The organism is Streptomyces sp. NPDC001796 (genome assembly GCF_042892355.1).
In the GTDB taxonomy this organism is placed as follows: domain Bacteria; phylum Actinomycetota; class Actinomycetes; order Streptomycetales; family Streptomycetaceae; genus Streptomyces.
The window spans coordinates 1-56,832 of record NZ_JBIAUC010000002.1; the positions used below are offsets into that span (position 1 = coordinate 1).

Annotated in this window: 50 protein-coding genes; 21 read left to right on the plus strand and 29 right to left on the minus strand. The window is 71.6% G+C overall.

Annotated features, from left to right (window positions below):
* Positions 1 to 599: 599 nt before the first annotated feature.
* Positions 600 to 1,634, plus strand: a complete 1,035-nt coding sequence (gene trpS / locus ACFYZE_RS03520; RefSeq protein WP_388987958.1) for a tryptophan--tRNA ligase — start codon at positions 600 to 602, stop codon at positions 1,632 to 1,634.
* Positions 1,635 to 1,645: 11 nt separating this feature from the next.
* On the opposite strand, the gene proC is transcribed toward trpS, so the two are convergent.
* From proC to ACFYZE_RS03540, 4 genes are all read right to left on the minus strand, one after another.
* Complete coding sequence (gene proC / locus ACFYZE_RS03525; RefSeq protein WP_388989501.1) at positions 1,646 to 2,455, minus strand: pyrroline-5-carboxylate reductase; 810 nt, start codon at positions 2,453 to 2,455, stop codon at positions 1,646 to 1,648.
* Between the two features lie 102 nt (positions 2,456 to 2,557).
* Positions 2,558 to 3,337, minus strand: a complete 780-nt coding sequence (locus tag ACFYZE_RS03530) for a class I SAM-dependent methyltransferase (protein WP_388987960.1) — start codon at positions 3,335 to 3,337, stop codon at positions 2,558 to 2,560.
* Between the two features lie 67 nt (positions 3,338 to 3,404).
* Entirely contained in the window at positions 3,405 to 3,899 is a 495-nt protein-coding gene (locus ACFYZE_RS03535; RefSeq protein WP_388987963.1) for an EamA/RhaT family transporter, read from the minus strand.
* Between the two features lie 46 nt (positions 3,900 to 3,945).
* Positions 3,946 to 4,257, minus strand: coding sequence for an SH3 domain-containing protein (locus tag ACFYZE_RS03540; protein ID WP_388987965.1), 312 nt, complete (start codon positions 4,255 to 4,257; stop codon positions 3,946 to 3,948).
* A gap of 181 nt (positions 4,258 to 4,438) precedes the next feature.
* Between ACFYZE_RS03540 and ACFYZE_RS03545 the strand changes: the two genes are divergently transcribed.
* Positions 4,439 to 6,526, plus strand: a complete 2,088-nt coding sequence (locus ACFYZE_RS03545) for a serine/threonine-protein kinase (RefSeq protein WP_388987968.1) — start codon at positions 4,439 to 4,441, stop codon at positions 6,524 to 6,526.
* Positions 6,527 to 6,584: 58 nt separating this feature from the next.
* On the opposite strand, the gene ilvD is transcribed toward ACFYZE_RS03545, so the two are convergent.
* The 3 genes from ilvD to ACFYZE_RS03560 form a co-directional block, all read right to left on the minus strand.
* Positions 6,585 to 8,438 (minus strand): dihydroxy-acid dehydratase, encoded by a 1,854-nt coding sequence (gene ilvD / locus ACFYZE_RS03550; RefSeq protein ID WP_388987971.1) that lies wholly within the window; start codon positions 8,436 to 8,438, stop codon positions 6,585 to 6,587.
* Between the two features lie 155 nt (positions 8,439 to 8,593).
* A complete protein-coding gene (locus tag ACFYZE_RS03555; protein ID WP_388987974.1) occupies positions 8,594 to 9,418 on the minus strand; it encodes a sugar phosphate isomerase/epimerase family protein in 825 nt (274 codons plus the stop codon).
* Between the two features lie 188 nt (positions 9,419 to 9,606).
* The gene (locus tag ACFYZE_RS03560; RefSeq protein ID WP_388987977.1) at positions 9,607 to 10,539 is read right to left on the minus strand and encodes a Ppx/GppA family phosphatase; all 933 of its coding nucleotides are present in this window, start codon (positions 10,537 to 10,539) and stop codon (positions 9,607 to 9,609) included.
* A 71-nt stretch (positions 10,540 to 10,610) separates the two neighbouring features.
* Here ACFYZE_RS03560 and ACFYZE_RS03565 point away from each other — a divergent pair, with 71 nt between their 5' ends.
* Positions 10,611 to 11,480, plus strand: a complete 870-nt coding sequence (locus ACFYZE_RS03565) for a hypothetical protein (protein WP_388987980.1) — start codon at positions 10,611 to 10,613, stop codon at positions 11,478 to 11,480.
* A 15-nt stretch (positions 11,481 to 11,495) separates the two neighbouring features.
* Here the strand turns inward: ACFYZE_RS03565 and ACFYZE_RS03570 are convergent, their stop codons facing one another.
* On the minus strand, positions 11,496 to 13,211 hold the full coding sequence (locus ACFYZE_RS03570; protein ID WP_388987983.1) for a hypothetical protein: 1,716 nt from the start codon (positions 13,209 to 13,211) through the stop codon (positions 11,496 to 11,498).
* Between the two features lie 219 nt (positions 13,212 to 13,430).
* On the opposite strand from ACFYZE_RS03570, the gene radA reads away from it, so the two are divergent.
* Together radA and disA are read left to right on the plus strand one after the other, a co-directional pair.
* A complete protein-coding gene (radA, locus tag ACFYZE_RS03575; protein ID WP_388987986.1) occupies positions 13,431 to 14,840 on the plus strand; it encodes a DNA repair protein RadA in 1,410 nt (469 codons plus the stop codon).
* An 81-nt stretch (positions 14,841 to 14,921) separates the two neighbouring features.
* Entirely contained in the window at positions 14,922 to 16,046 is a 1,125-nt protein-coding gene (gene disA / locus ACFYZE_RS03580; protein WP_103842159.1) for a DNA integrity scanning diadenylate cyclase DisA, read from the plus strand.
* Between the two features lie 200 nt (positions 16,047 to 16,246).
* Here the strand turns inward: disA and ACFYZE_RS03585 are convergent, their stop codons facing one another.
* Positions 16,247 to 17,059: a hypothetical protein gene (locus ACFYZE_RS03585; protein ID WP_388987990.1), complete on the minus strand. Its 813-nt coding sequence runs from the start codon at positions 17,057 to 17,059 to the stop codon at positions 16,247 to 16,249.
* A gap of 240 nt (positions 17,060 to 17,299) precedes the next feature.
* Between ACFYZE_RS03585 and ACFYZE_RS03590 the strand changes: the two genes are divergently transcribed.
* The 5 genes from ACFYZE_RS03590 to cseC all read left to right on the plus strand — a co-directional run bounded on the left by ACFYZE_RS03590 (position 17,300) and on the right by cseC (position 21,907).
* A complete protein-coding gene (locus ACFYZE_RS03590; RefSeq protein WP_388987993.1) occupies positions 17,300 to 18,259 on the plus strand; it encodes an A/G-specific adenine glycosylase in 960 nt (319 codons plus the stop codon).
* A 373-nt stretch (positions 18,260 to 18,632) separates the two neighbouring features.
* Positions 18,633 to 19,172 (plus strand): SigE family RNA polymerase sigma factor, encoded by a 540-nt coding sequence (locus ACFYZE_RS03595; protein WP_200422421.1) that lies wholly within the window; start codon positions 18,633 to 18,635, stop codon positions 19,170 to 19,172.
* Positions 19,160 to 19,822: a hypothetical protein gene (locus tag ACFYZE_RS03600; RefSeq protein WP_388987996.1), complete on the plus strand. Its 663-nt coding sequence runs from the start codon at positions 19,160 to 19,162 to the stop codon at positions 19,820 to 19,822. The genes ACFYZE_RS03595 and ACFYZE_RS03600 overlap by 13 nt, the downstream gene beginning before the upstream one ends.
* A gap of 25 nt (positions 19,823 to 19,847) precedes the next feature.
* Positions 19,848 to 20,552, plus strand: coding sequence for a two-component system response regulator CseB (cseB, locus tag ACFYZE_RS03605; protein WP_388988000.1), 705 nt, complete (start codon positions 19,848 to 19,850; stop codon positions 20,550 to 20,552).
* Between the two features lie 14 nt (positions 20,553 to 20,566).
* Entirely contained in the window at positions 20,567 to 21,907 is a 1,341-nt protein-coding gene (gene cseC / locus ACFYZE_RS03610) for a two-component system sensor histidine kinase CseC (RefSeq protein ID WP_388988003.1), read from the plus strand.
* A 43-nt stretch (positions 21,908 to 21,950) separates the two neighbouring features.
* On the opposite strand, the gene ACFYZE_RS03615 is transcribed toward cseC, so the two are convergent.
* The 3 genes from ACFYZE_RS03615 to ACFYZE_RS03625 form a co-directional block, all read right to left on the minus strand.
* Positions 21,951 to 22,394: a VOC family protein gene (locus ACFYZE_RS03615; RefSeq protein WP_388988006.1), complete on the minus strand. Its 444-nt coding sequence runs from the start codon at positions 22,392 to 22,394 to the stop codon at positions 21,951 to 21,953.
* A gap of 58 nt (positions 22,395 to 22,452) precedes the next feature.
* Positions 22,453 to 22,866 carry a helix-turn-helix transcriptional regulator gene (locus ACFYZE_RS03620; protein WP_388989504.1) on the minus strand — a complete coding sequence of 138 codons (414 nt, stop codon included), beginning with the start codon at positions 22,864 to 22,866 and terminating at the stop codon, positions 22,453 to 22,455.
* A 256-nt stretch (positions 22,867 to 23,122) separates the two neighbouring features.
* Complete coding sequence (locus ACFYZE_RS03625) at positions 23,123 to 24,718, minus strand: MDR family MFS transporter (RefSeq protein ID WP_388988009.1); 1,596 nt, start codon at positions 24,716 to 24,718, stop codon at positions 23,123 to 23,125.
* Between the two features lie 170 nt (positions 24,719 to 24,888).
* Here ACFYZE_RS03625 and ACFYZE_RS03630 point away from each other — a divergent pair, with 170 nt between their 5' ends.
* A complete protein-coding gene (locus tag ACFYZE_RS03630) occupies positions 24,889 to 25,488 on the plus strand; it encodes a TetR/AcrR family transcriptional regulator (RefSeq protein WP_388988011.1) in 600 nt (199 codons plus the stop codon).
* Positions 25,489 to 25,506: 18 nt separating this feature from the next.
* Here ACFYZE_RS03630 and ACFYZE_RS03635 read toward each other — a convergent pair whose 3' ends face one another.
* Entirely contained in the window at positions 25,507 to 26,064 is a 558-nt protein-coding gene (locus ACFYZE_RS03635; RefSeq protein ID WP_388988014.1) for a M23 family metallopeptidase, read from the minus strand.
* 242 nt (positions 26,065 to 26,306) lie between these two features.
* On the opposite strand from ACFYZE_RS03635, the gene ACFYZE_RS03640 reads away from it, so the two are divergent.
* Entirely contained in the window at positions 26,307 to 29,414 is a 3,108-nt protein-coding gene (locus ACFYZE_RS03640; protein ID WP_388988017.1) for an NACHT domain-containing protein, read from the plus strand.
* 74 nt (positions 29,415 to 29,488) lie between these two features.
* Here ACFYZE_RS03640 and ACFYZE_RS03645 read toward each other — a convergent pair whose 3' ends face one another.
* Complete coding sequence (locus tag ACFYZE_RS03645) at positions 29,489 to 32,008, minus strand: ATP-dependent Clp protease ATP-binding subunit (RefSeq protein WP_388988020.1); 2,520 nt, start codon at positions 32,006 to 32,008, stop codon at positions 29,489 to 29,491.
* Positions 32,009 to 32,438: 430 nt separating this feature from the next.
* On the opposite strand from ACFYZE_RS03645, the gene ACFYZE_RS03650 reads away from it, so the two are divergent.
* The gene (locus ACFYZE_RS03650; protein ID WP_388988023.1) at positions 32,439 to 33,071 is read left to right on the plus strand and encodes an SCO3374 family protein; all 633 of its coding nucleotides are present in this window, start codon (positions 32,439 to 32,441) and stop codon (positions 33,069 to 33,071) included.
* On the opposite strand, the gene ACFYZE_RS03655 is transcribed toward ACFYZE_RS03650, so the two are convergent.
* The 10 genes from ACFYZE_RS03655 to ACFYZE_RS03700 all read right to left on the minus strand — a co-directional run bounded on the left by ACFYZE_RS03655 (position 33,050) and on the right by ACFYZE_RS03700 (position 41,534).
* On the minus strand, positions 33,050 to 33,388 hold the full coding sequence (locus ACFYZE_RS03655; protein WP_388988026.1) for an Lsr2 family protein: 339 nt from the start codon (positions 33,386 to 33,388) through the stop codon (positions 33,050 to 33,052). The genes ACFYZE_RS03650 and ACFYZE_RS03655 overlap by 22 nt on opposite strands.
* Positions 33,389 to 33,640: 252 nt before the next feature.
* Positions 33,641 to 34,174: an amino-acid N-acetyltransferase gene (locus tag ACFYZE_RS03660; RefSeq protein ID WP_103842139.1), complete on the minus strand. Its 534-nt coding sequence runs from the start codon at positions 34,172 to 34,174 to the stop codon at positions 33,641 to 33,643.
* Between the two features lie 9 nt (positions 34,175 to 34,183).
* The gene (locus ACFYZE_RS03665) at positions 34,184 to 34,612 is read right to left on the minus strand and encodes a BlaI/MecI/CopY family transcriptional regulator (RefSeq protein WP_388989507.1); all 429 of its coding nucleotides are present in this window, start codon (positions 34,610 to 34,612) and stop codon (positions 34,184 to 34,186) included.
* 199 nt (positions 34,613 to 34,811) lie between these two features.
* Complete coding sequence (locus ACFYZE_RS03670) at positions 34,812 to 34,991, minus strand: hypothetical protein (protein ID WP_388988030.1); 180 nt, start codon at positions 34,989 to 34,991, stop codon at positions 34,812 to 34,814.
* 91 nt (positions 34,992 to 35,082) lie between these two features.
* Positions 35,083 to 35,805 carry a hypothetical protein gene (locus tag ACFYZE_RS03675; RefSeq protein ID WP_388988033.1) on the minus strand — a complete coding sequence of 241 codons (723 nt, stop codon included), beginning with the start codon at positions 35,803 to 35,805 and terminating at the stop codon, positions 35,083 to 35,085.
* A 196-nt stretch (positions 35,806 to 36,001) separates the two neighbouring features.
* Positions 36,002 to 36,805, minus strand: coding sequence for a type III pantothenate kinase (locus tag ACFYZE_RS03680; protein ID WP_388988036.1), 804 nt, complete (start codon positions 36,803 to 36,805; stop codon positions 36,002 to 36,004).
* A gap of 10 nt (positions 36,806 to 36,815) precedes the next feature.
* Positions 36,816 to 37,793, minus strand: a complete 978-nt coding sequence (gene nadC / locus ACFYZE_RS03685; RefSeq protein WP_388988039.1) for a carboxylating nicotinate-nucleotide diphosphorylase — start codon at positions 37,791 to 37,793, stop codon at positions 36,816 to 36,818.
* 5 nt (positions 37,794 to 37,798) lie between these two features.
* On the minus strand, positions 37,799 to 39,568 hold the full coding sequence (locus ACFYZE_RS03690) for an L-aspartate oxidase (RefSeq protein WP_388988042.1): 1,770 nt from the start codon (positions 39,566 to 39,568) through the stop codon (positions 37,799 to 37,801).
* Entirely contained in the window at positions 39,565 to 40,605 is a 1,041-nt protein-coding gene (gene panC, locus ACFYZE_RS03695) for a pantoate--beta-alanine ligase (protein WP_388988045.1), read from the minus strand. Before panC ends, ACFYZE_RS03690 begins: the two co-directional genes overlap by 4 nt.
* The gene (locus ACFYZE_RS03700) at positions 40,602 to 41,534 is read right to left on the minus strand and encodes a Rossmann-like and DUF2520 domain-containing protein (protein ID WP_388988048.1); all 933 of its coding nucleotides are present in this window, start codon (positions 41,532 to 41,534) and stop codon (positions 40,602 to 40,604) included. Before ACFYZE_RS03700 ends, panC begins: the two co-directional genes overlap by 4 nt.
* Before the next feature lie 196 nt (positions 41,535 to 41,730).
* Between ACFYZE_RS03700 and ACFYZE_RS03705 the strand changes: the two genes are divergently transcribed.
* Entirely contained in the window at positions 41,731 to 42,951 is a 1,221-nt protein-coding gene (locus ACFYZE_RS03705) for a threonine aldolase family protein (RefSeq protein WP_388988050.1), read from the plus strand.
* Positions 42,952 to 43,005: 54 nt separating this feature from the next.
* Positions 43,006 to 44,112: a DUF5937 family protein gene (locus tag ACFYZE_RS03710; protein ID WP_388988053.1), complete on the plus strand. Its 1,107-nt coding sequence runs from the start codon at positions 43,006 to 43,008 to the stop codon at positions 44,110 to 44,112.
* Between the two features lie 37 nt (positions 44,113 to 44,149).
* On the opposite strand, the gene ACFYZE_RS03715 is transcribed toward ACFYZE_RS03710, so the two are convergent.
* A complete protein-coding gene (locus tag ACFYZE_RS03715) occupies positions 44,150 to 44,821 on the minus strand; it encodes a response regulator (protein WP_388988056.1) in 672 nt (223 codons plus the stop codon).
* 51 nt (positions 44,822 to 44,872) lie between these two features.
* Positions 44,873 to 46,078 (minus strand): sensor histidine kinase, encoded by a 1,206-nt coding sequence (locus ACFYZE_RS03720; protein WP_388988059.1) that lies wholly within the window; start codon positions 46,076 to 46,078, stop codon positions 44,873 to 44,875.
* A 143-nt stretch (positions 46,079 to 46,221) separates the two neighbouring features.
* Here ACFYZE_RS03720 and ACFYZE_RS03725 point away from each other — a divergent pair, with 143 nt between their 5' ends.
* On the plus strand, positions 46,222 to 47,226 hold the full coding sequence (locus ACFYZE_RS03725) for an SAM-dependent methyltransferase (RefSeq protein WP_388988062.1): 1,005 nt from the start codon (positions 46,222 to 46,224) through the stop codon (positions 47,224 to 47,226).
* A gap of 118 nt (positions 47,227 to 47,344) precedes the next feature.
* Here the strand turns inward: ACFYZE_RS03725 and ACFYZE_RS03730 are convergent, their stop codons facing one another.
* Positions 47,345 to 48,496 carry an NADH-quinone oxidoreductase subunit D gene (locus tag ACFYZE_RS03730; RefSeq protein WP_388574990.1) on the minus strand — a complete coding sequence of 384 codons (1,152 nt, stop codon included), beginning with the start codon at positions 48,494 to 48,496 and terminating at the stop codon, positions 47,345 to 47,347.
* A 31-nt stretch (positions 48,497 to 48,527) separates the two neighbouring features.
* On the opposite strand from ACFYZE_RS03730, the gene ACFYZE_RS03735 reads away from it, so the two are divergent.
* Both ACFYZE_RS03735 and ACFYZE_RS03740 read left to right on the plus strand, forming a co-directional pair.
* Positions 48,528 to 49,019: a PH domain-containing protein gene (locus ACFYZE_RS03735; protein WP_388988065.1), complete on the plus strand. Its 492-nt coding sequence runs from the start codon at positions 48,528 to 48,530 to the stop codon at positions 49,017 to 49,019.
* Between the two features lie 14 nt (positions 49,020 to 49,033).
* On the plus strand, positions 49,034 to 50,365 hold the full coding sequence (locus ACFYZE_RS03740) for a PH domain-containing protein (protein WP_388988069.1): 1,332 nt from the start codon (positions 49,034 to 49,036) through the stop codon (positions 50,363 to 50,365).
* A gap of 78 nt (positions 50,366 to 50,443) precedes the next feature.
* On the opposite strand, the gene ACFYZE_RS03745 is transcribed toward ACFYZE_RS03740, so the two are convergent.
* Complete coding sequence (locus ACFYZE_RS03745; RefSeq protein ID WP_388988072.1) at positions 50,444 to 51,619, minus strand: hypothetical protein; 1,176 nt, start codon at positions 51,617 to 51,619, stop codon at positions 50,444 to 50,446.
* A gap of 381 nt (positions 51,620 to 52,000) precedes the next feature.
* Positions 52,001 to 53,128, minus strand: coding sequence for an alpha/beta hydrolase-fold protein (locus ACFYZE_RS03750; RefSeq protein WP_388988074.1), 1,128 nt, complete (start codon positions 53,126 to 53,128; stop codon positions 52,001 to 52,003).
* Between the two features lie 210 nt (positions 53,129 to 53,338).
* Here ACFYZE_RS03750 and ACFYZE_RS03755 point away from each other — a divergent pair, with 210 nt between their 5' ends.
* The 3 genes from ACFYZE_RS03755 to ACFYZE_RS03765 all read left to right on the plus strand — a co-directional run bounded on the left by ACFYZE_RS03755 (position 53,339) and on the right by ACFYZE_RS03765 (position 56,755).
* Complete coding sequence (locus ACFYZE_RS03755) at positions 53,339 to 55,177, plus strand: phosphatidylglycerol lysyltransferase domain-containing protein (RefSeq protein WP_388988077.1); 1,839 nt, start codon at positions 53,339 to 53,341, stop codon at positions 55,175 to 55,177.
* Positions 55,178 to 55,370: 193 nt separating this feature from the next.
* A complete protein-coding gene (folP, locus tag ACFYZE_RS03760) occupies positions 55,371 to 56,258 on the plus strand; it encodes a dihydropteroate synthase (protein WP_388988080.1) in 888 nt (295 codons plus the stop codon).
* Positions 56,255 to 56,755, plus strand: coding sequence for a nuclear transport factor 2 family protein (locus tag ACFYZE_RS03765; RefSeq protein ID WP_366028031.1), 501 nt, complete (start codon positions 56,255 to 56,257; stop codon positions 56,753 to 56,755). The genes folP and ACFYZE_RS03765 overlap by 4 nt, the downstream gene beginning before the upstream one ends.
* Positions 56,756 to 56,832 lie beyond the last annotated feature (77 nt).

The following is a 56,832-nucleotide window of genomic DNA, read 5'->3' on the forward strand; positions in this document are numbered from 1 at the left end:
CGGGCGCTTCCCTTCGGTGTTTCCGACTCTATCAGATCTTTCCGATCCGATTTCCTCGGTGCTTTCCGGCCTTTCGGCCTTCCGGCTTTGTCGACTCTATCAGATTCCCTCAGTTCCCTTCGGGGCCTGATTCCCAGTCAACCGGGCTTGTCATCGCGACCCTTGGGCCGTTCCGACGAGTGAGACTTTAGCGGATTCTCGGCTCCCGAGCTAATCGAGGGCTTCGTTCCTACATTCCGAAAATACGCACACCAATACACACGACGACGTAGCGCCGATTGTCGGTTGGTACCTGCGGAGTGGCTGCCCGGGGACCGACCGAAGTCGGCGCTCACGTCGGGCAACCCGGAGAACACTACGGATCGGTCCGGTACGTGTCAACTCGCACCCGTACCCCCTTGCGTCAGGTCCCGGTGGGCGTACCCTCGGTGCCATGACTTCGCGTACGTGCAACCAGCTGTGGTGGGCCGCCTGACGGCGGCCGGACTCACGTATGCGTTCAACGGCCGCCGCCTCGGCGGCCGTTCTCGTATCTCCCTCCGGATCCGACGAGGGGCGGCCAGCCGAAGGCGGCGGCCCCGACCAGAAGGTGGAGTGAGATGACACGGGTCTTCAGCGGGGTCAAGCCCACCGGGCACCTGACGCTGGGAAACTACCTGGGCGCCATCCAGCGGTGGGTGGACGTCGACCAGCACCAGGCGGACGCGCTCTTCTGCGTCGTCGACCTGCATGCCCTGACCGTGCACCACGATCCGGCGCGGGTGCGCAGGCTCAGTCGGCAGGCGGCGACGCTGTTGCTGGCGGCCGGGCTCGATCCGGAGCGGTGCACCCTGTTCGTGCAGAGCCACGTCGACGAGCACGCGCGGCTGTCGTACGTGCTGGAGTGCGTGGCCACCGACGGCGAGATGCGGCGCATGATCCAGTACAAGGAGAAGGCCGCGCGCGAGCGGGAGCGGGGTGGAAGCGTACGGCTGTCCCTGTTGACGTATCCCGTGCTGATGGCCGCGGACATCCTGGCGTACGGGACTGACGAGGTGCCGGTCGGGGACGATCAGACACAGCACGTGGAGCTGGCGCGGGATCTGGCCGTGCGGTTCAACCAGCGCTACGGGCACACGTTCGTGGTGCCCCGGGCGACGCCCCCCAAGATCGCGACCCGCGTCATGAACCTTCAGGACCCCGCGTCGAAGATGGGCAAGTCCGACGACTCCGGCCCTGGGATCGTCTATCTGCTCGACGAGCCGGACGTCGTACGGAGGAAGGTCATGCGTGCGGTGACCGACAGTGGGGCGGAGGTCGTGTACGACCGGGAGGCGCGGCCCGGCGTGGCCAATCTCCTGGAGATCCTCGCCGCCTGCTCCGGGGCTGATCCCGAGGAGCTGAGCGGCGCGTACACGTCGTACGGCGCCCTGAAGAAGGACACCGCGGAGGCCGTGGTCGAGCTGCTTCGGCCGGTGCAGGAGCGGCATCGGGAGTTGTGTGCCGATCCCGCGTATGTCGACGACGTGCTGCGCGATGGTGCCGAGCGGGCACGGGCAGCGGCCCGGCCGACCGTGGATGCCGCCTATCGCGCGATCGGCCTGCTGCCGCCGGCTTCCCAGGTGCGGGAACCCGTGTCGAACGCGGCCCGGTAGGCCCGCGACCGTCAGTTGTTGCCGGAGGCCAGCTCGCGGCTGCGGTCGCGGGCGGCTTCCAGGGCGGCGATGAGGGCGGCCCGTACGCCGTGGTTCTCGAGTTCGCGGATGGCGTTGATGGTGGTGCCGGCCGGGGACGTGACGTTCTCGCGGAGCTTGACCGGATGCTCGCCGCTGTCGCGCAGCATCACGGCGGCGCCGATCGCGGACTGGACGATGAGGTCGTGGGCCTTGTCGCGGGGCAGGCCGAGCAGGATGCCGGCGTCGGTCATGGCCTCGACCAGGTAGAAGAAGTACGCCGGGCCCGAGCCGGACAGTGCCGTGCAGGCGTCCTGCTGGGACTCGGGGACACGGAGGGTCTTGCCGACGGCGCCGAAGATCTCCTCGGTGTGGGCCAGGTGGTCGGCGGTGGCGTGGGTGCCGGCGGAGATGACGGACATGGCCTCGTCGACGAGGGCGGGGGTGTTCGTCATGACGCGGACGACCGGGGTGCCGGCGGCGAGGCGGGCCTCGAAGAAGGAGGTGGGGATGCCGGCGGCGCCGCTGATGACCAGGCGGTCGGCGGGGACGTGGGGGGCGAGTTCGTCGAGGAGCGTGCCCATGTCCTGGGGCTTGACCGTGAGGATGAGCGTGTCGGCGCTCTTCGCGGCCTCGGGGTTGGTGACCGGGGTGATGCCGTAGCGGGTGCGGAGCTCTTCGGCCCGCTCCGGGCGGCGGGCGGTCACCAGGAGGTCGGCGGGGGCCCAGCCGGCTCGGATCATTCCGCTGAGCAGGGCTTCGCCGATCTTGCCGGTACCGAGGACTGCGACTTTCTGGGTCATGGTGGTGGGGCCCTCCGGGGTGCGTCGTCCTTCGGTCATCCTCGCACCGGAGAGGGTGCGCTCGGCGGGGTGTCCGGTGGGCGGGACGGTGGCCGCCCGCGGCTAGTGCCGCCGGGCCACGATCAGTAGCACGTCGTAGACCTCCTCGACACGGCCGTCCGGGAAGGTCTTGAGGAGGTGGTCCCGCTCCTCGGCGAGGAAGGCCCTGGCGCGTTCCTCGCCGCCGACCAGGAAGATCGAGTGGCTGCCGATGTTGGCGAGGTGGGTGTCGACGGGGACCGTACGGCTCCAGCGGACGACGCGGCGGGCGTGGGCGGGGATCTCGGGGGCGCCTTCGAAGGCGAGTTCGGTACGGGCGGTGCCGCCGGCGCCGTTCTTGGTCGCCTTCTCGGTGCCGAAGAAGCGCTTGATGCGGTCCGCCTGCTCGGTGATCCAGGGGACGTCCTGGGCGTCCATGTTCCACCACAGTGCGAGCGCCCCGTCCGGACGCAGGACGCGCAGGGCCTCGGGGACCGAGCGGGCCGGGTCGGTCCAGTGCCAGGACTGGGCGTAGGTGAGGACGTCGGTGGAGGCGGTGGCCAGGGGAAGGGCGTTGCCGTCGCCGCGCAGGAGGGGGACGTCGGGGAGGGTGCGGCGGAACTGGTCGGCCATGCCGGCGCCGGGCTCCACGGCGAGTACGTGCGCGCCGCGGGCCTTGAGCAGGACGGTGGCGATACCGGTGCCGGCGCCGATGTCGGCCACCCGGGCGCCGGCGAGGGGGCGGTCGGCGAGGTCTTCGAGAGCGTCGAAGAGGGCGGGCGGGTAGGAGGGGCGGTTCGCGGCGTACTGGGCGGCGGCTGTGTTGAAGGAGCGGGCGCGGACGGCTCGGGAGGGCACGGTCATACGCCCATGGTGGCGGGGCGGCGGGGGCCGGGGCAGCTGGTTTACGCGGCGTTGGGCGGGGCCCGGGTCAGGAACGGCGACGGCGGGAGGGGTTGCCGGTGCGGCGCGTGGTGCGCTTCTCGTGGGCGGCCCGGGCCTGGTCGTACTCCTCGCGGTGGAGCTTCTCGCCGGGGGCCTCGCTCAGGGAGCGGAAGAAATAGGCGAGGAGGGAGCCGACGAAGCCGATGGTGAGGAGGCCGCGGAGGGAGGACTGGCGCTCGGGGTCGGGGCGCTTGGTGAAGCCTCCCCAGGTGTGGCCGAACGCGAGTGCGCTGCACACGGCGAACATGACCACGACCAGGAACGTCACCGGTGCGCCGACGTCGGCGATGCTCAGGCCCTGGTAGGCGAAGCGCAGGACGAGGCAGGAGATCGCGGCGGCGGCGAGGGAGCCGGCGGACACGGCGATACGGCGGGCCGTGTAGCCGCCGTCGTGGTCCACCCAGGTGGTGCCGAAGAAGCGGATCGGTTCGGGGCGGGGGCCGCCCTTGGGGGTGTCCGGAGTGCCGTTGTCGTCGCTCACGGGTCGATTATCACTCCGGTGGCGGGCGGGCCCCCGCGGCGGGACGTCAGCAGCGCGAGGCGACGTAGCCGTCGCTGCCCGTGTTCACGTACGCGTCGGAGACGTACTCGCCGCTGTCGATGTTGTCCCATATGTTGCTCGTGCCGTACGGACCGGTCACCGTCGTGCCCGGCGTCTGGCAGTAGATCGGCACCTTGGCGCCCTCGGGCAGGACCCGGACGATGGTGTATCCGGTGCCGGGGCCGCTGCGGACGTTGAGCCGGACGCCCGGGGCGACCGAGTAGTAGCGCAGGACCGTCGTCGTGACGGCCTGCTGCTCGGTGTCGCGCTCGGCGTCTTCCACACGGTCGACAGACATGGACATCCTCCCCCGTTGAGCCCCATGACTGTCATGGGGTCCCGTTGATTCCCTCGTGTCACACCTTCAAACACACATGTATGACGCGCACCGGGAGGCTGGCAAGCCGCCTCGGTCTCGCACGGGTCATCGACTAGGCTCCGTGCGTCGCGCGCGCGGACGAACAGCACGGGGGTGGTCCATGACGCCACAGCGCAACACCGGAGCGGGCGCGGAAGCGGAACTTCCCGAGTACGCCGGTCACTACCGCCTGGAGTCCTGCCTGGGCTCCGGCGGCATGGGCGTGGTGCACCTGGCCCGCAGCGCCTCCGGGATGAAGCTGGCGGTGAAGGTCGTCCACGCCGAGTACGCCAGGGACCCCGAGTTCAGGGGACGTTTCCGGCAGGAGGTGGCCGCGGCCCGGAGGGTGAGCGGTGCCTTCACGGCCCCCGTCGTCGACGCCGACCCGGAGGCCGAACGGCCCTGGATGGCCACGCTGTTCATCCCCGGACCGACCCTGTCCGACCATGTGAAGCGGAACGGTCCCATGGTCCCGGCCCAGTTGCGCCGGCTGATGGCCGGGCTCGCGGAGGCACTGCGCGACATCCATCGGGCCGGAGTCGTGCACCGGGACCTCAAGCCGAGCAACGTGCTGCTCGCCGAGGACGGCCCGAAGGTCATCGACTTCGGCATCTCCCGGCCCAAGGACAGCGAACTGCACACCGAGACCGGCAAGTTGATCGGCACGCCGCCCTTCATGGCCCCCGAGCAGTTCCGGCGGCCGAGGGAGGTCGGACCGGCCGCCGACGTCTTCGCGCTCGGGTCCGTGATGGTGCACGCGGCCACCGGACGGGGACCGTTCGATTCGGACAGTCCGTACATCGTGGCCTACCAGGTGGTGCACGACGAACCGGAACTGGCCGGCGTACCGGAGGATCTGGCGCCGCTGGTGCTGCGGTGCCTCGCCAAGGAGCCCGAGGACCGGCCCACGCCGGACGAACTGATGCGGGAACTGCGCTCGGTGGCGGCCTCGTACGACACCCAGCCGTTCATACCATCGCAGCGGACGGGCGACAGCGGCGTACCGAAGTCCGCGGCCGGCCCCGAGAAGCCGCAGCTGAGGGGGCGGCTGCGCAAGCGGGTGGCCCTGGCCGCCGGGGCGCTCGGTCTGGTGGCGGTCGGCGTGTTCGCCTCGATTCCCCTGCTCGCAGACGGCGGGTCACCGCTGGCCACCACCCGGTCGGCCGCGGCGGACCGATTCCGTCAGTGGCAGACGCCTCCGGTTTCCGGGGGCACCAGTACGCCCCACTGTTCTTTCGGGGCGGGAAAGCTGCTGTGCGCACGGTCGGGACTCGTCTACGCCCTCGATCCGGCCGACGGCAGGCTGCTGTGGCGGCACGGCGTCGCCACGGCGCTCAGGAGCGGGCCGCCGGTCCTGTCGGGCGGCCTGGTGCAGCCGCTGCTGGGCGAGGGGCGGCGCATGGAGGCGTTGGACCCCGCTTCGGGCAGGACGCGCTGGCAGCGCGGAGTCCCGTCGTACAACGGACTGCGGTCCGTCGGAGGCATGCTGCTGATCACCGGCAAGGACGGCACCGTCACCGGCGTCGACAGCGCATCGGGCGACACGAAATGGCACCGTCGGATCCCCGGTCAGGGCACACCCCTGTTCACGTCGTTCCCCGGCGACCCGACGGCGTACGCGGCGAGCGTCTCGGACGACGGGAGCAGCACGCGGGTCACCGCGGTGGATCCGGTGACCGGCGACGTGCGGTGGGACGCCCGGCTCAGCGGGCAGCTCGAACCCTTCGCATCCAGGGACGGCTCCCTCTTCTTCCTCTCCCTGGGCGCCTACGGGGAGACGAGAGCGGTCGTCCGCTACGTCCCCGGTTCAGGGGCGGCGCGCCGCGTACCGCTGACCATCGCGCTGGAGAGCGCGCACGCGACCGTGCACGGAACCGTCGTCTACCTGCTGGCGGCGGGCGGTGCGCTGAAGGCCGTGGACCTGGACACGCGGAAGGAACTGTGGCATCTGGAAACGTCCGTGAGCCGCGGCTCGGCGCCGGTCGTGGCCGATGGGCAGGTGTACTTCACGGCGGCCGACGGGCGGCTCATCGCCGTCGACGCCCGTACCGGGGAGCTCACCGGTCAGACCCGGCCACGGCTGGACCCGAGCTCGGACCGGGTGATGGCCGCGCTGCCCGAACCCCTGGTCGTCGACCACCACGTCTACGCCACCGCCCCCGACGGCACCGTCTTCGCCGTCGACGGACGCGACCCGGGCCGCTGGTAGGACGCGAAAGGGCCGCCCGGCGACGGGCGGCCCTTTCCGGAGCTCCTGGAGCGAGGCCTCAGCCCAGCTTCGTCACATCGCGCACCGCGCCCTTGTCCGCGCTCGTCGCCATCGCGGCGTACGCGCGCAGTGCCGCGGAGACCTTGCGGTCGCGGTTCACGGGGGCGTAGACGCCGTTCAGCGCGGCACGGCGGGCATCGAGCTCCTCGTCGGACACCAGGAGCTCGATCGTGCGGTTCGGGATGTCGATGCGGATGCGGTCGCCGTCCCGCACCAGGGCGATCGTGCCGCCCGAGGCCGCCTCGGGGGACGCGTGGCCGATCGACAGGCCCGACGTGCCGCCGGAGAAGCGGCCGTCCGTGATCAGCGCGCAGGCCTTCCCCAGGCCGCGGCCCTTCAGGTACGAGGTCGGGTACAGCATCTCCTGCATGCCCGGGCCGCCCTTGGGGCCCTCGTAGCGGATGACGACGACGTCGCCCTCCTTGACCTGCTGGGTGAGGATCTTCTCGACGGCCTCTTCCTGCGACTCGCAGACGACCGCCGGGCCCTCGAAGGTCCAGATCGACTCGTCGACGCCCGCGGTCTTCACCACGCAGCCGTCCTCGGCCAGGTTGCCCTTGAGGACCGCCAGGCCGCCGTCCTTGGAGTACGCGTGCTCCGCGGAGCGGATGCAGCCGTTCTCCGCGTCCTCGTCGAGGGCCTCCCAGCGTTCCGACTGGGAGAAGGCCTCGGCCGAGCGGACGCAGCCGGGGGCCGCGTGCCACAGTTCCACGGCCTCGGGGGACGGGGAGCCGCCGCGGACGTCCCACGTCTTCAGCCAGTCCGCGAGGGACGGGCTGTGGACGGCGTGCACGTCCTCGTTCAGCAGGCCCGCGCGGTGCAGCTCGCCGAGGAGGGCGGGGATGCCCCCGGCGCGGTGCACGTCCTCCATGTAGTACGTGCGGTTCTTGGCGACGTTCGGGGCGACCTTCGCCAGGCACGGCACCCGGCGCGAGACGGCGTCGATCTCCTCCAGGCCGAAGGGGACGCCCGCCTCCTGGGCCGCCGCCAGCAGGTGCAGGATCGTGTTGGTGGAGCCGCCCATCGCGATGTCGAGGGCCATCGCGTTCTCGAAGGCGGCGAAGGTGGCGATGTTGCGCGGCAGGACCGTGTCGTCGTCCTGCTCGTAGTAGCGGCGGGTGAGGTCCATGACCGTGCGGGCCGCGTCCACGTACAGCTGCCTGCGGGTCGTGTGGGTGGCGAGGACCGAGCCGTTGCCGGGCAGGGAGAGGCCGATCGCCTCGGTCAGGCAGTTCATCGAGTTGGCGGTGAACATGCCGGAGCACGAGCCGCAGGTCGGACAGGCGTTCTCCTCGATACGGAGGATGTCCTCGTCGGAGACCTTGTCGTTCACGGCGTCGGAGATCGCGTCGACCAGGTCCAGGGTGCGGACGGTGCCGTCGACCAGGGTGGCGCGGCCGGACTCCATCGGGCCGCCGGAGACGAAGACCGTCGGGATGTTCAGGCGCAGGGCCGCCATCAGCATGCCCGGGGTGATCTTGTCGCAGTTGGAGATGCAGACCAGGGCGTCGGCGCAGTGGGCCTCCACCATGTACTCCACGCTGTCCGCGATCAGGTCACGGGAGGGCAGGCTGTAGAGCATGCCGCCGTGGCCCATCGCGATGCCGTCGTCCACCGCGATGGTGTTGAACTCGCGCGGGATGCCGCCGGCCTCGCTGATCGCCTCGCTGACGATCCGGCCGACCGGCTGGAGGTGGGTGTGGCCCGGGACGAACTCGGTGAAGGAGTTGGCGACGGCGATGATCGGCTTCCGTCCGATGTCCGCACCGGGTACACCGGAGGCGCGCATCAGGGCGCGTGCGCCCGCCATGTTGCGGCCGTGGGTGACTGTGCGGGACCTCAGCTCGGGCATCGTCGCTCGCTCCTTCGGAGAGTTCCACCAGGGAGCCTGGCGGAGTTCTGGCTCACGTCGAGCGTACGCCGGTGCTCCAAGGGACGGACACGATGTCCGGAATGCGGGACGTGTGTCTCAGAGCTTTCTTTGATCCTCGGCCGGGCGGCGCCCGCTCACCGGCGGGGCACCCGCACCGCCGACGCCAGGTGCAGCCGGGTGAAGGCGAGGGCCTCCGCGAGGTCCGCCTCGCGCTCGGCGCCGGACATGGCGCGGCGGGTGTTGACCTCGATGACGACGTGGCCGTCGAAGCCGCCACGAGCCAGCCGCTCCAGGACCTCGGCGCAGGGCTGTATGCCACGGCCGGGGACGAGGTGCTCGTCCTTGTTGGAGCCGTTGCCGTCGGCGAGGTGGACGTGGCCGAGGCGGTCGCCCATGCGGTCGAGCATCTGCAGGGCGTCCGTGCGGGCCGTCGCGGCGTGGCTGAGGTCGATCGTGAAGTGCCGGTAGTCGTCCCTCGTTACGTCCCAGTCGGGGGCGTACGCGAGCATCTCGCGGTCCCGGTAGCGCCACGGGTACATGTTCTCGACGGCGAACCGCACATCCGTCTCGTTCGCCATGCGCCAGATGCCGTCGACGAAGTCACGCGCGTACTGGCGCTGCCAGCGGAAGGGCGGGTGGACCACGACGGTCCCGGCGCCGAGCTTCTCGGCGGCCGCGCGGGCCCGCTGGAGTTTGACCCAGGGGTCGGTGGACCACACCCGCTGTGTGATCAGCAGACAGGGGGCGTGGACGGCCAGAATGGGGATCTGATGGTAGTCGCTGAGCCGGCGCAGCGCCTCGATGTCCTGGCTGACCGGGTCGGTCCACACCATGACCTCGACCCCGTCGTACCCGAGGCGCGCGGCGATCTCGAAGGCCGTCGCCGTCGACTCCGGGTAGACGGAGGCCGTCGACAGCGCGACCTTCGCATCCGGGATGCGCACCGCTGGTTCTGCCACGAGGGACAGGGTACGGGGTGCCTCCGGCGGTTGGGCCGGGAGTGGGGGGTGGGGGTGGCCGAGGTCACTAGGGGGTGCCCTGTCGATCAGTCCGGCGTCCAGTCCGGCGTCGCGGGCCGTGGTGGTTCGCGACCGCGCGGCGGGGCCGCACCTGTCACAGCCCCGTGCCCCTGCGGCGGGACCCCCTCTCACACCGAGCCCATGTGGTCCAGCCGCCGCAGGATCACGCCCTCCCTCAGTGCCCAGGGGCATATCTCCAGCGTCTCCACTCCGAACAGGTCCATCGCCGCCTCCGCGACCAGCGCCCCGGCGACGAGCTGGGCCGCCCGGCCGTCGGAGACGCCGGGGAGTTCCATGCGCTGTGCGACCGTCATCCCGGCGAGCTGGGGCACCCAGCCCTCCAGGGACTCCCGCTTCAGCTCACGCTGGACGTACAGGCCCTCGGCGGAGCGGGCCGCCCCGGCGAGGCGGGCGAGCTGTTTGAACGTCTTGGAGGTGGCGACGACGTGGTCCGGCGCCCCGAAGCGGCTGAACTCGCCGACCGTGCGGGCGATCTCGGTCCGCACGTGGCGGCGCAGCGCCCTGACGTCCTCGGGGTCGGGCGGGTCGCCGGGCAGCCAGGCGGCGGTCAGCCGGCCCGCGCCCAGCGGCAGGGACACCGCGGCGTCGGGTTCCTCGTCGATGCCGTAGGCGATCTCCAGGGAGCCGCCGCCGATGTCGAGGACGAGGAGCTTGCCCGCGGACCAGCCGAACCAGCGGCGGGCGGCGAGGAAGGTCAGCCGGGCCTCCTCCTCGCCGGTCAGCACCTGCAGCTGGACGCCCGTGGCGTCCTCGACCCGGGCGAGGACGTCGTCGCTGTTGCCGGCCTCGCGCACCGCGGAGGTGGCGAACGGCAGCAGGTCCTCGACGCCCTTGTCCTCGGCGGCCTGCAGGGCGTCCCGTACGACGGCGATCAGCCTGTCCACGCCCTCCTGGCCGATGGCCCCGCCGCCGTCCAGGAGTTCCGCCAGCCGCAGCTCCGCCTTGTGCGAGTGCGCGGGCAGGGGGCGCGCGCCGGGGTGGGCGTCCACCACCAGCAGATGCACCGTGTTCGAACCCACGTCGAGGACACCGAGTCTCATGTACGGAACGCTACTGCCAGTGCGGGGATCTGCCGTCCCCTGAGCGGTCCGGGGCCACTTACTCTGGAGGCGTGCCAAAGACGAAAAAGGCGAAGACCGACAAATCCTCCAAGGGATCGAAGGATTCTTCGCAGGCCAAGGCGTCCCCGTCAGAGAAGGCCCTGAAGATGGCGAAGAAAGCCCTGAAGGCGAGCGACGAGAAGGGGCTCGACTTCGCGCGCGCGTGGGTGGAGTTTCCGGATCCGGCCGACGACGAGCAGGTCTTCCGGTGCGATCTGACATGGCTGACCTCGCGCTGGAACTGCATCTTCGGGAGCGGCTGCCAGGGCATCCAGGCGGGCCGCGCGGACGACGGGTGCTGCACGCTGGGAGCGCACTTCTCGGACGAGGACGACGAGAAGCGGGTGGCCGAGCACGTGGCACGGCTCACCCCGGAGATCTGGCAGCACCATGACGTGGGCACGGAGACGGGCTGGGTCGCGGAGGACGACGAGGGATCCCGGCAGACCCGCCCGTACCAGGGCTCGTGCATCTTCCAGAACCGGCCCGGGTTCCCGGGCGGCGCGGGCTGCTCGCTGCACATCCTGGCCCTGAGGGAGGGCCGCGAGCCGCTGGAGACCAAGCCGGACGTGTGCTGGCAGCTGCCGATCCGGCGCACGTACGAGTGGATCGACCGGCCCGACGACACCCGGGTGCTTCAGGTGTCGATCGGTGAGTACGACCGCCGGGGCTGGGGTCCGGGCGGCCACGACCTGCACTGGTGGTGCACGTCGGCGACGTCGGCGCACGGCGCGGGCGAACCGGTGTACGTCTCCTACCGGGCGGAGCTGACCGAGCTGATGGGCAAGGCGGGGTACGACCGCCTGGCCGAGCTGTGCGAGCAGCGCCTGGCGTCGCAGTTGCCGCTGGTGGCACCGCATCCCGCGGATCCCGTGGCCTGACGGTATGGGCACGGCCTAGGCGGGACTCGGCGCGCCGCTGTCGGTGGGCGGCGGGCTCGAGGCCGGCGGGTCGGAGGGCGACGGGCTGGAGGTCGGCGGGTCGGTCGGGGTCGGGTCGCCGGGGGTGGGGTCCGAGCCGGACGGCGGACCGGTCGGTGAGGGGTCCGACGGGACGGTGTGGCTGGGGGTGGGGTGCGGGTCGGACGGGCCCGCCGCGCCGTAGCCGTCGATCGAGACGACGGCGCCCGCCGGGGCCACCGCCACCTGCGCGTGCCACGGGCCGGAGGGCTCGTGGAGGTGGTCGACGTAGACGCGGATCGTGAACGACGCGCCGGGGTCGAGCGTGCCCGAGGACTGGTTCATGAAGAGCCAGGGGGCCCCCGTGGTCGCGGACCAGTGGACCGGTGAGCTGCCGGACGCGGTGAGGGTGATCAGGGTGGTGGTGCCGTCGTTGCGGGCCGTCACCGCCAGGTGCCCCTCGCCCGGGGCGCCCGTCGCCACGCCGATGACCTCCACGGAGACGTCGGGTGTGCGGCCGTCCTTGCCGGGCGGGCGGGCGCCGGGCTTGGCGCTGGCGTTGCCCGCGTTCTCGTACCCGCCCGCGCCCCCGTCGCCGAGCGGCGCGGTGCCCTGCACCTCGCGTGCGGTGGCGGGTCGGCCGTCGGCGGCCTCGCCGGTGAGCGGGCCGCGGTAGGCGGCCCACAGGGCGAACACCGGGGCGGCGACCACGGTGGCCACGACGGTCGTGGTCAAGGCACGCGCACGGAGGCGGTCGCGGCGGGCCGCGTGGTCCTTCGGGTCCATGGGGAAGCCGCGCCGGTCGAAGCGGGGGGCGCCGCCACGCGCGCGTGCGGCGTGCGTCATCGCGGTGTGCAGGGCCGCGCGCGGGGCCTGAAGGACGGGCAGCGCGGCGGGGGTGACGCTGGTGCCGGGCCAGGTGCCGGGAACGGCGCGCTCGGCGGTACGGCGGCAGCGCGGGCAGTCGTCGACGTGCCGGACGAGTTCGCGGCGCAGGGCGGCGCTGAGCACGAGCTGGTGGTCGCCGGTGAGGCGGGCGACGCCCGGACACGTGCCGGTCTCGACTACGGCGAGGGCGGCGCGGGTGCGCTCCACCTCGCAGGCGGCGGCGGCCAGCAGGTCGCGGGTGGCGGTGGGGGCCAGGCCGAGCACGGCGGCGACCTCGCGGGGGGCGAGCTGGTGGCGTACCGCGAGTTCGAGCGCCTCGCGCTGCTCGGGGGTGGTGCCGGCGGCCTCAGGCCAGGCGAGCTGGGCGAGCTCGCGGCGGCGCAGCTCCTCGGTCTCCTCGGCCGGCTCGGGGGTGGTGCCGACGGCCCCGGCGGCGCGCCGGTCGGCGGCTTCCTTGCGCTGGTCGCGGTCGCGCCCGGCCCGGTGGTGGCGCCGGGCCTCGGCGAGGCGGCGCAGACAGGACCAGCGGGCGAGGGCGTACAGCCAGGCTCGGTGGTCGTCGTGGGACCGCGGGCCGCGGGTGCCGCGGCGCTCGGCGAGCGCCAGGGCGTCCCCGAGGACCTCGGTCGCCGCGTCGTGATCGCACAGCACGGACAGGCAGTAGGTGAACAGTCCGTCCACGTAGGGGGCGTAGCGCGCGGGCAGGCGCTGCGCCAGAGTGCGGGGGGTTGCGCCAGGAGGCGCGCTTCCCCGCTGCGGCGCGTCGTTGCGCGCCGGGTGTGCGCCGGTGGCGTGCGTCGAGATCTCCGGCCTGCTGCTCATCACCCGTGCGACCGTAGGCGGCGATGACCGGCACCTTCTCCCCCCTTGAGCACTTTTACTCCGTACGGGTGAAACGATCCCTCATAAGGGGACAGGAAGGATGCATTCGGCAGCTTGGGGGCGCGCAGAGCAGCGGGCGCCGGATTGCAGGACCGCCCTGCCGAGGCTCTGCTCCCGGCTGCCCTGCGACCGGTGTCAGTGGCTCCCGCTACGGTTTCGACCATGGCTGCCCGTACGAAGACCTCCAAGGACCGGCCGTCCTACCGCTGCACCGAGTGCGGCTGGCAGACGGCCAAGTGGCTCGGCCGCTGCCCCGAGTGCCAGGCCTGGGGGACGATCGAGGAGTACGGCGCGCCCGCCGTGCGGACGACGACACCGGGGCGGGTGACCACCTCCGCCCTGCCGATCGGCCAGGTCGACGGGCGGCAGGCCACCGCCCGTCCCACCGGTGTGCCCGAGCTGGACCGCGTCCTCGGCGGCGGACTCGTACCGGGCGCGGTCGTGCTGCTGGCGGGCGAACCGGGCGTCGGCAAGTCCACGCTGCTGCTCGACGTCGCGGCCAAGGCGGCGAGCGACGAGCACCGCACGCTGTATGTCACCGGCGAGGAGTCCGCGAGCCAGGTGCGGCTGCGCGCCGACCGCATCGGAGCCATCCACGACCACCTCTACCTGGCGGCGGAGACGGACCTCGCGGCCGTCCTCGGCCACCTGGACGCGGTCAAGCCGTCCCTCCTGATCCTGGACTCCGTCCAGACCGTCGCCTCCCCGGAGATCGACGGCGCGCCCGGCGGCATGGCCCAGGTGCGGGAGGTCGCCGGGGCCCTGATCCGCGCCTCCAAGGAGCGCGGCATGGCCACGCTCCTGGTGGGCCACGTCACCAAGGACGGCGCGATCGCGGGCCCGCGCCTGCTGGAGCACCTGGTGGACGTCGTCCTGCACTTCGAGGGCGACCGGCACGCGCGCCTGCGTCTCGTCCGGGGCGTCAAGAACCGCTACGGCGCCACGGACGAGGTCGGCTGCTTCGAGCTCCACGACGAGGGCATCACCGGCCTCGCGGACCCCAGTGGCCTGTTCCTGACCCGCCGCGACGAGCCGGTCCCCGGCACCTGCCTCACCGTCACCCTGGAGGGCCGCCGCCCCCTGGTGGCCGAGGTGCAGGCCCTGACCGTCGACTCGCAGATCCCCTCCCCGCGGCGTACGACGTCCGGGCTGGAGACCTCCCGCGTCTCGATGATGCTCGCCGTGCTGGAGCAGCGCGGCCGGATCAGCGCCCTGGGCAAGCGGGACATCTACTCCGCGACCGTCGGCGGGGTGAAGCTCTCCGAGCCGGCCGCCGACCTGGCGGTGGCACTGGCGCTGGCGAGCGCCGCGAGCGACACCCCGCTGCCCAAGAACCTGGTGGCGATCGGCGAGGTCGGCCTCGCCGGAGAGGTCAGACGGGTCACGGGCGTCCAGCGCCGCCTGGCCGAGGCCCACCGCCTGGGCTTCACACACGCCCTCGTACCCGTCGATCCGGGCAGGATCCCGTCCGGGATGAAGGTGCTGGAAGTGGCCGACGTGGGGGACGCGCTGCGGGTCCTCCCCCGCTCCCGTCGCCGAGAGGCCCCGCGGGAGGAGGAGGACCGCCGGTAGACTTTGCCCTGGTCTCGCCCGTCCGTACGAACCGAGTGCGCGTCACGGGAGCGCCCCAGAACCTGCGACCGGAGGAGTGCAGTGGCAGCCAACGACCGGGCAGCAGCTCCCGGAAAGTCCGGTGGGAGTGCCGGTTCCGATCGCCTGATGCGCGCCTCACTGAGCGCCGTGGCACCTGGCACGCCCCTGCGTGACGGACTGGAGCGCGTGCTCCGCGGCAACACCGGCGGTCTCATCGTGCTCGGCTCCGACAAGACCGTCGAGGCGATGTGCACAGGCGGTTTCGTCCTGGACGTCGAGTTCACGGCCACTCGGCTGCGGGAGCTGTGCAAGCTGGACGGCGGCCTCGTGCTCTCCTCGGACCTGTCGAAGATCCTCAGGGCCGGCGTGCAGTTCGTCCCGGACCCCACGATCCCGACGGAGGAGACCGGCACCCGGCACCGTACGGCGGACCGGGTGAGCAAGCAGGTCGGCTTCCCGGTGGTCTCCGTCTCGCAGTCGATGCGTCTGATCGCGCTGTACGTCGACGGGCAGCGCCGTGTCCTGGAGGACTCGGCGGCGATCCTGTCCCGCGCCAACCAGGCCCTGGCCACCCTGGAGCGGTACAAGCTCCGCCTGGACGAGGTGGCCGGGACGCTGTCCGCGCTGGAGATCGAGGACCTGGTGACGGTCCGGGACGTCTCCGCGGTGGCGCAGCGACTGGAGATGGTGCGCCGCATCGCCACCGAAATCGCCGAGTACGTGGTCGAGCTGGGCACGGACGGCCGTCTGCTCGCCCTCCAGCTCGACGAGTTGATCGCGGGCGTGGAACCCGAGCGCGAGCTGGTGGTCCGCGACTACGTGCCGGAACCCACCGCGAAGCGTTCCCGCACGGTCGAGGAGGCGCTGGCCGAGCTGGACGCGCTGAGCCACGCGGAGCTCCTCGAGATGTCCACGGTCGCCAAGGCACTGGGGTACACCGGCTCCCCCGAAGCGCTCGACTCCGGGGTGTCCCCGCGCGGCTTCCGCCTGCTGGCGAAGGTCCCGCGACTGCCCGGCGCGATCATCGACCGCCTGGTGGAGCACTTCGGCGGCCTCCAGAAACTGCTCGCGGCCAGCGTGGACGACCTGCAGACGGTGGACGGCGTGGGCGAGGCCCGGGCGCGGAGCGTACGCGAGGGCCTGTCGCGACTGGCGGAGTCCTCGATCCTCGAACGGTACGTCTGACCGACGGCTGAGCCGGGGCCGGGGGACCGCGATCGTGCACGGCGCCCGGCGGACGAGGTCGCCACAGCGCCAGGCCCTGCGGCTCGCCGCCTCGCGGGCCGGGGCCCGCGACGCCGCGCTCGTCGGAAAGATCAGGCCCTAGGGCGGAGCAGGCCGGGCTCGCGGGGCTCCCTTATCCGGCCTGATCCAAACGAAAGACCCTAGTCCTTCGCCAGCACGAACGACGTCTGGGCCTTCGGGAAGCCCGGGACCTTCGCCTCGACCAGGTAGGTGCCCGCCGGCGCGGAACCCGCCGGTGGTGTCGCGCAGTTGGGTGCGCTGTGCTTGCGGTCCCACTTCACGGTGTAGGTGACCTGCTCGTTCGCGGGCACTCGGAACAGTGCGCCGCCCGAGCCGCCGGGGCAGTCGGCCGAGGTCCAGAATGCGGTGCCGCTTCCGGCCTGAGTGATCGTCAGTACCGCGTACTTGGGGCCGAGGTCGACCTTGCAGTCGCCGCCCGAGGTGTTCTTGGCGATCAGCTGGAAGGTGGGGGTGTCCCCGGGCTCATAGGTGTTGTTCACGCTCCGCAGCGTCAACCGGACCGTGCTCGAAGCACAGTTGGGCAGTGCGGACCCGCCTCCCGCGGGGAGCTGGTCGGCGGAGGAGGAAGTGCCGCCGCTGCCGCCGCCGTTGGCCCCGTCGCCCGTGCCACCGGATCCGGCGCTGCCCGTTCCGCCGGAGGCTCCGGAGCCCGACGAACCGGAGGACCCGGAACCGTCGCCACCGCCCGATTCGTCCCGCCCGCCCGGGTGTTGACTGATCGCGGGCCCCGTACCGGACGGTCCGGGCGTGATCGACGAAGTGGGATGCTTGCCGTTCGAGCCGTCCGCCTTGTTCTTCCCGCCGCCGCCGGAGGAGGTGACCGCCCACACGACGAGCAGCACCAACAGGGCGACCACGGACAGCACTACGGCCCTCCGTCGCCAGTAGATGGAGGAGGGAAGCGGCCCAACCGGATTGCGCAGAGATCCCACGGCGCAAACTGTACGAGAGATCTCTCCCACACCTGGCCCCACCCGCCGCCCGGGCCACAACTTTTCCGGATCATCATCTCGGAGAACCGCGTCCGCCCCGCCGGCGGCTCTGGCGGGGAGCGCCCTCATCCACGGTCACCGAGCCCGACCGCCGGAGGCCACGAGAGGTCATCCCGGACAAAACCACCCCGAGCCGGTTCCCCACCCGACCACCCCCGGCATGGCAGGATCGACTACGCCATGACTGCACCCACCACCCCCAGCCCCGCCACCGCCCCCACCCGGACCGACGGCGCCCCCGGCTCCACCGCCACCGGCCAAGCCCCCGGCACTCTTCTGCACGGCCCGGTCATCGACTGGTTCGAGCAGCACGCCCGTGATCTTCCGTGGCGGCGCCCGGAGGCCGGGCCCTGGGGCGTGATGGTCAGTGAGTTCATGCTGCAGCAGACGCCGGTCAACCGCGTCCTGCCCGTCTACGAGCAGTGGCTCAGCCGCTGGCCCCGCCCGGCCGACCTGGCCAAGGAACCCCCCGGCGAAGCCGTTCGTGCCTGGGGCCGCCTCGGCTACCCCCGCCGCGCGCTCCGCCTGCACGGCGCCGCGGTCGCCATAACGGAACGGCATGGCGGCGACGTACCCACCGAACACGCCCAACTGCTCGCCCTGCCCGGCATCGGCGAGTACACGGCCGCCGCCGTCGCGTCGTTCGCGTACGGCCAGCGGCACCCTGTGCTCGACACCAATGTGCGCCGGGTCCTCGCCCGCGCGGTCACCGGCGTGCAGTACCCGCCCAACGCCACCACCGCCGCCGAGCGAAGGCTCGCCCGCGAGCTGCTGCCGGACGACGAGCGCACCGCCTCCCGCTGGGCCGCCGCCTCCATGGAACTGGGCGCGCTGATCTGCACGGCGAAGAACGAGAACTGCCACCGCTGCCCGATCGCCACGCAGTGCGCCTGGCGGCTGGCCGGGAAGCCGGAGCACGAGGGTCCGCCGCGCCGCGGCCAGACGTACGCCGGCACCGACCGTCAGGTGCGCGGCCGGCTGCTGGCCGTGCTGCGGGAGGCCGTGGGGCCGGTACCGCAGTCGGTGCTCGACCGAGTGTGGGACGACCCGGTGCAGCGCGCCCGCGCCCTGGACGGCCTGGTCTCCGACGGCCTGGTGGAGCCCCTTCCGGGGCGCCTGTACCGCCTGCCCCTCACCTGACCCGTCCTCGGCCCGGTCGGCCCGCCCCACCCGGTGACTTCACAGCCAACCCTTTGCCCCGTCACAGCGACACCGCCGCCACATCACAGCCTCCCGTCCGCTACCCGCCTGACAAATCACCCCATACCAGCCCCAACTCCCGTCCGCCTTTACCCCGTTCCTACGCTTGTTACACAACCGACGGACAGCCGAGTGCTCTCCGAAGCCTGGAACGGACAACGCCGTGACAACTCGTCCGTAACTTCATATGCGTGCCGCCGGCAGTGCGGCACCCGGGCTCGGGACGAGCCCGCTCGAGGTTGTGAGGAACCGGCCGGGGCTGCGGGACGCAGCCGGACCACAGGTCGGAAAACGGGGATCGGAGGCGGTTGGAATGGCGCACGGCGAGGTGCTCGAGTTCGAAGAGTACGTACGCACCCGGCAGGACGCGCTGCTGCGCAGCGCGCGCCGGCTGGTCCCCGACCCGACCGACGCCCAGGACCTGCTGCAGACCGCGCTGGTGCGCACGTACGGCCGCTGGGACGGCATCGCGGACAAGCGGCTGGCCGACGCCTACCTGCGCCGCGTCATGATCAACACGCGGACCGAGTGGTGGCGCTCGCGCAAACTGGAGGAGGTCCCCACCGAGCAGCTCCCGGACGCGTCGGTGGAGGACTCCACGGAGCAGCACGCGGCCCGTGCCCTGCTGATGGACGTCCTGAAGGTGCTCGCTCCCAAGCAGCGCAGCGTCGTCGTGCTGCGACACTGGGAGCAGATGTCCACGGAGGAGACGGCCGCCGCCCTCGGTATGTCGGCCGGTACGGTCAAGAGCACGCTGCACCGGGCGCTCGCCCGGCTCCGGGAGGAGCTGGAAGCCCGCGACCTGGACGCACGCGCGCTGGAGCGTGAGGAGCGGGAGCGTTGCGCGGCCTAGACACGGGGGTCATACGGCTCAGCGGAGCCCTGAAGGCGGTGACGGCGGCGGTGGCCGCGGTCGCCGCCCTCGGGCTTTTCGTCTCCGCCTGCGCCACCGGCGGCACGGGCGCCCGGGACGAGGGCCCCGCGGGCAGGGACCCGGTGATCGCGGGTGCCGCCACGCCGTCGCCGTCGCCGTCGCCCACCGCCAAGGAGCCCACGCGTGCCGAGGTGGTGAAGATCGTCAGGGACGATCCGCAGGTCGCCAGGGTGGTCAAGGAGGACCTGAAGCCCTGCGTGGCCGACGAGTACCCGGTCGACGTGTCCTACGGCGACATCACCGGCGGCGACGTCGACGACATCGTGGTCAACGTGATGACGTGCGGTGACGCCGTCGGGATCGGCTCTTACGTGTACCGGATGAAGAACCACAGGTACCAGAATGTGTTCAAGGCCGAGGCCCCGCCGGTCTACGCGGAGATCGACCGCGGCGACCTGGTGGTGACCCAGCAGATGTACCAGAGGGGAGACCCGGTGTCGTACCCCTCCAGCGAGGAAGTGATCACCTACAGCTGGAGGACCAGCCACTTCACCGAGATATCCCGTACGCGCAACGAGTACAGCAACGCGGTGGGCAACAGCGGCACCGCCGCCCCCACCAAGAACTGACCCCGACCCCTACTGAGAGCAGCGGATGGCAGAGCAGACACACGTCCTGTTCGTCGAGGACGACGACGTCATCCGCGAGGCCACCCAGCTCGCTCTGGAGCGGGACGGCTTCGCGGTGACCGCCATGCCCGACGGCCTGTCGGGCCTGGAGGCGTTCCGCGCCCGCCGCCCCGACATCGCCCTGCTGGACGTGATGGTTCCCGGCCTGGACGGGGTCAGCCTCTGCCGACGCATCCGGGACGAGTCGACCGTGCCGGTGATCATGCTGTCCGCGCGCGCCGACTCGATCGACGTGGTGCTCGGCCTGGAGGCGGGCGCCGACGACTACGTGACCAAGCCCTTCGACGGCGCCGTGCTGGTGGCGCGCATCCGTGCGGTGCTGCGCCGCTTCGGGCACGCGAGCGGCGCCGGCCGGGCGGCAGAGGACACCTCGCCCGGGGACGACGGGGTGCTCACGTTCGGCGATCTGGAGGTGGACACCGAGGGCATGGAGGTCCGGAAGGCCGGGCAGCCGGTGGCCCTCACGCCGACCGAGATGCGGCTGCTGCTCGAGTTCTCGTCGGCGCCCGGCACCGTACTGTCGCGCGACAAACTGCTGGAGCGCGTGTGGGACTACGGATGGGGCGGGGACACCCGTGTCGTCGACGTCCATGTGCAGCGGCTGCGCACCAAGATCGGCCAGGACCGGATCGAGACGGTCCGTGGCTTCGGCTACAAGTTGAAGGCGTGAGCGGGGACAGGAGCATGCGGGGGATCATCGGCCGCCTCGTCCCCGAGGACGCGGCCATACGCACCGGTCTGAGATGGAAGCTCAGCGCGGCGATCGCCCTGGTCGGCGCGCTCGTCGCGATCGCGTTGAGCCTGGTCGTGCACAACGCGGCGCAGGTGTCGATGCTGAACAGCGCACGCGACCTCGCCGACGAGCGCATCCAGGTCGCACAGCGGATGTACGAGTCCGGGCGCACCCAGACCTTCGGGACCAAGATCGACGATCCGGCCATCCCGCGGGACCTGCTGGAGAAGGTCATGCAGGGCAGGCGGGCCACCTTCGCGTCCTGGGACCGCAACGGGGTGCCGGACACCTGGGCCGCCGTACCGCTCAAGGACGGCCGGGTGCTGTCCCTGCACACCCGCACCGACCGCAGCGTCGCGGTGATCAAGGACCTCGACCAGGCCCTGATCATCGGTTCGATCGCGGTCGTCCTCGGCGGCTCCGCGCTCGGCGTGCTGATCGGCGGGCAGTTGTCGGGCCGGCTGCGCAAGGCGGCCGCCGCGGCGAACCGGGTCGCCAAGGGCGAGACGGACGTGCGCGTACGGGACGCGATCGGTGGTGTCGTACGCGACGAGACGGACGATCTGGCCCGGGCGGTGGACGCGATGGCGGACGCGTTGCAGCAGCGGCTTGAGGCGGAGCGCCGGGTGACGGCGGACATCGCGCACGAGCTGCGCACGCCGGTCACGGGCCTGCTCACCGCGGCGGAGCTGCTGCCGCCGGGCCGCCCCACCGAACTGGTGTTGGACCGCGCGAAGGCCATGCGCACGCTCGTGGAGGACGTCCTGGAGGTGGCCCGGCTGGACGGCGCGTCCGAGCGTGCGGAGCTGCAGGACATCATGCTGGGTGAGTTCGTGACCCGGCGGGTGGCCGCGAAGGACGCGGACGTCGATGTCAGGGTGATCCACGAGTCGGCGGTCACCACGGACCCGCGCCGTCTGGAGCGGGTGCTGTTCAACCTGCTGACGAACGCGGCACGGCACGGCAAGCCGCCCATCGAGGTGTCCGTCGAGGGCCGGGTGATCCGGATACGGGACCACGGCCCCGGCTTCCCCGAGGAGCTGCTGGCCGAGGGCCCGAGCCGGTTCCGTACGGGCAGCTCGGACCGCTCGGGCCAGGGCCACGGCCTGGGTCTGACGATCGCGGCGGGGCAGGCGCGGGTGCTGGGCGCCCGGCTGACGTTCCGCAACATCCGGGCGCCCGGGGTGCCGGAGCATGTGCCGGCCGAGGGAGCGGTGGCGGTGCTGTGGCTGCCGGAGCACGCGCCGACGAGCACGGGCAGTTTCCCGATGCTGCCGCCGTCCGGCAGCTGACCTCAGACCGGGAGGACCTCAGGTCGGAAGGACCTGAGGGCTGTCAGGCCCACTCCTTCTCGAAGTCCAGACCGCCCTCGCGGCGCTGGGTGAAGGAGAACCAGTTGCCGGAGTCGTCGCGGAAGAGCGCCTCGGTGCCGTACGGCCGCTCCTGCGGCTCCTGGAGGAACTCCACGCCGCGGTCCTTGAGCCGCTTGTAGTCGCCGTGGATGTCATCGGTGGCCAGCACACCGGCACCGAGAGCGCCCTTGGCGATGAGCTTCTTCATCATCTCGGCGGACTCGGGGTCCATCGCGGGCGGCCCGGGCACCATGAGCGTCAGCTCGACGTCGGGCTGGCCCGGGGCGCCGACGGTGAGCCAGCGCATGCCACCGTCGCCCATGGTCATGTCCGTACGGACCTCGAGGCCGAGCTTCTGCGTGTAGAACTCCTTGGCCCGGTCCTGGTCGAGGACCCAGACGGTGGTGATGGCAAGCCCCTTGATCATGGTGCGCCCCTGGAGGTGGGAGGTGCGGTGTGCGCTGCCACGGTAAGCCGCGGACCCTTCACCCCGCTTCTCCGGAATTGCTCTCCTCGCTCCTGCGGAATCCGCCCGCCCAGAGCATGGCGTAGCACCCGGGTATGAGCGCGGCGCCGCGGCCGACGTGCTTGGCGCGGTACTCACTGGGCGTGAGCCCGGTCCAGGCCTTGAACCGCGCCGAGAACGTGCCGACGCTGCTGAACCCCACGAGGTGGCAGATCTCGGTCACCGACAGATTGGCCGTACGCAGCAGGTCCTCGGCACGCTCGATGCGCCGGTGCGTCAGATACTGCCGCGGCGTCTCGCCGTACGCCTCCTTGAAGGCCCGCAGGAAGTGATACCGCGAGTACCCGGCACGCTCGGCCACGGCCCCCAGATCGAGCGCCGGGTCGGCCCAGTCCCGGTCCATCAGATCCTTGGCCAGCCGCAGCTGCCGCATCTTGTCCACGCCACCGATGCTGCCACGCGGCACTGACAGGGAGGGGGTCCTGGGGGCGCATCGGGCACGGGCCCGGAGCGCAGCCCGTAGGCAGCAGCCCGGGGACCCAGTCCCCGGCGGGGTCGCCAAGGGGGAGCCCCGAGGATGAGAAGGGTAAGGACGGCGGGGGCCAGCCTCGCCCGAATGTGCCCGTCCGCACGGGAAAGGGCCCCCGGGTGCACGCACCCGGGGGCCCTCGGGCCGGAGCCCGTGCCGGTCAGACGGCCTCTGCAACCGCCGGCGGCACATCCGCGGCGTCCCCAGCCGCGCCCCCGGCCTGCTTGTCGGGGCCGGCCCCCCTCAGCGGGACCTCCTTCACGAACACCGCCGCAGCCAGCGCGAGCACGGCCACCACCGTGCCGAGCAGGAACGCCGAGTGCGTACCCGCGGACACCGCGTGCTGGTACGCCTCCCGCGCCGCCGCCGGCAGCTTCTGAAGGCTCTTCGCGTCCAGCTGCGCCGACTGCTCGGTGATCTTCGACCCCAGCGCACCGGCCCGCTCGGCCATCACATGCTGGACCCGGTTGTTGAACAGGGCGCCCATGATCGCGACGCCGAAGGAGGAGCCCAGCGTCCGCGCGAGGGTCGTGGTCGACGAGGCGACACCCATGTCCCGCATCTCGACGCTGTTCTGCGCCACCAGCATGGTGATCTGCATCAGGCAGCCCATTCCGGCGCCCAGCACCGCCATGTACAGGCCCGAGGTGAACCGGCTGGTCCCCGTGTCCATCCGCGAGAGCAGGAAGAGACCCACGATCATCAGCACGCTGCCGACCACCGGGAAGACCTTGTACCGCCCGCTGTTGGTGGTGACCCGCCCCGCGATCATCGACACGACGAGCATCGCGCCGAGCATCGGCAGGAGCAGCAGCCCGGAGTTGGTCGCGGACGCACCCTGCACGGACTGCTGGTACAGCGGCAGGAACAGCGTCGCACCGAACATCACGAACCCGGTGATGAAACCGATCGCCGACATCAGCGAGAAGTTCCGGCTGCGGAAGATGTGCAGCGGCACGACCGGCTCGGCGGCCTTCGTCTGCCAGAAAAGGAATCCGACGAGCGCGGCGACGCCGATCCCGATCAGTTCCATGATCCGCGCGGACGTCCACGCGTACTGGGACCCGCCCCAGGTGGTGACCAGCACGATAGAGGTGATGCCGACGGTCAGCAGCGCGGCGCCGAGGTAGTCGACACGGGCCTGGGAGCGCTTCTTCGGCAGGTGCAGCACGGCGCTGATGGCGACCAGCGCGACGACACCGAGCGGCAGGTTGATGTAGAAGGCCCAGCGCCAGCCCCAGTTGTCGGTGATGGTGCCGCCGACCAGCGGACCGCCGATCATCGCGAGCGCCATGACGCCGGCCATCATGCCCTGGTACTTGCCGCGCTCCCGCGGCGGAATCAGATCACCGATGATCGCCATGACCCCGACCATGAGACCACCGGCGCCGAGGCCCTGGATGGCGCGGAAGCCGATGAGCTGGCCCATGTTCTGCGCCATGCCGCTGAGCGCGGACCCGGCCAGGAAGATCACGATCGAGGTCATGAACGAGCCCTTGCGGCCGTACATGTCACCGAGCTTGCCCCACAGCGGCGTGGCGGCGGCGGTGGCGAGGGTGTACGCGGTCACCACCCACGACAGGTGTTCGAGGCCGCCCAGCTCGCCCACGATGGTCGGCATCGCCGTGCCCACGATCATGTTGTCCAGCATCGCGAGCATCATCGTGATCATCAGCGCGAGCAGGACGACCCGTATGCTCCGAGGTTGTTTCTCACTCTTCTCGCCGTCAGCGGCCGGTGCCGCGCTGTCCGCCATGGTCCCCAACTCCCCTTGGTACCGCCGCCCGGCCGACTACTTACTTGCCGCCCGGCTAGTTCACTACACTGGGGAAGGTAGCCCCGTAACTAGCCGGGCGTCAAGTAAGTTTCGTAGGCTCGGCCAGGAGGCCTGTGCACAGGCTCTCCGGGAGTGCGAGGAGTACGAGGATGGGCGGCACCACCATGGAAGGCACCAAGCGGCAGCGGCGCGGGGACACCCGTCAGCGCATCCAGGACGTGGCGCTCGACCTCTTCGCCGAGCAGGGTTACGAGAAGACCTCACTTCGGGAGATCGCCGAGCGCCTGGACGTCACCAAGGCCGCGCTCTACTACCACTTCAAGACCAAGGAAGAGATCCTCGTCGGCATCTTCGAGGACCTGACCCGCCCGATGGACGAGCTCATCGAGTGGGGCAAGGCGCAGCCGCACACCCTCGAGACCAAGCAGGAGGTGCTGCGCCGCTACAGCGAGGCACTGGCCGGCGCGGCCCCGCTCTTCCGTTTCATGCAGGAGAACCAGGCCACCATCCGCGAACTGAGCATCGGCAACCAGTTCAAGGACCGGATGCTGCAGATGCGCGACATCATCCGCGACCCGGACGCCTCCCTGACCGACCAGGTCCGCTGCGTCAGCGCGCTGTTCACGATGCACGCGGGGATGTTGGTCCTGCAGGATGTCCAGGGCAATCCCGAGGAGAAGCGCAAGGCGGTCCTGGAGGTCGCGATCGACCTGGTCACGCAGGCCCACTCGGGTGAGGGGACAGCGTAGGGAGAGCCCAGGCGCGCCTCAGACGGTCACACCCCTGCCCCGCAGATAGGCGACGGGGTTGACGGCGGAGCCGTAGTGCGGGGTCGTACGGACCTCGAAGTGCAGATGCGGGCCGCTGGAGTTGCCCGTGTTGCCGGACAGCCCGATGCGCTGACCGGTGACGACGGCCTGGCCGACCCTGACGTCGATCCGCGAGAGGTGGGCGTACTGGGAGTAGACGCCGCCCGCATGCCTGATGACGACGGCCTTGCCGTACGCCGCCCCGTCCCCGGCGCCGCCCGCTCCGGCCTTGACGACGGTCCCGGCGTGCGCGGCGACGACGCTCGTCCCGCTCGGCACGGCGAAGTCCTGCCCGCTGTGGGTGGACTTCCACATGCCGCCGGCCCGGTTGAAGCCGGCCGTGAGCGAGTAGTTCCCGACCGGCTGGACCCAGGAGGCGGCGCTCACCGCGCCGCTCTCGGCGGCGGCCGCCCCATCGGCCCCCAGCGCGGCTGAAACCCCGGCACCGGCGGCCAGTACGGCCAGCCGGGCACGCATCCGGGACGTACGGGAGGAAGGCATGACGCTCTGAGACATGGAGACCTCGGGAAATGGGCGACTTGACCTTTTCTTGGTACAAGTCGGACCTGTCGATTACCAAACGGGTGATCTACGAGGACATGCCGTACTGGCGGCGAAATCGACCCGTGCCCAGGCGCACAGCCTTTGGCGGCGAGCACTACTAGGCGCCCTCGTACCGGCTCCTCCCCCTGTGTGACATGTCACCCGGCGGGCCCGCTAGGCTGACCCACCGTCACGGACCGAGCACGGGGGAGCAGATGGATCCAGCGGCCCTGGGCGTCAAGGTGGCCTCCAGCGTGGTCACCCCGCTCGTGAAGCGGCTCTTCGTCACGGAAGGGCCCGGCGCCGGGCTCGTCGACAAGCCGGTGCGCGTCTCGGAGTTCGTCTCGTTCCGCGGCGAAAAGCGCGCCCTCGCCGAGAAGGAGCTCACCAAGCTCGCCGCAGAGCTGGTCAGGCGGGCCGTCACGGCGGAGGGCGAACGCCCGCTGCCCGAGGACGAGACACCCGCCGTCGTCCTCGCCCTGGCCACCACCCTGCATGCCCTCGGCGACCTCAACATGACCGACGTCCAGGCCGTGCGACTGGGTCACCAGACCCTCGCCCTGCACCTGCGGGCCGCGAGCGGCACCCCCGACCGCGACCTCTCCCTCGACGCCACCCTCTTCTACGAGCGCGTCCTGGAGATCGCCTGCCTCCACATCCTGCACTTCTTCACGCAGCGGTCCACCTTTGTCCCCCGCACCCTCGTCGAACAGACCCGGCGGCAGGCCGAGATCATCGCGAAGATCGACGAGCTGATCGCCCGCACCCCGCCCACCGGCGGCACCGACCCGGCCTTCGACCAGCGCTACCTCGCCTACGTCGCCATCAAGCACAGTCATCTGACCATCTACGGAGTCGACCTCGTCAACTCCCCGGAGCGCTGGCCCCTCGACTCGGCCTACCTCAGCCTCCAGGCACTGCGCCCGGACGACGAGACCGACGCCCGTATCGCCACCGCCTCCGCGGCCCTGCCCGCCGACCAGGCCCTCACCGGCCACGACCGGGTCCTGCTGCGCGGGGTCGCCGGTTCCGGCAAGACCACGCTGGTGCAGTGGCTGGCGGTGACGGCGGCCCGCGGTGAGCGCGGCGACCGGATCCCGTTCGTCCTGCCGCTGCGCACCCTCCTGCGCCGCCCCGGCGGGCTGCCGGCGCCCGACGCCTTCCTGGACGCCGTCCGCGTCCCCTTCCACGCCACCCAGCCGCCCGGCTGGGCCGACCGGGTCCTCACCGCCCGCCGCGCGCTCCTGCTCGTCGACGGCATCGACGAGATCCCCGAGCGCGAACGGGAACGCACCCGGCGCTGGCTGCGCGACCTGCGCGACGTCTACCCCGGCAACCAGTGGCTCGTGACCTCGCGGCCCTCCGCCGTGCGCGAGGACTGGCTCGCCCCCGACGGCTTCACCGAACTCTCCCTCGCCCCCATGAGCCGCGGCGACGTCGCCGCGTTCGTCCGCCGCTGGCACACCGCGGCCCGCGGCGGCGCCCCCGACACCGACCGCCTCGACGACTACGAACGCTCGCTCCTGGACGCCGTGCGCACCAAACCGGACCTCGGCCGGCTGGCCACCAATCCGCTGATGTGCGGGCTGATCTGCGCCCTGCACCGGGACCGTCGGGGGTATCTGCCGCACGGCAGGCAGGAGTTGTACGAGGCGGCCCTGTCGATGCTGCTGGCGCGGCGCGACGAGGAGCGTGACATGTTCGTCCGGCAGGACGGCATCCACCTGACCGAGGCCCCGCAGATCCAGCTGCTGCAGCGCCTGGCGTACTGGCTGATCCGCAACAACCAGTCCGAGATGGACCGTGAGCGCGCGGAGCGGATCGTCGCCGACGTGCTGCCCTCGCTGCCCGCCGCCGCCTCCCAGGGCGACGCCGGAGAGATCCTGCGCCACCTCCTGGTCCGCAGCGGACTGCTGCGCGAACCCGCCCCCGGCACGGTCGAGTTCGTCCACCGCACCTTCCAGGACTACCTGGGCGCGAAGGCGGCGGTCGAGGACGGGGACTTCGGACTGCTGGTGCGGGGCGCCGCCGACGAACAGTGGGCGGATGTGATCCGCATGGCGGTGGCGCACGCACGGCCGCGGGAGAGGGCCGAACTGCTGACCGACCTGAGCGCCTCCGCCGACCGGGTCCCGGGAGCGGCCGGGACGCGCATCCGGCTCCTGGCGCTCGCCTCGCTGGAACACGCGACGGAACTCGATCCCCGTGTCCGCGCCCGGGTGGAGTCCGAGGCCGCCGCGCTCATCCCACCCCGTACGACGGGCGAGGCCCGAGCCCTCGCCGAGGCCGGCCCCCTCGTGCTGGAACTGCTTCCGGGCCCGGAGGGGCTGACGGACGCGGAGGCGAGGGCGGTGGTCATCACCGCGTCGCTGATCGGCACCGAGGCGGCCATTCCGGTACTGGCCCGGTTCCGGTCGCATCACGCCCTGCCCGTACGGGCGCAACTGACGTGGACCTGGCACCGCTTCCACACCGAACGGTACGCGGAGGAGGTGATCGCGCATCTACGGCCCGAGGGCCTGTACTTCGCGGCGCACTCGGCGGCCGAACTTCGCGCTCTGCGGGACTTGGGCGGGCCGTCCCTGCTCCAGATCGTCGGCGACGTCGGCTCGGACGACATCCGGGCCGCGCTCCGCCCGGACCAGGTGCGCAAGCTGGTCGTCCGCGACAACCGCGCATTGCGGGACCTGAGTTGCCTCTCCCATCAGGGGCGGTTGAACGAACTGGATCTCGGAAGCCTGGACCCGGACGTCGACGATCTCTCGCCGCTCGCGGAACTGCCGATCACCCTGCTGTCGTTGCACGGCGCCTCCCGTCTGGGGACGCCGGACGCACTGGCCCGACTCGGACCCACCGTGACGGGGCTCGACCTCAGTATCCGGCTCCACGGCGACTCCCTCGACACGGTCCTCCCCCGGGAACACCCCCTGGAATACCTGCGGCTCTCCGAAAAGGCGCTGCAGTCCACGGGACTGCGCGGGCTACGGCACCTGCACACGGTGAAGAGACTGAGCCTGGCCTCCCTTCCGAAGGAGCTGCCCCCGGAGCACTTCGAGGAGATCGCCGCCCTGCCGGCCCTGGAGGATCTGCGGCTCATCTGGAATGCCACCGGCTGGGAGGCGGGCCCTGTTCTGGCCGGGATCACCCGGCTGCGACTGAACATGTTCACCGGGACCGAGGACCTCTCGAGACTCCCCGCGCTCTTCCCCTCAGTGCAAGACCTCACCCTGCGCCTCGCCCCGGACGTCTCCGTCCTCCCGGATCACGTCCTGGATCTTCTGCCGGTCCGGCCCGTGATCGAGCGCACCGACAGCGTGCTGTGACCGCACACGGAAAGGGGGCTGCCCCGGGACCGAAGTCCCGGGGCAGCCCCCTTTCCGTCTCAACCCCGCAGGGGTCAGTCCTTGCTCAGGTTCGGACCGCCACCGGCCGCCTGCTCGATCGGCGGGACGTCCGGCAGAGCCGACTTCTCCTCACCACGGAAGGTGAACTTCTGGGCGTCGCCCTCGCCTTCCGTGTCGACGACCACGATGTGGCCCGGACGCAGCTCCCCGAAGAGGATCTTCTCGGACAGCGTGTCCTCGATCTCGCGCTGGATCGTGCGGCGCAGCGGCCGGGCACCCAGCACGGGGTCGTAGCCCTTCTTCGCCAGCAGCTCCTTCGCGGACTGGGCGAGCTCGATGCCCATGTCCCGGTCCTTGAGCCGCTCGTCGACCTTGCTGATCATCAGGTCGACGATCGCCAGGATGTCCGCCTGGGTCAGTTGCGGGAAGACCACCACGTCGTCGACGCGGTTGAGGAACTCGGGCCGGAAGTGCTGCTTGAGCTCGTCCGACACCTTGTTCTTCATGCGCTCGTAGTTGGTCTTCGTGTCGCCCGCGGCGGCGAAGCCGAGGTTGAAGCCCTTGGAGATGTCCCGGGTGCCGAGGTTGGTCGTCATGATGATGACCGTGTTCTTGAAGTCCACGACCCGGCCCTGGGAGTCGGTCAGGCGACCGTCCTCCAGGATCTGCAGGAGCGAGTTGAAGATGTCCGGGTGAGCCTTTTCGACCTCGTCGAACAGGACCACCGAGAACGGCTTCCTCCGCACCTTCTCCGTGAGCTGACCGCCCTCCTCGTAGCCGACGTAGCCGGGGGGCGAGCCGAACAGACGGGAGACCGTGTGCTTCTCGCTGAACTCCGACATGTCGAGGGAGATGAGCGCGTCCTCGTCGCCGAACAGGAACTCGGCCAGCGCCTTGGACAGCTCGGTCTTACCGACACCGGACGGGCCGGCGAAGATGAACGAACCACCCGGACGCTTCGGGTCCTTCAGGCCCGCGCGCGTACGGCGGATCGCCTTCGACAGCGCCTTGACGGCGTCCACCTGGCCGATGACCCGCTTGTGGAGCTCGTCCTCCATGCGGAGCAGGCGGCTGGACTCCTCCTCGGTCAGCTTGAAGACCGGGATGCCCGTGGCCGTGGCCAGCACCTCGGCGATCAGCTCGCCGTCGACCTCGGCGACGACGTCCATGTCGCCGGCCTTCCACTCCTTCTCCCGCTTGGCCTTCGCGGCGAGCAGCTGCTTCTCCTTGTCGCGGAGAGATGCCGCCTTCTCGAAGTCCTGGGAGTCGATCGCGGACTCCTTGTCCCGGCGGACGGCCGCGATCTTCTCGTCGAACTCGCGAAGGTCCGGCGGCGCGGTCATCCGGCGGATGCGCATCCGGGAACCGGCCTCGTCGATCAGGTCGATCGCCTTGTCCGGCAGGAAGCGGTCCGAGATGTAGCGGTCGGCCAGGGTGGCGGCCTGGACCAGGGCCTCGTCCGTGATGGAGACGCGGTGGTGCGCCTCGTAACGGTCGCGCAGGCCCTTGAGGATCTCGATGGTGTGCGGCAGGGACGGCTCCGCGACCTGGATGGGCTGGAAGCGGCGCTCCAGGGCCGCGTCCTTCTCCAGGTGCTTGCGGTACTCGTCGAGCGTGGTGGCGCCGATGGTCTGCAGCTCACCGCGGGCCAGCATCGGCTTCAGGATGGAGGCCGCGTCGATGGCGCCCTCGGCGGCACCCGCACCGACCAGCGTGTGCAGCTCGTCGATGAACAGGATGATGTCGCCGCGGGTGCGGATCTCCTTGAGCACCTTCTTCAGGCGCTCCTCGAAGTCACCGCGGTAGCGGGAGCCGGCGACCAGCGCGCCCAGGTCGAGGGTGTAGAGGTGCTTGTCCTTGAGGGTCTCGGGCACCTCGCCCTTGACGATGGCCTGCGCCAGGCCCTCGACGACCGCCGTCTTGCCGACGCCGGGCTCGCCGATGAGCACCGGGTTGTTCTTGGTACGGCGGGACAGCACCTGCATGACCCGCTCGATCTCCTTCTCGCGCCCGATGACCGGGTCGAGCTTGGACTCACGAGCGGCCTGGGTGAGGTTCCGGCCGAACTGGTCCAGGACGAGAGAGGTCGAGGGCGTGCCCTCGGCCGGGCCGCCCGCGGCGGCGGTCTCCTTGCCCTGGTAGCCCGACAGCAGCTGGATGACCTGCTGGCGGACACGGTTGAGGTCTGCTCCGAGCTTGACCAGGACCTGGGCGGCGACGCCCTCGCCCTCACGGATCAGGCCGAGCAGGATGTGCTCCGTGCCGATGTAGTTGTGGCCCAGCTGAAGGGCCTCGCGGAGCGACAGCTCCAGGACCTTCTTGGCACGGGGGGTGAAGGGGATGTGCCCGGACGGGGCCTGCTGGCCCTGGCCGATGATCTCCTCCACCTGCTGGCGGACCGCCTCGAGCGAAATCCCGAGGCTCTCCAGGGCCTTAGCGGCGACACCCTCACCCTCGTGGATCAGGCCCAGGAGGATGTGCTCGGTGCCGATGTAGTTGTGGTTGAGCATCCGGGCTTCTTCCTGAGCCAGGACGACAACCCGCCGCGCGCGGTCGGTGAACCTCTCGAACATCGTTAATCGCTCCTCAGAGCGGTCAGGCAGTGGGGGGAACTTCCCCTCCCTGTCCTTCCGCAGCTTAGTCCCGCAAGCGGGGACCGCTCATTCCAACTGCCGACACCGTCGATGGCCTCCTGACCCCGAACGCCGACATCTGCTCCAACCCGATGGTGCGAGACGATGTTCCCGCAGGCCAGGCAGATACCCCACTCGCCAGTACGCCCATGGCGAACGTGAGACAGCCTTTCCCGCACAACGCCCCCTCCCACTAGGGATGTCTTACCCGCCGACACCGACAGTCCATGCCGCGCGCACCGTTTCCCTCCGCTACGGGCGAACATCCTTGCGCCGCCGAACACCCCCGTACGCCCCTTTTTTCGGCACTTGGCGCAATCGATCGACCACCCAGCGTAACCTGGCGCCGACTTGGACGGTTGCTCCGTACATGGTCCACACGGTCCACCCGGTGCCCCCTCCACGAAGGCCACTCGATCCCGGCACGAGCGGCAGGGTGCGGCAGTGGTACGAGAACGAGCTGGGCTGGGCGACGGCGCCCGGAGAGCCGGTGCGGTTGGTCACCGGGGTGCGCTTCGACGTGCTGGAGGTGCCCGCGGAGGCCGGTTTCGCCGCGCTCAGGCATCTGGGGCCGGGGTCCCCGGTCGCGATGTACGCCGGGCGGATGCGGCTGCTGGTGGCGGCGGGCAGCGCGGAGGAGCTGCCGGGACTGCTCGACTGGCTGGAGTGGGGGGCGCTGGCCCTGGACCTCACGGCCACCGGGGCGGGCGGGCAGACGGAGGCACCGCTGCCGCCGGGATGCGTGCCGGCTTCGCCGCCGGATCCGGCCGGCACCCCGGGATCCCGGCCGCTCCCCCTGGACCGGGCTGTTTCACAGGGGGCCGCCGTCTGGCTGCGGCCCCCCGAGCCGGGGTGCGAGGTCGAACAGGTGCTGCCGACGTTGTCGGCCATGGGGGGCGGTGGGGGCGCCCCCGATCTGGTACGGCTGGTCGACACGGTGGCGACGCAGTGCCACCGGGTCCGGCTGCGGCGCGCGTGCGCTCAGCCCATCGCCTTCTCGTAGGCCTCACGGATGGTCGCCGGGACACGGCCGCGGTCGTTGACCTCGTAACCGTTCTCCTTCGCCCAGGCACGGATCTGCGCGGTGTCCTGGGTGCCACCGGAAGCGGCCGCCCTGGCCTTTCCGCGCCCGCCCGAAGCACGGCCCCCGGTACGACGGCCGCCCTTCACATACGGCTCGAGAAGGCCGCGCAGCTTGTCCGCGTTGGCGGTCGTGAGATCGATCTCGTACGTCTTGCCGTCCAGTGCGAACGTGACGGTCTCGTCCGCCTCGCCACCGTCGAGGTCGTCGACAAGAAGGACCTGAACCTTCTGTGCCACCGGATTTCCTTTCATCGATAACTTCAGGGCCGAGGGTCTGCGGCCGGTGCCGCCCGTTTCGCGTCCCCTGTTATATGCAGTACTGCAGTACGTCGGAAAGCAAACCGCTTTTGCCGGAAAAACACAAACCCCACGGGAGAGACCGACGGGGGCCCGGGAGACCGGAAACATGCGCGTTTCGGACATAGGGAACCTGGGCAAGGTCATCGGGCCGAAGCGCGGCTGAATAGTCCCCCCGCGATCGCCCGCCGATCACAGATGCAGAAGCATCCGGCTGTTGCCCAAGGTGTTCGGTTTCACTCGTTCGAGACCGAGGAACTCCGCCACGCCCTCGTCATAGGAACGCAACAGCTCTGCGTAGACATCCTGGTCCACGGGCGTCTCACCGATCTCCACGAAGCCGTGCTTCCCGAAGAAGTCGACTTCGAAGGTGAGACAGAAAACCCGGCGAACACCGAGCCACCTGGCGGTCTGCAGCAACTTCTCCAGCAACTGGTGGCCCACGCCCAGGCCCCTGGCCTCGGGCGTCACCGCGAGAGTGCGGACTTCCGCCAGGTCCTCCCACATCACGTGCAAGGCGCCGCAGCCCACGACCTCGCCGTTGTCGTCGCGTTCCGCGACCCAGAACTCCTGGATGTCCTCGTAAAGCGTGACGGTCGCTTTGTCGAGCAGGATGCCGCGGCGGACGTAGGAGTCGAGGAGGCGGCGCACCGCCGGGACATCGCTCGTCCTGGCCCGTCGGACAGTGATGGCTTTTGCGGTGGCTTCAGGGCGCTTCGCTGGCATGAGCGGACGCTATCGCCCGGTGTCGCCCTCCGCCGAGGCGGGGTTGTTCGGCTCGGGCGCCCCGGCCGGGTTCTCGGGGGCCGTTTCGGCACTCGGGGGCTCCTGGATGCTCTCCGGGCCCTGCACGATGCGCATCGCGTCACGGAGTGCCTGTCTCTGTTCGTCGCTCATCATGCCGAAGAAGGCGACAAGCGCGGCGGCCGGGTTGTCGCTCTGCGACCAGGCGTCGTTCATCAGCGCGGCCGCGTAGGCGGCGCGGGTGGAGACCGCCTCATATCGATAGGCCCGGCCTTCCGCTTCCCGGCGGACCCAGCCCTTCTGATGGAGATTGTCCAAAACGGTCATCACCGTGGTGTAGGCGATGGACCGTTCCTGCTGAAGGTCTTCCAGGACTTCTCGAACGGTCACCGGTCGGTTCCACTTCCACACCCGCGTCATGACCGCGTCTTCGAGTTCTCCCAATGGGCGAGGCACGCTTAGCACAATAGTGGGAGAAGTCACCAATGGCTTGCGGGACGTGCACTTAGGCGGCAAACCACAACAAAAAGGGCGTACGACTCCTAAACCCGCTCAGGGCATGAGTCGTACGCCCGATGGCACGGGGTGCCGTCCGGCAAGGCCCGAGGGCCGCAGGGGGTCAGGCGTCGGCGTCCCCGGACTTGCGGGGTGCGCTTTCCGCGTGCGCGAGGGCCGCGTCGACGGCGGCGTCCTCCTTGGCCTTGTTGGCGCCGCCCTGGGTCTTCACGATCACCCAGATGAGCGCGATGAAGAACACGGCCATGACGACCGGGGGCACGAGCGCGGAGACGTAGTCCATGCGCCAAGAGTAGCCAGGGGTGTCCGAAGGATCCCGGTCGGGTGGGCGTCACCGGATTGCGCCCGATCCGGAGTCCGCCCTTTCGGCAGGCCTAGCCGGCCGCGAGCTGCCCGTGGGAGTGGTTCGGCGGGCTCGGCTTCCGCTTCGGCGGGAAGACCTCGCCGGGGGTCGGGATCGGGCGGCGTGTCGGGCGCGGGGCCTGGGGCTCACGGCGGGGAGCGGGCTTCTCCGGCTTGCGCTCGGGCTTCCGCTCGGGTTTGCGGGTCGGCTCCTCCGGCCGCTCCTCCTCGCTCGCACGGCCGCCGGGAAGCGCCGTCAGACGCGCACGATGGACGGGAACCGCGGCCCTGCGGGGAGTGAGGTGCGCGCGTACGCCGGGCCCGGCCGGTGCCGAAGTCGTCGCACTGGGCGTACGCCGCGACGGGGCGGACGTCGCCTGCTGGGGCAGCAGGGCCCGGCAGCGGTCGAGCAGGGCGGCGGCCAGGGGGGTGCCGCTCAGGGCGCGCAGCGCGGCGAGGTCGTCCGGGGCGGGGCGGTAGCCGGAGCGGAGGGCGTCCTGGAGGAGGATGAGGTAGCCGCCGGCGGCGCCGGGGAGGGCGGCGCGGTAGCGGGCGAGATCGGCCAGCAGGAAGGCCCTCAGGCGGTCGCCCTCGCGTACCGCCGCGTCGACGGACTCGGCGAGGCGGAGGCAGTCCTGGACGTCCTCGGCGGAAGCGGTGCGGGGGTTCAGGGCGAGGGCGAGGGCGCGGCGGAGCACGCGCAGCTCCTCCGCGCCGAAGGCCAGGGCGCCTCGGGATCCGTGTGGCGTGGGCATGCGGGGACGCTACCGCTAATCGGACAAAACGGATCTCTCCGGGTGTCGTGTCGCTCTGGAGTTCCCCCACGTGGGGGCGCGGGTGCGCCTGTTCGCCGTCGAGCTGTTCGTCCGTCGGCGGGTGCTGCCTGTGCGGCTCGTCGCGTCGGCGCGGCGGAGCCGCACATCGACACGCCCCGCGCCCCTGGAGGAGCGCTCAGCCCCCCATACGGGAAACGTTCCGTTCGTACACCAACCGCAGGCCGATGAGTGTCAGCCACGGTTCGTGTTCGTCGATCACCGCCGATTCGCCCAGGACCATGGGAGCCAGGCCGCCCGTCGCGATGACCGTGACGTCCTCCGGGTCGTCCGCCAGTTCTCTGGCCATGCGGGTGACCACGCCGTCCACCTGGCCCGCGAAGCCGTAGACGATGCCCGCCTGCATAGCCTCGACCGTGTTCTTGCCGATCACCGCGCGCGGCCGGGCCAGTTCGATCTTGCGGAGCTGGGCGCCGCGCACTCCCAGGGCCTCGACGGAGATCTCGATTCCGGGGGCGATGACGCCGCCCGCGTACTCGCCGCGCGCCGAGACGGCGTCGAACGTCGTCGCCGTGCCGAAGTCCACCACGATCGCCGGGCCCCCGTAGAGCTCGACCGCCGCGACCGCGTTGATGATGCGGTCCGCGCCGACCTCCTTGGGGTTGTCCATCAGGATCGGCACGCCGGTCTTGATGCCGGGTTCGACCAGGACGGCGGGGACGTCGCCGTAGTAGCGGCGGGTGACCTCGCGCAGTTCGTGCAGGACGGACGGGACCGTCGAGCAGATCGCGATGCCGTCGATGCCCTCGCCCAGGTCCTCGCCGAGGAGCGGGTGCATGCCCATCAGGCCCTGGAGGAGGACCGCCAGCTCGTCGGCCGTGCGGCGGGCGTCGGTGGAGATGCGCCAGTGCTCCACGATGTCCTCGCCGTCGAACAGGCCGAGGACGGTGTGCGTGTTGCCTACGTCGATGGTCAGCAGCATGGGGCTCTACCTACTCCGCCGCTCGCAGGTCCAGGCCGATGTCGAGGATCGGGGAGGAGTGCGTGAGCGCGCCGACCGCCAGGAAGTCGACGCCCGTGTCCGCGTACGCCTTGGCGTTCCCCAGGGTCAGGCGGCCCGAGGCCTCCAGCAGGGCGCGTCCCTTGACGATCGCCACCGCCTCCTCGCACTCGGTGGGCGTGAAGTTGTCCAGGAGGATCAGGTCCGCGCCCGCGTCGACGACCTCCCGCAGCTGGTGCAGGGTGTCGACCTCGACCTCGATCGGCACGTCCGGGAACATCTCGCGGACCGCCTGGAAGGCCTGGGCCACGCCGCCAGCCGCGACCACGTGGTTGTCCTTCACCAGGGCCGCGTCCGACAGGGACATGCGGTGGTTGACGCCGCCGCCGCAGCGGACCGCGAACTTCTCCAGGGAGCGCAGGCCCGGCGTCGTCTTGCGGGTGTCCCGTACGCGCGTCTTGGTGCCCTCCAGGGCGTCCGCCCACGCGCGCGTGGCCGTCGCGATGCCCGACAGGCGGCACAGGATGTTCAGCGCGCTGCGCTCGGCGGTGAGCAGGTCACGGGTGCGGGTGGTGACGGTCAGCAGCTTCTGGCCGGCCTCCACCCGGTCGCCGTCGTCCACGTGGCGCTCGACCTCGAACTCGTCGGTGCACACCACGGAGATCACGGCCTCGGCGACCCTGAGGCCCGCCACGACGCCCGCCTCGCGCGCGGTGAAGTCGCCGGTGGCGACCGCCTCCTCGGGGATCGTCGCGACCGTCGTCACGTCCACGCCGCGGTCCAGGTCCTCCTGGATGGCGACGTTGGCGATGTCCTCGACCTCGACCGGGTCGAGTCCGGCGTCGGCCAGGAGCTGGGCGAGCGCGGGGTCGAGCCCGCACTCCAGGTATTCCTCGTCGCCGTCCGCGCCGCAGGCGCAGCCGTCGCCGCAGCCTCCGGTCGAGGCGAGGGGGAGGTCGTTGTCGCTCACTTCTGTCACTGCTCCTGGGACGCTACGAGGGTCGGGGGGAAGTCTGCGGTGTCCGTGGTGTGCACGGCCAATCCGGAGGGTGCGGCGCGTAGCGCCTCGTTGGAGGGGTGGTGGTGGGAGACGGGCGGGCGGTCCTGATTCAGCCGTACGACGATGTGGCGGCGCCAGTTCGCGTCGTCGCGGTCGGCCCGGTCCTCGCGCCAGTGGCAGCCGCGGGTCTCCTCGCGCAGGAGGGCCGCGGCGACCAGGACGCGGGCCACGCACAGGAGGTTGGTGGCCTCCCAGGTGTCGACGCCGGGCTCGGCGGTCTTGCCGTTCTCGTGGAGGGCGTCGCGGGCCTCGGTGTGCAGCCGCTGGAGCTGGTCGGCGGCCTTGGCCAGGGATTCGGCGGAGCGCAGCACGCCCGCGCCCTCCGTCATGATCCGCTGGATCGCGAAACGGGCCTCGGGACCGAGCAGCGGGTGCGTCGGCTTCTCCGAGTACGGAACGGGCTGCGGCACGCGCGCGTGGAGGCCGTTCTGCCGCTGGTCCCGGGCGATGTCGGCGGCGATGCGCTCGGCATAGACCAGGCCCTCCAGGAGGGAGTTGGAGGCGAGCCGGTTGGCGCCGTGGACGCCCGTGCAGGCGACCTCGCCGCACGCGTACAGGCCCGGCACGGTGGTCCGGCCGTGGGAGTCGGTGCGCACGCCCCCGGAGGCGTAGTGGGCCGCCGGGGCGACCGGGACGGGCTCGGTGACCGGATCGATGCCGTTGGCGCGGCAGGCGGCCAGGATCGTCGGGAAGCGGTGCTCCCACATGTCGGCGCCGAAGTGACGGGCGTCGAGGAACATGTGCTCGGCGTCCTGCTCCTGCATCCGGCGCATGATGCCCTTGGCGACGATGTCCCGGGGCGCGAGTTCCGCCAGCTCGTGCTGTCCGACCATGAAGCGCACCCCGTCGGCGTCCACCAGGTGGGCGCCCTCGCCGCGGACCGCCTCGGAGACGAGGGGCTGCTGGCCCTCCGCGTCCGGGCCGAGGAACAGCACGGTCGGGTGGAACTGCACGAACTCCAGGTCACTGACCTCGGCCCCCGCGCGCAGGGCGAGCGCCACTCCGTCGCCGGTGGACACCGAGGGGTTGGTGGTCGCGGAGAAGACCTGGCCCATTCCGCCGGTGGCGAGGACCACGGCGGGCGCGTGCACGGCGCCCACACCGTCGTGCTGGCCCTCGCCCATGACGTGCAGGGTGACGCCCGCGGTACGGCCGTCGGCATCCGTGAGCAGGTCCAGGACCAGCGCGTTCTCGATCGTGCGCAACCCACGCGCGCGTACCGCCTCCACCAGCGCCCGGGAGATCTCGGCGCCGGTCGCGTCGCCGCCCGCGTGCGCGATGCGGCGGCGGTGGTGCCCGCCCTCGCGGGTGAGCTGGATGCCGCCCTCGTCGTCGGTGTCGAAGTGGGCGCCGGTGGAGATCAGCCGCCGTACGGCGTCGGGGCCCTCGGTGACGAGGATGCGGACGGCCTCCTCGTCGCACAGGCCCGCGCCCGCGACCAGGGTGTCGTCCAGGTGCTGTTCCGGGCTGTCGCCCTCGCCGAGGGCCGCCGCGATGCCGCCCTGCGCCCAGCGGGTGGAGCCGTCGTCGAGGCGCGCCTTGGTGACGACGACCGTGTTCAGGCCGGCGGCGTCGCAGCGCAGCGCAGCGGTGAGGCCGGCCACGCCGGAGCCGACCACCACGACGTCGGCGGAGATGGACCAGCCCGGGGCGGGCGCGTGCAGTCGTATGCCTGTGCCGGTCACGAGGCGGCTCCGTGAGGGTCGACGGGTTCGGGTGCTCCGAAGGAGAGCGGGATGTTGTCGATCAGCCGGGTCGTCCCCACACGGGCGGCGACGGCGAGGACCGCCTCGCCGGTGAAGTCGTCGGGGACGTCGGTGAAGTCCGACGGGTCGACCAGGGCCAGGTAGTCCAGCACCAGTGGCGGGTCCAGCTGGGCGGCCTCGTCCAGGACGAGCTTCGCGGCGGCGCGGACGGCGGCGGGACCGCCGGGCGCGGCCTTGGCGACCGCGTGCGCGTCGGCGGCGGCACGCGACTCGCCTATGGCGCTCAGCGCCTCGGCGCGCGCGTGCGTGGCGGGCACCTCCAGGGCACGCGCGCGCAGCGCCTCCTGGGCGGCGTGCCGGTCGCGGCCCGCGAACAGGGCGCGGGACAGGGCGAGCGCGGTGTGCCGCTCCTGGGGCGAGAGGTAGCGGTTGCGGCTGGACAGGGCGAGCCCGTCCTCCTCGCGCACGGTGGGCACGCCGACGATCTCCACGCCGAAGTTCAGGTCACGCACCATCCGGCGGATCAGGGCGAGCTGCTGGGCGTCCTTCTGCCCGTACAGGGCCACGTCGGGGCGGGTGAGGTGGAGCAGCTTGGCGACGACGGTGAGCATGCCGTCGAAGTGGCCCGGGCGGGAGGCCCCTTCCAGACGCTCGCCCATGGGGCCGGCGGAGATCCGCACCTGGGGCTGGCCGCCCGGGTAGACCTCGTCCGCGGACGGGGCGAACACCACGTCCGCGCCGGACTGCTCGGCCACCTTCAGGTCGGCGTCCAGGGTGCGCGGGTAGCGGTCGAGGTCCTCGCCCGCGCCGAACTGGAGCGGGTTCACGAAGACGGTGACGATCACGAAGCCCTTGCTGCCGATGTGCTTGCGCGCCGCCCTGATCAGGGTGGCGTGGCCCTCGTGCAGAGCGCCCATGGTCATCACGACGGCGGTGCGTCCCAGCACCGCGTGGTGGTCCTGGACGTACCGCAGGTCGTCCACCGTGGGGGCGAGTTCGAAGGGGCGGCGGCTCATCGGTCTTCCCCGTTCTCGGGCAGGTCGGTGCCGTCGGCGAGGACTCCGAGCAGGTCCTCGGCCAGCTCCGGCTTCAGCAGTCCGTGGGCCAGGGCCCGGTCGGCGGTGGCGCGGGCCATCGCCAGGTAGCCGGCGACGGTCTGGGGGGCGTGCCTGCGCAGCTCGGAGACGTGCGCGGCGACCGTGCCAGCGTCTCCGCGCGCGACGGGGCCGGTCAGCGCGGCGTCGCCGGAGCGCAGCGCGTTGTCAAGGGCGGCGCCCAGCAGCGGGCCGAGCATGCGGTCGGGGGCCTCGACGCCCGCCGCGCGCAGCAGCTCCATGGACTGGGCGACCAGGGTGACCAGGTGGTTGGCGCCGAGGGCGAGGGCCGCGTGGTAGAGCGGGCGCATCTCCTCGGCGACCCACTCGGGCTCACCGCCCATCTCGATCACCAGCGCCTCGGCGGCCAGCCGCAGCTCCTCCGGGGCGGTCACCCCGAAGGAGCATCCGGCCAGGCGCTGGACGTCCACGGGCGTGCCGGTGAAGGTCATCGCGGGGTGCAGGGCGAGCGGCAGCGCCCCGGCGCGCAGGGCGGGGTCGAGCACGCGCGTGCCGTACCGCCCGGAGGTGTGCACGAGCAGCTGGCCCGGACGTACGGCCCCCGTCTCGGCGAGGCCTTCCACGAGGCCCGGCAGGGTGTCGTCCGGGACGGTCAGCAGGACCAGTTCGGCGCGCTCCATCACCTCGGAGGGCGGCACGAGCGGCACGTCCGGGAGCAGCTGCTCGGCGCGCCGTCTGGAGGCCTCCGAGACCCCGGAGACGGCGACCGGGCGGTGCCCGGCGAGCTGGAGCGACGCGGCGAGCGCAGGCCCGACCCGGCCGGCTCCGATCACGCCCACGGTGAGCCGCGCGGGGCGGTCCTTGGGGTCTGGCTGCTGGACTGTACTCACTCGACGGTGGCCTTCCCGTTCCAGTCCGCTCTGGGTACCGGACGATTTCTCGTCATGTTAACGCGATTGGGGGGCGAGACGGCCGGTTGTCCACAGGCTGTGGGTTCCCGCAGGTGGTGGCCGGTATGGAAATCGGGGTGCCGCAGGGACGGGCGCGCGGGATGATCCCGGGATGAGGACGAGGGCGGAGGGGGACATGGCGCGAACGGCTGAGCAGGCCGCCGGAGAGCCGGCTCGGGAGGGCGGGGAAGATCCGGCGGAGTCACCCGAGGAGCTGCGGCGACGGCTGCGGGAGCGCCGGATCGCCGCCTACCGGGGTGCGGAGCGCGTGCTGGCGCGGCCGGGGTTCCTGGGGACGCTGCGGGAGCGGCTCGCGCTGCTGGACGGCTCGGAGCGCCTGTACGACCTGGACGAGTCCGGGGACATGTACGGCACGGGGATCGTCGAGGCGCTGGAGGAGAAGGTCGCCGGGCTGCTGGGCAAGGAGGCCGCCGCCTTCTTCCCGACCGGGACCATGGCCCAGCAGGTGGCGCTGCGCTGCTGGGCGGGCCGCACCGGCGACCGGACGGTGGCCCTGCATGCGCTCGCCCACCCCGAGGTGCACGAGCGGAAGGCGTTCAGCGAGGTCAGCGGGTTGCGCCCGGTGTGCCTCACGAGCGAGCCCCGGCTGCCGACCGCCGAGGAGGTGCGCGACTTCGAGGAGCCCTTCGGGGCACTGATGCTCGAACTGCCCCTCAGGGACGCCGGTTTCGTCCTGCCCTCCTTCGAGGAGCTCACCGAGCTCGTCGAAGCGGCGCACGGGCGCGACGCGGTGGTGCACTTCGACGGCGCGCGCCTGTGGGAGACCACGGTCCACTTCTGCCGTCCGCTGGAGGAGATCGCGGGCCTCGCGGACAGCGTCTACGTGTCGTTCTACAAATCTCTCGACGGGTACGGCGGCGCGGCGCTCGCGGGCCCCAGGACCCTCGTCGACGAGGCGAAGACCTGGCGGCACCGCTACGGCGGCGCGGTCTTCCAGCAGTTCCCGACGGTGCTGTCGGCCCTGGCGGGACTGGAGCGGGAACTGCCCCGGCTGCCGGAGTACGTGCGCCACGCGCGCGTGGTCGCCGCCGCCCTGCGCGAGGGGTTCGCGGCGGCGGGACTGCCGTGGGCGCGGGTGCACCCCGACCCGCCGCACACCCACGAGTTCCAGGTCTGGCTGCCGTACGACGCGGACGTCCTCGCTCAGGCCGCCGTCCGCCAGGGCGAGGAGACGGGGACGCTCCTGTTCGCCAACCCCTGGGACCGCGGTGGTCCGGGCCTGGCCTTCACCGAGGTCTACGTACGCGCCGCCGCCCTGGAGTGGACGGCGGACGACGTGAGGAAGGCGGCGGTTCAGTTCGTGGAGCGGCTGCCTGGAGTCGACGGGTCCGTTTGACGGCCTCCGTCAAACGAGGGCGGCTCTGTCAGTGGCGGGGTGCAGCATGAGGCCATGAGCGTGGACATCGACATCAGCGGGCTGCGGCCGGAGAGGGTTTCCGTCGTGCCCTCTCCCCTGGCCGAGCTCAGCATGGCGCTGCACGCACTGGCCGAGCCGGCGCACCATCCGGGCCTTCAGGGATGGGTGACGGGCGTGACCGCCCGGCTCGACTCGCACCTGGCCGACCGGATGTGCGAGGCCGACTTCCTGTGGCGGACCACGTTCTCGGACCTGTTCCTGCCCTACGCGGGCGTCCCGGGCCGCGCGGCCCTCCCCGGCGCCACGCTCGCCGAGGACATGGACCTGCTGGACAAGCTCAGCGACGAGCAGTTCGTGGACGCGGCCCTGGAGTTCACCTGCGCCACGTGCTACAGCACGCCCGGCCCGACGGCGCTCTCGGACGCCGGGGTGCGGGCGCGCGCCCTGGAACTGGCCGCCGCGCGGGGGCCTCGCCAACTGCGCTTCACCGAGCGGCTGCTGGCCGACCCACCGCGCACTCGGGCCTGGCTGCGGCAGTTCCTCCAGGACTGCGACGAGGCGTTCTTCGCCGACGCCTGGTCGCGGCTGCGCCACCAGCTCGCCGCGGACGCCCGCCACAAGACGGACCTGCTGCGGCGCAAGGGTCTGGCGGAGGCACTGGCGGCCGTTTCGCCCGCCGTGACGCTGGACGAGACGAAGGCCAGGATCGTCGTGGACAAGCTCGGTGAGGGCCGCACCACCGCCGGGGACGGCGGCCTGCTGCTCGTCCCGACGAGCCTCGGCTGGCCGCACCTGATGGTGCTTCACCGCCACAGCTGGCAGCCGGTGCTGCACTACCCGGTCGCGTCCCCCGAGCTGTCGGCGCCGCCCTCGCTGGAGCAGCTGACCCTGCGGATGACCGCACTGTCCCACCCGGTGAGGATGCGCATCTGCCGCCATCTGGCCCGCAGCGCGTACACGACGAGCGAGCTGGCGCAGGCGCACGGGATGACCGCCCCCGAGATATCCCGGCACCTGGGCGTCCTGAAGAAGGCCGGTCTGATCACCACCCGCCGCCGCGGCCGGTACGTCCTGCACCAGATGGACGTCACGGCGGTGGCCCGGCTCGGCAGCGACTTCCTGGAGGGCATCCTCAGGTAGGCGCGCACCGGCCCGGCCGGCCGCAGCCCAGTGGTGCTCAGCCGTGCCCGCCCGCCCGGACGAGCCCCGTCTCGTAGGCGAGGACGACCACCTGCACCCGGTCCCTGAGCCCCAGCTTGGTCAGGATGCGGCCGACATGGGTCTTCACGGTCGCCTCGGACAGCACCAGCCGGGCCGCGATCTCGCCGTTGGACAGGCCCTGGGCCACCAGCACCATGACCTCACGCTCGCGCTCGGTGAGCCGGTCCAGCTCCTTGTGCCGGGGCTCGGTGCTGCCGCCCGGCAGCATCGGTGCGAACCGGTCGAGCAGCCGGCGGGTCGTGGACGGCGCGACCACGGCGTCGCCGCTGTGCACGGCGCGGATGGCGGCGAGCAGCTCGCCGGGCGGCACGTCCTTGAGCATGAAGCCGGAGGCGCCCGCCTTCAGCCCCGAGAACGCGTACTCGTCGAGGTCGAACGTGGTGAGGATCAGAACCTTGGGCGGGTTCGGGTCCGCGCAGATGCGGCGGGTCGCCTCCACACCGTCCAGCTTCGGCATGCGCACGTCCATCAGCACCACGTCGACCTCGGTCGAACGCAGCACCTGAAGGGCCTCGACGCCGTCACCCGCCTCCGCGACGACCTCCATGTCCGGCTGGGCGGCCAGCACCATCCGGAACCCGGTGCGCAGCAGCACCTGGTCGTCGACGAGCATCACGCGGATCGGCATGGCGGGGGTCCTCCGGTCGGTGGGTGTCGGGCGGGCTGGGGCGGGCACGTGTCAGTGGGCCGGTTTCAGCGGAAGCAGGGCACTGATGCGGAAGCCTCCTCCGGGGCGGGGGCCCGCGTCCAGGGTTCCGCCGACCATGCCGACGCGCTCCCGCATGCCGATCAGACCGTGGCCCTGGCCGTCGAGGCCGCCCTCCTCGTAGAGCTCGTGCGGGGCGCCCTTGCCGTCGTCCTCCACGAGCAGTCCGAGACCGTCGTCGAAGTACACCAGGCGCACGCTGGCGCCCGCGCCCGGCCCCCCGTGCTTGCGGGTGTTCGTGAGCGCCTCCTGCACGATGCGGTACGCGGTGAGCTCCACGCCGCTGGGGAGCGGGCGCGGGGTGCCCTCCACCTTGAAGTCCACGGGCAGGCCCGCGCTGCGGCACTGCTCGACCAGCTCGTCGATCTGTTCGACGTCGGGTTGCGGGACGTACTCGCCCCCCTCCTTGTGCTCGCCGGTGCGCAGCACGCCGAGCAGGCGGCGCATCTCGGCGAGCGCCTGACGGCCGGTGGTGGAGATCGTCTCCAGGGCCTTCTTCGCCTGGTCGGGGGCGGTGTCGAGGACGTAGGCGGCGCCGTCGGCCTGCACCACCATCACCGAGACGTTGTGCGCGACCACGTCGTGCAGCTCGCGGGCGATACGGGCGCGCTCGGCGGCGACCGCGACCTTGGCCTGCGCCTCGCGCTCCTTCTCCAGCCGGGCGGCGCGCTCCTCCAGCTGGGCGAAGTAGGCGCGCCGAGTGCGCAGGGAGTCACCGAGGACCCAGGCGAGCGCGAAGGGCACGGTCTGGAAGACGGCTATCGCGATGTTGCCGAGGACGCTGGAGTGGTGTTCCGGCCAGCGGACCGCGGCCAGGGTGCCCGCGCCCAGGCCGGCGATCAGGCCGACGCGCGAGGCCCAGCGGGCCCCCAGGGCGGCGACCGAGTAGATGATCACCAGCATCGCGAAGTCGGCGATCATCGGCTGCTCGTCCAGGACCAGCTGGGCCAGGCCCATGCCGGCGGCGACGATCAGCATCTTCTCGGGCATGCGGCGGCGCAGCGCGACAACGACGCAGAGCACGACGGAGACGGCGAGCCCGACCGGGAGCGATCCGTGGTGGTCCGGCGCCCCGTTGAGGTTCGTCAGACTCACGCAGGAGAGCCCGAACAGGACGACGGCCCAGAAACTGTCGACCCAGGTGGGATGCCTGCGGAGGAAGTCATAGAGGCGCTGCACGTAACCCAGAGTAGGGAAACGCGCAGGGTGCGGGGGTCAACCGGAGGGCCGATCCGTGACGGACACACGTACTCCGCAAGGTGGATACCCGCCGGCACCCCTTGGTCGGAGGTGCCTGGCGAAGATGCGCCTAGCCTGGCCCCGTGGACCAGCGGCTGAGCGGTGAGTGGCGGGGATGGCGGGCTGCGGCCGAGGAGGCGCTGTACGGGGCGGACGGGTTCTACCGGCGGCCCGAGGGGCCCGCGGCGCACTTCCGCACGTCCGTGCACGCCTCGCCGCTGTTCGCCGTGGCCGTGGCCCGGCTGCTGTGCCTGGTGGACGAGGCGCTGGGACGGCCGGCCGAGCTGACCTTCGTGGACATGGCTGCGGGGCGGGGCGAACTGGTCGCCGGGGTCCTGGACGCGCTGCCCGGGGACGTGGCCGCCCGCACGCGCGCCTGCGCCGTGGAGATCGCCGAAAGGCCCGAGGGCCTGGATCCCGGTATCGAGTGGCTGGCCGAGCCCCCGCAGGAGATCACCGGGCTGCTGTTCGCGAACGAGTGGCTGGACAACGTGCCGGTCGAGGTCGCGGAGGCGGACGGCGAGGGCGTGCCCCGGCTGGTCCTGGTCCGGCGGGACGGGACCGAGCGGCTCGGGGAGCCGGTCACGGGAGCGGATGCCGCGTGGCTGGAGCGCTGGTGGCCGCTGTCCGCCGAAGGGGCCCGGGCCGAGATCGGCGTGCCCCGGGACACCGCGTGGGCCGCCGCGGTCGCCGCCGTCGAGCGCGGGCTGGCCGTCGCCGTCGACTACGCGCACCGCGCGGACGCCCGGCCGCCGTTCGGGACGCTCACCGGATTCCGCGCGGGCCGGGAGTGCGCTCCCGCGCCGGACGGCTCCTGCGACATCACGGCGCATGTGGCCCTGGACGCGTGTGCCCTGCCGGGGGCACGCCTGTCGACCCAGCGCGCCGCGCTGCGAGCCCTCGGGATCACCGGCGCGCGCCCCCCGCTCACCCTCGCCTCCACGGACCCGACCGCGTACGTACGCGCCCTCGCGCACGCCGGAGCCGCCGCCGAACTCACCGCGCCCGGCGGCCTCGGCGACTTCGGCTGGCTGCTCCAGCCCGTGGGCATCCCGGAGACGGCCATCGAAGGGCTCGAAGGCTCCTAGGCCACCAGGACTGGTAGGCCGCGAGGGCTGGAACGACGCGAAGGCCAGAAGGGCTCAAGGGCCTTGGAAGGAGCTCGACGGCCTGGAACGGCTCGGCGGCCCCGAAGGCTCGGCGAAGCTACTTGTCGATGTCCCCGACCACGAAGAACATCGACCCCAGGATCGCCACCATGTCCGCGACCAGCGTGCCCGGCAGCAGCTCGGTCAGCGCCTGGATGTTGTTGTACGAGGCCGAGCGGAGCTTGAGCCGGTACGGGGTCTTGTCGCCCTTGCTGACCAGGTAGTAGCCGTTGATGCCGAGCGGGTTCTCGGTCCAGGCGTAGGTGTGGCCCTCGGGTGCCTTGAGCACCTTGGGCAGGCGCTGGTTGACCGGCCCCGGCGGCAGCTCGGCCAGCCGGTCCAGGCACGCGTCGGCCAGGTCCAGCGCGTTGTGCGTCTGCTCCAGCAGGCACTCGAAGCGGGCCAGGCAGTCGCCCTCCTGCCGGGTGACGACCCTGAGGGTGTCCTGGAGTTCCCCGTAGGCCAGGTACGGCTCGTCCCGGCGCAGGTCGAAGTCCACGCCGGAGGCGCGAGCGATCGGCCCGCTGACGCCGTACGCGTGCACGGTCTCCGGCGCGAGGACGCCCACGCCACGGGTGCGCCCCCGGAAGATCTCGTTGCCGAGCACCAGGTCGTCGAACCGGTCCATACGGGAGCGCACGTCACGGACGGCGGTACGCGCGCGTGCGGTCCATCCGGCCGGAAGGTCCTCCTTGAGCCCGCCGACCCGGTTGAACATGTAGTGCATGCGGCCGCCGGAGATCTCCTCCATGACGTTCTGCAGTTCCTCGCGCTCCTGGAACGCGTAGAACACCGGCGTGATGCCGCCCAGCTCCAGCGGATAGGAGCCGAGGAACATCAGGTGGTTGAGGACCCGGTTCAGCTCCGCGAGCAGCGTGCGCATCCACACGGCGCGCTCGGGCACCTCCATGCCGAGCATCCGCTCGACGGCGAGGACCACGCCCAGCTCGTTGGAGAAGGCGGAGAGCCAGTCATGGCGGTTGGCCAGCATGATGATCTGGCGGTAGTCGCGCGCCTCGAACAGCTTCTCCGCACCGCGGTGCATATAGCCGATGACCGGCTCCGCGCGCCTGATCCGCTCGCCGTCCAGCACCAGCTTCAGCCGCAGCACACCGTGCGTGGACGGGTGCTGGGGCCCGATGTTGAGCACCATGTCGGTGCTCTCCGCGGCGCCGCCGATACCGACCATGGTCTCCGTCGTAGGAGTCATGGACCCAGTCTCTCGTACGTACGCTTGCGCCATGGAGACGGGGACGGTGAAGGCGGGCGGGGAGCCCCTCTGGACGGGTCTGCCGCCGGGGCTGCTGAGAATGCGCCGGATGCTGCTGCTGGTGTGGCTGGGACTGGCGACCGTGGTGGTGGCCCTGCTGCCGGGGTTGCTGGCCGGGCCGGTGTGGGCGCTTTTCGCAGTGCTGCCGCTGGCCGGGCTCGCCTGGGGCTGGGTGCTGCTCGGCCGCAACTGGCGCTCCTGGCGGTATGCCGAGCGCGCCGACGACCTGCTGATCAGCCGGGGCGTGCTGTGGCGGGAGGAGACCGTGGTGCCGTACGGCCGTATGCAGCTCGTGGAGGTGACGTCCGGGCCCGTCGAACGGCACTTCGGACTGGCGAGCGTCCAGCTGCACACGGCCGCCGCCGCGACCGACGCCAGGATCCCGGGGCTGCATCCGGCCGAGGCGGAGCGGCTGCGGGACCGGCTGACCGAGCTGGGCGAGGCCCGATCGGCGGGGCTGTGAGCGACGGCGGGGCTGTGAGCGACGGCGGGGCACAACCCGGCATATCCGGGGGGCAGCGCGGCGCCGAGCGGCGGCTGCATCCCGTGACCCCGCTGCGGCGCGCCTGGGCGCCGGTCGCCGTGGTCGTCGGCTGGGCCGTGCACGATCCGAACCAGGCCCAGGAGCAGCTGGCGAGACTGACCGCGACCGCGCTCCTCATCGGACTCGCGCTCCTCGTGCCGGCCGCCGCCCTGTACGGCTTCCTCAGCTGGTGGTTCACGCACTTCTCGGTGACCGACACCGAACTGCGCATCCGCACGGGCCTGCTGTTCCGCCGTACCGCGCACATCCGACTTGACCGGCTGCAGGCCGTCGACGTCACCCAGCCGCTGCTGGCCCGGCTCACGGGTGTCGCCAAGCTGAAACTGGACGTCATCGGCACCCACAGGAAGGACGAACTGGCCTATCTCGGCCAGGCGGAGGCGCGGGCGCTGCGGGCCGAGCTCCTCGCCCGCGCGGCCGGATTCGCCCCCGAGACGGCGCACGAGGTCGGAGAGGCGCCGGTACGGCGGCTGCTGCACGTGCCTCCGGGCGACCTGGCCGTCTCGCTCCTCCTCATCGGCGCCACCTGGGGCTCTCTGCTCGGCGCCCTGGTCGTGCCGACGCTGGTGTGGCTCGGCACGCACAGCGTGGGGGCGGTCCTGGCCGCCGGGGTGCCGTTGCTCGGCGGCGCGGTCACCAGGTCGGCGGGGCGTTTCGTGCGCGCGTACGACTGGACGGTGGGTGAGTCGCCGGACGGGCTCCGTATCGACCACGGGCTGCTGGACCGGTCGCACGAGACGGTGCCGCCGGGGCGCGTGCAGAGCGTACGGATCGTGGAGCCGCTGCTGTGGCGGAGGCGCGGCTGGGTCCGGGTCGAACTGGATGTGGCGGGCTCGTCCAACTCGGTGCTGGTGCCGGTCGCCCCGCGCGCGGCCGCCGAGTCGCTGATCGCCCGGGTGCTGCCCGGGGTGACCGTGCCGGCGTCCCTGTCCCGGCCGCCGCGGCGCGCGGCCCGGTGCCTGCCTGTGTGGTGGCGCGGCCAGGGGCTGGCCGTCACCGAGACGGAGTTCGCCGCCCGGCACGGCCTGCTGCGCCGCACCCTGTCCCTCGTCCCGCACGCCAAGGTGCAGAGCGCACGGCTGACGCAGGGGCCGTGGCAGCGGCTGTGGCGGGTCGCCGACATGCACCTGGACACCGGCGCGAACAAAACGGTCACGGCGCGCCTCAGGGGCGCCGAGGAGGCGGCGGCGCTGCTGTACGCGCAGGCGGACAGGTCGCGCACGGGGCGGCGGGACGCGCTGCCGGACCGGTGGATGGCCTCGTAGGCGACAGCGCCGCGACGTGACGACGTGAGGGGCGGCGGCACCTGGCGTGCCGCCGCCCCTCATCCACGTCCTGCGGGTTCAGGAGGCCGCGCTCCGCAGCCCCTGCACATCGATCCGCTCGGTCTCGTCGTGCGCCGTCAGGTCGATGACCTGGCCGACGGCGCGCGCCTCGGGGTCCGCGGACTTGAAGCCGGACTCGGACTCCGCCTTGTGCACCGCGAGCGCCTCCTGGCCCACGACGTCCGCGAGGTCCTCGTTCTGCACGGATTCCAGGCTCTGCCGCGACTTGGTGCCGAAGAAGTCGAACCCGCCCTCGACGGCCGGGCGCGGACGCGGGGCCGACGGCACGACGGCCACGGCGGTCGGCACCGTGAAGTGACCGGTGGTGTGGGCCGGCGTCGCGGCGGGAGGCCGGGGCTGCGGTTCCTGCGAGGCGGCCGGGGGCTCCTGCTCGGGGGCCGGCTCGGCCTCGGCCTCGGGGGCGGCCTCGGCCTCAGGGGTGGTGGCCTCCAGGGCCTCCGGGGCGTCGGGGTCGGCGGAGGCGCGCTCGCCGCCGTCGTCGTCCGGGTCGTCCTTCGTCGGGGAGTCCTTCTCGCTCGCCGCCCCGGCGTCCGGCTCTCCGGCCACGCCCCTGGTCCCGACCCGGGCAAGCCGTGCCAGCGCCTCGTTGGCCGCCGCGAAGAGCGCCGGGCCCTCCGGGGAGAACGCCCGGGGCACGGACGGCGCCGGCCCGGCGTCCTTGTCCGGCTCGGTGGCGGGCGCCTCGGCGACCGGTGCGGACAACTCCGGCGAAGCGGGCGCGGCCTCGATCGCCAACCGGCGGCGGCCCTCCAGGGCGCTCGCGCGCTCCGTCTCCGCCGTGGCGTACCGCCGCAGCAGGGCGGCGTGTTCGTTGCGGAGATTGGCCAGTTCCGTGCGCTTTGCCCGGAGCCGCTGCTCCAGTTTGGCGCGCAGTTCGCGCGACTCCTCGAGGTCGGTCTCCAACTCGGCGACGCGCTCCTCGTGACGCCATTCGTCGCTCGCCCGCGCGCGTGTGAGGTCGGCGACGCGTTTGCCCGCGGCCAGATCCCAGCGGCGCATGACGACCGAGCCCAGAATCGTCGTGACCGCGGCACCCGCGGCCAGCCCACGGAGCACCAGCGGCTCCGTGAACAACCAGGGCCCCACGGCGCAGACGACCGAGACGCCTGCGATCACCGAAGGAGGCAACAGCCTGTGCAAGGGTGGGGAATGACGGTGACGTCCACGTGGCATGGCCAGAAACTTACCGCGCGTAGGCGAATGATGGTGCCACCCCCGGTAAAAACACGGCCACACCGCAGCGTTCACACAGTCCTACCGGCTCGGAATGGGAACAGGCGGCTTGCGAATCCACGCGATTCCCTTCGGCGCCGATACGCCGACGATCTTGTCAGCGGTCCCCGGGGCGGGTGCCGACCGCCCTGCCAGGCCCTTCCCCTGGCACGGCAGTCCTCTTCCCGGGGCCGCCGGGACCCCTTTCAAGATCATTTCTCGGGAGGCCGGATCTCGATCTCCGGCCCGGGCTTCCGCGCCCGAAAGCGAGTCGGGGGAGCCCGACCCGCCCGTCTTGGGATTGCGCGGAATTCCCGTCCGAACCGCCGCCTATTCGGCCGCTCAGCGGTCGCTGAGCCGTCCGCTCAACCACTGCAGCGCGGCCGGGATCTCACGCCGCCAGGTGTTGAAGTTGTGGCCGCCGCTGTCGAGGATGATCGACGAGATCCGGGTCGGCTTCTTGGCCTTCACCGCGTCTATGAACTGGAGCGTGGACTTGTAGTCCTTCTCGCCGGCCTTGCTGCTGGTGACGAGCAGTGAAGTGTCGGGAGCCTTCAGGTGCTTGATGCACCACATCAGGTCGGCGCGGTTCTCCAGGTCCTTCTTCCCGCCGAACAGGTCGCCCGTGGTCGGGTCGACCGCCGCCTTGTAGTACGGCGACAGACCCGCCCCGGCGGCGTAGGTGAGCGGGTGGTGCATCGCCATCTTCAGCGCGCAGTAGCCCCCCGTGGAGTCGCCGATGATGCCCCAGCCGTAGGGGATCGGACCCACCCTGTAGTGGGACCGGACCGCGTAGGGGAGTTCCTTCCCGAAGAACGTCTCCGTCTGCGGTCCACCCGGGATGTCCGCGCACTCCGTGTCCCGCGGCGGCGCCACGGTCGGGCGCATCATCACCAGGATCATCGGCTGCATCTTGCCCTTCTTGGCCAAGTCCTGCGCCGTCTGCGGGTAGTGCAGCCCCTTGACGAGCGCCGCGGTCGTCCCCGGGTAGCCGGTGAGGACGACGGTCACCGGGAACGTCCTCGCGCGGTACTGCGGCTGGAAGTACTCGGGCGGCAGGTACACCAGTGCCGATGTGGCGATGTGGGTGCCACTCCCCGTTATGGCGACCTTCTGGATCTGGCCGCCGATCTGCGGCTGCCCGCCGCCCGGCACGGGCACCGTCTGGGTGCCGATGACCTGGAGGGGCCCGCCGCCCGACCCCGCGGTGCCACCGGCGAGGACCACGCCCTGCTCGTTCTCCTGGCCGAACAGATCCGCCCAGCTGGCGTAGAAGCCGAAGGTCTGGTTGGCGAAAAGCCCGAGGGACGCGAAGATCGACAACTGGGTGGCGAACAGCAGACCGATCCGTCCGCCGACGGCCCGCCAGTTCCGTCGTGCCAGACGTGGCCAGTACCACACCGTGCCGACGAACAGCAGCACGGCGAACACGATCGCCAGCGCCAGCACCTTGTTGCTCGTGAGACCCATGGGCTCTTTCCTGCCTGCGCTTTCCATACGGCCGCGGGGCCCGCCCCCGCGGTTTCGCCGATCCTTGCCCCGGACTTTCCAACGGCTTTGAACCAGCTTTGTGATGGGGAGTGAACCTCTCTCCCCGAGACACCGTCCTAGAGGGCGCAATGTCGCCGGATGCCCCGATCGGCACCGGGCTCAAGGTCTCTCGCAGAACTACGGGATGCGATGTCTGTCAGGATAGATGGGGAAAAGTCGGGTGAGGTTCCGGAGCGATCACGTGTGGTGCGCCGCATACTCCGCGGCCCGCGTCCGGAGGCCGTGCCCACGCTGATCGCCAGGGCCTGCACCCTCGTGGGAGTCCTGGACATCGCCGGTGGCGTGTTCCCCCGCTTCCGGCACAGCCGTATGCACCGCATGGCCGAGGTCCTGCCCGGCTCGTTCGGGCCCTTCGCCGCGGCCCTGTCCCTGAGCGCGGGCGTCCTGCTGCTGCTCCTGGCCCACGGGCTGCGCCGGCGCAAGCGCCGGGCGTGGCGCGCCGCGGTACTGCTCCTTCCGGCGGGCGCCGTGTCGGAGTACGTCTACCGCCACTCGCTCATCGGCGTGCTCATCGCGGTGGCCCTGCTGGTGCCGCTGCTGCGCCACCGAAGCGAGTTCGCGGCCCTGCCCGACCCGCGCAGCCGCTGGCGCGCACTGGCCAACTTCATCCTCATGGGCGCCGGTTCCGTGGGTCTGGGCCTGGTCATCGTCAGCGTCCACTCGCACCGCATGGTCGGTGACCCGAGCCTGTCCGACCGCCTCGAGCACGTCCTGTACGGCCTGTTCGGCTTCGAGGGCCCGGTCGACTACACCGGCAACACCTCCTGGACGGTGGGCTTCTCCCTCGGCGCGCTCGGTCTGATCACCGCGATCACCACGATCTACCTGGCGTTCCGGCCCGAACACCCGGCCGCCCAGCTCACCGAGGAGGACGAGGCACGGCTGCGCGCCCTGCTGGACAAGCACGGCAGTCGTGACTCCCTCGGCCACTTCGCACTCCGCCGTGACAAGGCGGTCGTCTTCTCACCGAGCGGCAAGGCGGCGGTGACGTACCGCGTCGTGTCGGGCGTGATGCTGGCGAGCGGCGACCCGATCGGCGACGTGGAGGCCTGGCCGGGCGCCATCGAGCGGTTCATGGACGAGGCCAAGGCGCACTCCTGGACGCCCGCGGTCGTGGGCTGCTCGGAGACGGGCGGCGAGGTGTGGACCCGCGAGACCGGCCTGGACGCCCTCGAACTGGGTGACGAGGCGGTGGTGGACGTCAGGGATTTCTCCCTCTCCGGGCGCGCGATGCGCAACGTGCGCCAGATGGTGAAGCGCATCGAGCGCGCCGGTTACGAGACCCGCGTACGGCGCATCCGTGACCTCGGCGAGGGGGAGCTGGAGCGCATACGTCGGGCGGCCGAGGACTGGCGCGGTACGGACACCGAGCGCGGCTTCTCCATGGCGCTCGGCCGTGTCGGGGACCCGGCCGACGGTGACTGCCTGATCGCGACGGCCCACAAGGCCGACGCCGAGGCGGGGCCGTACGGCGACCTCAAGGCCGTCCTGCACTTCGTCCCCTGGGGCACGGACGGGGCCTCCTTGGACCTGATGCGCCGCGACCGCTCGGCCGACCCGGGCATGAACGAACTGCTGATCGTGGCCGCGCTGCAGGCCGCCCCGAAGTTCGGCATCGAGCGGGTCTCGCTGAACTTCGCGATGTTCCGCTCGGCGCTGGCCCGCGGCGAGAAGATCGGTGCGGGGCCCGTACTGCGGGCGTGGCGGGGGCTGCTGGTCTTCCTCTCCCGCTGGTTCCAGATCGAGTCCCTCTACAAGTTCAACGCGAAGTTCCAGCCGCGCTGGGAGCCGCGCTTCATGGTGTACGCCTCCACCCGCGACCTCCCGCGCATCGGCTTCGCGGTCATGCAGGCCGAGGGCTTCGTGAACCTGGCCCTCCCCCGCGTCCTGCGTCGCACGTCCCGGGCCCCGCGCCCGTGCGCGCACGGCCTGGCGGAACGCGGAGTACGGACCCCCAGCCGCGCCTGACAAGCCCCGACAGGCCCGGCCCGGGCCCCGATCTCCTGGGGCCTCACCGGGCCGTCCCCCGAGCCCCCGCAGCCGGCCCGCCGTGGCGGTCACCCGCCCCCGGAGCCGGGTGCGGGGGCTCGGGCCTCTCTTTGCCACGCCCCCGACGCCGAGCTGATCCGAAAGACAGGCCCCGGGGGCCTACGCTGAACGTATGAGCACGAAGAGTGGGCGGGGCCGCGTGGCCGGTCTTCCGGTGTGGGACCGCTGTGCGGTCATGGGGGTCGTCAACGTCACCCCCGACTCCTTCTCCGACGGCGGCCGCTGGTTCGACACCACCGCTGCCGTCAAGCACGGCCTCGATCTGGTCTCCGAGGGCGCCGACCTCGTCGACGTCGGCGGGGAGTCCACCCGCCCCGGTGCCACCCGTGTCGACGAGGACGAGGAACTGAGGCGGGTCATCCCCGTCGTGCGCGGCCTCGCCTCCGAGGGCGTCACTGTCTCCGTCGACACCGTGCGCGCCTGTGTCGCCGAGCAGGCGCTCGCCGCCGGAGCCGCCCTCGTCAACGACGTCAGCGGCGGCCTCGCCGACCCCGCGATGATCCCGGTCGTCGCGGCCACGGGCGCCCCCTTCGTGGTCATGCACTGGCGCGGCTTCCTGCAGGGCAGCAACGTCAAGGGCGCGTACGGGGACGTCGTCACCGAGGTCGCGGACGAGCTGCACGCGCGCGTGGAGGCCGTCCTCGAGGGCGGCATCGCCCCGGACCGCATCGTCGTCGACCCCGGTCTCGGCTTCTCCAAGGACGCCGAGCACGACCTCGCCCTGCTCGCCCACCTCGACCGCCTGCTCGGCCTCGGCCACCCCCTCCTGGTGGCCGCCTCCCGCAAACGGTTCCTCGGCCGCGTCCTGGCCGGCCCCGAGGGCGCACCTCCGCCCGCGCGGGAGCGCGACGCCGCCACGGCCGCCGTCTCCGCACTCGCCGCGCACGCCGGCGCCTGGGCGGTGCGCGTGCACGAGGTGCGCGCGACGGCGGACGCCGTACGCGTCGCCCGCGCCCTGGAGGACGCACGCAGGACCGGAACCCCCGAAGGAGCCCGGTGAGCACCGCCCACACCGACGTCGAACAGGTCGAACTGGCCAACACGGCCTTCTACGAGGCCATGGAGCGGGGTGACTTCGAGGAGCTGTCCTCGCTCTGGCTCGCCCCCTCCGACCTGGGCGTCGACGAGGAGTACCACGACCCGGCCGACACCGGCGTGGTCTCCTGCGTCCACCCCGGCTGGCCCGTCCTGACCGGACGCGGCGAGGTCCTGAGGTCGTACGCGCTGATCATGGCGAACACCGACTACATCCAGTTCTTCCTCACCGACGTCCATGTCTCCGTGACCGGCGACACCGCCCTCGTGACCTGCACTGAGAACATCCTCAGCGGCGGCCCGTCCCCCGACGGCGGCGAGGAGCCGGGCCCGCTCGTCGGCCAGCTCGTGGTCGCCACGAACGTGTTCCGCCGCACCTCCGACGGCTGGAAGCTCTGGTCGCACCACGCCTCCCCCGTGCTGACCGAAACCAGTGACGACGAGGAGGACGACTCCGTCTGAGGGGGATGGACGGCCCCCGCGAGTGGGTAGGCGGCCTGAAGTGGTCGGAATCACCTACTCCCGGGTATGGGCGGCTA

Coding starts and splice junctions, on each gene's coding strand:
- trpS (WP_388987958.1), top strand. CDS start 600: ATGACACGGGTCTTCAGCGGGGTCAAGCCCACCGGGCACCTGACGCTG.
- proC (WP_388989501.1), bottom strand. CDS start 2,455: ATGACCCAGAAAGTCGCAGTCCTCGGTACCGGCAAGATCGGCGAAGCC.
- ACFYZE_RS03530 (WP_388987960.1), bottom strand. CDS start 3,337: ATGACCGTGCCCTCCCGAGCCGTCCGCGCCCGCTCCTTCAACACAGCC.
- ACFYZE_RS03540 (WP_388987965.1), bottom strand. CDS start 4,257: ATGTCTGTCGACCGTGTGGAAGACGCCGAGCGCGACACCGAGCAGCAG.
- ACFYZE_RS03545 (WP_388987968.1), top strand. CDS start 4,439: ATGACGCCACAGCGCAACACCGGAGCGGGCGCGGAAGCGGAACTTCCC.
- ilvD (WP_388987971.1), bottom strand. CDS start 8,438: ATGCCCGAGCTGAGGTCCCGCACAGTCACCCACGGCCGCAACATGGCG.
- ACFYZE_RS03560 (WP_388987977.1), bottom strand. CDS start 10,539: ATGAGACTCGGTGTCCTCGACGTGGGTTCGAACACGGTGCATCTGCTG.
- radA (WP_388987986.1), top strand. CDS start 13,431: ATGGCTGCCCGTACGAAGACCTCCAAGGACCGGCCGTCCTACCGCTGC.
- ACFYZE_RS03590 (WP_388987993.1), top strand. CDS start 17,300: ATGACTGCACCCACCACCCCCAGCCCCGCCACCGCCCCCACCCGGACC.
- ACFYZE_RS03595 (WP_200422421.1), top strand. CDS start 18,633: ATGGCGCACGGCGAGGTGCTCGAGTTCGAAGAGTACGTACGCACCCGG.
- cseB (WP_388988000.1), top strand. CDS start 19,848: ATGGCAGAGCAGACACACGTCCTGTTCGTCGAGGACGACGACGTCATC.
- cseC (WP_388988003.1), top strand. CDS start 20,567: ATGCGGGGGATCATCGGCCGCCTCGTCCCCGAGGACGCGGCCATACGC.
- ACFYZE_RS03615 (WP_388988006.1), bottom strand. CDS start 22,394: ATGATCAAGGGGCTTGCCATCACCACCGTCTGGGTCCTCGACCAGGAC.
- ACFYZE_RS03620 (WP_388989504.1), bottom strand. CDS start 22,866: ATGCGGCAGCTGCGGCTGGCCAAGGATCTGATGGACCGGGACTGGGCC.
- ACFYZE_RS03625 (WP_388988009.1), bottom strand. CDS start 24,718: ATGGCGGACAGCGCGGCACCGGCCGCTGACGGCGAGAAGAGTGAGAAA.
- ACFYZE_RS03630 (WP_388988011.1), top strand. CDS start 24,889: ATGGGCGGCACCACCATGGAAGGCACCAAGCGGCAGCGGCGCGGGGAC.
- ACFYZE_RS03635 (WP_388988014.1), bottom strand. CDS start 26,064: ATGTCTCAGAGCGTCATGCCTTCCTCCCGTACGTCCCGGATGCGTGCC.
- ACFYZE_RS03640 (WP_388988017.1), top strand. CDS start 26,307: ATGGATCCAGCGGCCCTGGGCGTCAAGGTGGCCTCCAGCGTGGTCACC.
- ACFYZE_RS03645 (WP_388988020.1), bottom strand. CDS start 32,008: ATGTTCGAGAGGTTCACCGACCGCGCGCGGCGGGTTGTCGTCCTGGCT.
- ACFYZE_RS03650 (WP_388988023.1), top strand. CDS start 32,439: ATGGTCCACACGGTCCACCCGGTGCCCCCTCCACGAAGGCCACTCGAT.
- ACFYZE_RS03660 (WP_103842139.1), bottom strand. CDS start 34,174: ATGCCAGCGAAGCGCCCTGAAGCCACCGCAAAAGCCATCACTGTCCGA.
- ACFYZE_RS03665 (WP_388989507.1), bottom strand. CDS start 34,612: ATGACGCGGGTGTGGAAGTGGAACCGACCGGTGACCGTTCGAGAAGTC.
- ACFYZE_RS03670 (WP_388988030.1), bottom strand. CDS start 34,991: ATGGACTACGTCTCCGCGCTCGTGCCCCCGGTCGTCATGGCCGTGTTC.
- ACFYZE_RS03675 (WP_388988033.1), bottom strand. CDS start 35,805: ATGCCCACGCCACACGGATCCCGAGGCGCCCTGGCCTTCGGCGCGGAG.
- ACFYZE_RS03680 (WP_388988036.1), bottom strand. CDS start 36,805: ATGCTGCTGACCATCGACGTAGGCAACACGCACACCGTCCTCGGCCTG.
- panC (WP_388988045.1), bottom strand. CDS start 40,605: ATGAGCCGCCGCCCCTTCGAACTCGCCCCCACGGTGGACGACCTGCGG.
- ACFYZE_RS03705 (WP_388988050.1), top strand. CDS start 41,731: ATGGCGCGAACGGCTGAGCAGGCCGCCGGAGAGCCGGCTCGGGAGGGC.
- ACFYZE_RS03710 (WP_388988053.1), top strand. CDS start 43,006: ATGAGCGTGGACATCGACATCAGCGGGCTGCGGCCGGAGAGGGTTTCC.
- ACFYZE_RS03715 (WP_388988056.1), bottom strand. CDS start 44,821: ATGCCGATCCGCGTGATGCTCGTCGACGACCAGGTGCTGCTGCGCACC.
- ACFYZE_RS03730 (WP_388574990.1), bottom strand. CDS start 48,496: ATGACTCCTACGACGGAGACCATGGTCGGTATCGGCGGCGCCGCGGAG.
- ACFYZE_RS03735 (WP_388988065.1), top strand. CDS start 48,528: ATGGAGACGGGGACGGTGAAGGCGGGCGGGGAGCCCCTCTGGACGGGT.
- ACFYZE_RS03745 (WP_388988072.1), bottom strand. CDS start 51,619: ATGCCACGTGGACGTCACCGTCATTCCCCACCCTTGCACAGGCTGTTG.
- ACFYZE_RS03750 (WP_388988074.1), bottom strand. CDS start 53,128: ATGGGTCTCACGAGCAACAAGGTGCTGGCGCTGGCGATCGTGTTCGCC.
- ACFYZE_RS03755 (WP_388988077.1), top strand. CDS start 53,339: ATGTCTGTCAGGATAGATGGGGAAAAGTCGGGTGAGGTTCCGGAGCGA.
- folP (WP_388988080.1), top strand. CDS start 55,371: ATGAGCACGAAGAGTGGGCGGGGCCGCGTGGCCGGTCTTCCGGTGTGG.